The organism is Nostoc sp. DedQUE05, assembly GCF_034530955.1.
Lineage (GTDB): Bacteria > Cyanobacteriota > Cyanobacteriia > Cyanobacteriales > Nostocaceae > Nostoc.
Genome location: NZ_JAVRCB010000012.1, coordinates 1 through 57,671, shown reverse-complemented (window position 1 = coordinate 57,671; position 57,671 = coordinate 1). Strand labels below are relative to the sequence as shown.

51 protein-coding genes and 1 riboswitch are annotated in these 57,671 nt (G+C 42.3%); of the genes, 18 read left to right on the top strand and 33 right to left on the bottom strand.

Features of this window, described 5'->3' with window-relative positions; genetic code table 11:
* Position 1: 1 nt before the first annotated feature.
* From cobG to RMZ42_RS10940, 5 genes are all read right to left on the bottom strand, one after another.
* Positions 2-1,738, bottom strand: a complete 1,737-nt coding sequence (gene cobG, locus RMZ42_RS10960; RefSeq protein ID WP_322671556.1) for a precorrin-3B synthase — start codon at positions 1,736-1,738, stop codon at positions 2-4.
* Positions 1,712-1,843, bottom strand: a riboswitch (cobalamin riboswitch). It overlaps the preceding gene by 27 nt.
* A 177-nt stretch (positions 1,844-2,020) precedes the next feature.
* A complete protein-coding gene (locus RMZ42_RS10955) occupies positions 2,021-3,388 on the bottom strand; it encodes an LLM class flavin-dependent oxidoreductase (protein ID WP_322671456.1) in 1,368 nt (455 codons plus the stop codon).
* 189 nt (positions 3,389-3,577) lie between these two features.
* Positions 3,578-4,714, bottom strand: coding sequence for an FMNH2-dependent alkanesulfonate monooxygenase (gene ssuD, locus RMZ42_RS10950; RefSeq protein WP_322671455.1), 1,137 nt, complete (start codon positions 4,712-4,714; stop codon positions 3,578-3,580).
* A gap of 17 nt (positions 4,715-4,731) precedes the next feature.
* The gene (locus RMZ42_RS10945; protein WP_322671454.1) at positions 4,732-5,778 is read right to left on the bottom strand and encodes a sulfonate ABC transporter substrate-binding protein; all 1,047 of its coding nucleotides are present in this window, start codon (positions 5,776-5,778) and stop codon (positions 4,732-4,734) included.
* Between the two features lie 110 nt (positions 5,779-5,888).
* The gene (locus tag RMZ42_RS10940) at positions 5,889-6,644 is read right to left on the bottom strand and encodes a dienelactone hydrolase family protein (RefSeq protein WP_322671453.1); all 756 of its coding nucleotides are present in this window, start codon (positions 6,642-6,644) and stop codon (positions 5,889-5,891) included.
* A 150-nt stretch (positions 6,645-6,794) separates the two neighbouring features.
* On the opposite strand from RMZ42_RS10940, the gene RMZ42_RS10935 reads away from it, so the two are divergent.
* Positions 6,795-7,208: a GNAT family acetyltransferase gene (locus tag RMZ42_RS10935; protein ID WP_322671452.1), complete on the top strand. Its 414-nt coding sequence runs from the start codon at positions 6,795-6,797 to the stop codon at positions 7,206-7,208.
* 103 nt (positions 7,209-7,311) lie between these two features.
* Positions 7,312-7,752, top strand: coding sequence for a VOC family protein (locus tag RMZ42_RS10930; RefSeq protein ID WP_322671451.1), 441 nt, complete (start codon positions 7,312-7,314; stop codon positions 7,750-7,752).
* A 241-nt stretch (positions 7,753-7,993) separates the two neighbouring features.
* On the opposite strand, the gene RMZ42_RS10925 is transcribed toward RMZ42_RS10930, so the two are convergent.
* Together RMZ42_RS10925 and RMZ42_RS10920 are read right to left on the bottom strand one after the other, a co-directional pair.
* Positions 7,994-8,479, bottom strand: a complete 486-nt coding sequence (locus tag RMZ42_RS10925) for a molybdenum cofactor biosynthesis protein MoaE (protein ID WP_322671450.1) — start codon at positions 8,477-8,479, stop codon at positions 7,994-7,996.
* Between the two features lie 430 nt (positions 8,480-8,909).
* Complete coding sequence (locus RMZ42_RS10920; RefSeq protein WP_322671449.1) at positions 8,910-9,326, bottom strand: KTSC domain-containing protein; 417 nt, start codon at positions 9,324-9,326, stop codon at positions 8,910-8,912.
* Positions 9,327-9,796: 470 nt separating this feature from the next.
* On the opposite strand from RMZ42_RS10920, the gene RMZ42_RS10915 reads away from it, so the two are divergent.
* Positions 9,797-10,189, top strand: a complete 393-nt coding sequence (locus RMZ42_RS10915) for a hypothetical protein (protein WP_322671448.1) — start codon at positions 9,797-9,799, stop codon at positions 10,187-10,189.
* A 241-nt stretch (positions 10,190-10,430) separates the two neighbouring features.
* Positions 10,431-11,375, top strand: coding sequence for a tetratricopeptide repeat protein (locus RMZ42_RS10910; RefSeq protein ID WP_322671447.1), 945 nt, complete (start codon positions 10,431-10,433; stop codon positions 11,373-11,375).
* A gap of 40 nt (positions 11,376-11,415) precedes the next feature.
* Here RMZ42_RS10910 and RMZ42_RS10905 read toward each other — a convergent pair whose 3' ends face one another.
* Positions 11,416-11,991: a DUF411 domain-containing protein gene (locus RMZ42_RS10905; protein ID WP_322671446.1), complete on the bottom strand. Its 576-nt coding sequence runs from the start codon at positions 11,989-11,991 to the stop codon at positions 11,416-11,418.
* 1,276 nt (positions 11,992-13,267) lie between these two features.
* On the opposite strand from RMZ42_RS10905, the gene RMZ42_RS10900 reads away from it, so the two are divergent.
* Positions 13,268-13,630, top strand: a complete 363-nt coding sequence (locus RMZ42_RS10900) for an HPP family protein (protein ID WP_292732982.1) — start codon at positions 13,268-13,270, stop codon at positions 13,628-13,630.
* A gap of 28 nt (positions 13,631-13,658) precedes the next feature.
* Here the strand turns inward: RMZ42_RS10900 and RMZ42_RS10895 are convergent, their stop codons facing one another.
* Positions 13,659-13,862: a ChaB family protein gene (locus RMZ42_RS10895; protein WP_322671445.1), complete on the bottom strand. Its 204-nt coding sequence runs from the start codon at positions 13,860-13,862 to the stop codon at positions 13,659-13,661.
* Positions 13,863-13,918: 56 nt separating this feature from the next.
* Here RMZ42_RS10895 and RMZ42_RS10890 point away from each other — a divergent pair, with 56 nt between their 5' ends.
* A complete protein-coding gene (locus tag RMZ42_RS10890) occupies positions 13,919-14,056 on the top strand; it encodes a hypothetical protein (protein ID WP_322671444.1) in 138 nt (45 codons plus the stop codon).
* 134 nt (positions 14,057-14,190) lie between these two features.
* On the opposite strand, the gene RMZ42_RS10885 is transcribed toward RMZ42_RS10890, so the two are convergent.
* Positions 14,191-14,652: a pyridoxamine 5'-phosphate oxidase family protein gene (locus RMZ42_RS10885; RefSeq protein ID WP_322671443.1), complete on the bottom strand. Its 462-nt coding sequence runs from the start codon at positions 14,650-14,652 to the stop codon at positions 14,191-14,193.
* Positions 14,653-15,167: 515 nt separating this feature from the next.
* Here RMZ42_RS10885 and RMZ42_RS10880 point away from each other — a divergent pair.
* Positions 15,168-15,476, top strand: a complete 309-nt coding sequence (locus tag RMZ42_RS10880) for a hypothetical protein (protein ID WP_322671442.1) — start codon at positions 15,168-15,170, stop codon at positions 15,474-15,476.
* Between the two features lie 72 nt (positions 15,477-15,548).
* Here RMZ42_RS10880 and RMZ42_RS10875 read toward each other — a convergent pair whose 3' ends face one another.
* Both RMZ42_RS10875 and RMZ42_RS10870 read right to left on the bottom strand, forming a co-directional pair.
* Positions 15,549-15,761: a type II toxin-antitoxin system PemK/MazF family toxin gene (locus RMZ42_RS10875; RefSeq protein ID WP_322671441.1), complete on the bottom strand. Its 213-nt coding sequence runs from the start codon at positions 15,759-15,761 to the stop codon at positions 15,549-15,551.
* Entirely contained in the window at positions 15,746-15,988 is a 243-nt protein-coding gene (locus RMZ42_RS10870; protein WP_322671440.1) for a DUF2281 domain-containing protein, read from the bottom strand. The genes RMZ42_RS10875 and RMZ42_RS10870 overlap by 16 nt, the downstream gene beginning before the upstream one ends.
* A gap of 362 nt (positions 15,989-16,350) precedes the next feature.
* Here RMZ42_RS10870 and RMZ42_RS10865 point away from each other — a divergent pair, with 362 nt between their 5' ends.
* The 6 genes from RMZ42_RS10865 (at position 16,351) to RMZ42_RS10840 (ending at position 21,344) form a co-directional block, all read left to right on the top strand.
* Positions 16,351-16,566: a bromodomain-containing protein gene (locus tag RMZ42_RS10865; protein ID WP_322662184.1), complete on the top strand. Its 216-nt coding sequence runs from the start codon at positions 16,351-16,353 to the stop codon at positions 16,564-16,566.
* Between the two features lie 60 nt (positions 16,567-16,626).
* Positions 16,627-17,178, top strand: coding sequence for an alpha/beta hydrolase (locus tag RMZ42_RS10860; protein WP_322671439.1), 552 nt, complete (start codon positions 16,627-16,629; stop codon positions 17,176-17,178).
* 289 nt (positions 17,179-17,467) lie between these two features.
* Positions 17,468-18,040 carry an HdeD family acid-resistance protein gene (locus tag RMZ42_RS10855; RefSeq protein WP_322671438.1) on the top strand — a complete coding sequence of 191 codons (573 nt, stop codon included), beginning with the start codon at positions 17,468-17,470 and terminating at the stop codon, positions 18,038-18,040.
* Positions 18,041-18,235: 195 nt separating this feature from the next.
* Positions 18,236-18,373, top strand: coding sequence for a hypothetical protein (locus tag RMZ42_RS10850; RefSeq protein ID WP_322671437.1), 138 nt, complete (start codon positions 18,236-18,238; stop codon positions 18,371-18,373).
* A gap of 12 nt (positions 18,374-18,385) precedes the next feature.
* A complete protein-coding gene (locus tag RMZ42_RS10845; RefSeq protein ID WP_322671436.1) occupies positions 18,386-20,524 on the top strand; it encodes a glycoside hydrolase family 10 protein in 2,139 nt (712 codons plus the stop codon).
* Positions 20,525-20,906: 382 nt separating this feature from the next.
* Positions 20,907-21,344, top strand: a complete 438-nt coding sequence (locus RMZ42_RS10840) for an NUDIX hydrolase (protein ID WP_322671435.1) — start codon at positions 20,907-20,909, stop codon at positions 21,342-21,344.
* Between the two features lie 98 nt (positions 21,345-21,442).
* Here the strand turns inward: RMZ42_RS10840 and RMZ42_RS10835 are convergent, their stop codons facing one another.
* The 3 genes from RMZ42_RS10835 to RMZ42_RS10825 form a co-directional block, all read right to left on the bottom strand.
* Complete coding sequence (locus RMZ42_RS10835; protein ID WP_322671434.1) at positions 21,443-22,234, bottom strand: GH25 family lysozyme; 792 nt, start codon at positions 22,232-22,234, stop codon at positions 21,443-21,445.
* 101 nt (positions 22,235-22,335) lie between these two features.
* Complete coding sequence (locus tag RMZ42_RS10830; RefSeq protein WP_322671433.1) at positions 22,336-22,977, bottom strand: DUF4232 domain-containing protein; 642 nt, start codon at positions 22,975-22,977, stop codon at positions 22,336-22,338.
* Between the two features lie 132 nt (positions 22,978-23,109).
* Positions 23,110-23,925 carry a class I SAM-dependent methyltransferase gene (locus RMZ42_RS10825; RefSeq protein ID WP_322671432.1) on the bottom strand — a complete coding sequence of 272 codons (816 nt, stop codon included), beginning with the start codon at positions 23,923-23,925 and terminating at the stop codon, positions 23,110-23,112.
* A 202-nt stretch (positions 23,926-24,127) separates the two neighbouring features.
* On the opposite strand from RMZ42_RS10825, the gene RMZ42_RS10820 reads away from it, so the two are divergent.
* A complete protein-coding gene (locus RMZ42_RS10820; RefSeq protein WP_322671555.1) occupies positions 24,128-24,685 on the top strand; it encodes an SMP-30/gluconolactonase/LRE family protein in 558 nt (185 codons plus the stop codon).
* Positions 24,686-24,887: 202 nt separating this feature from the next.
* Here the strand turns inward: RMZ42_RS10820 and pip are convergent, their stop codons facing one another.
* The 3 genes from pip to RMZ42_RS10805 form a co-directional block, all read right to left on the bottom strand.
* The gene (gene pip, locus RMZ42_RS10815) at positions 24,888-25,826 is read right to left on the bottom strand and encodes a prolyl aminopeptidase (RefSeq protein ID WP_322671431.1); all 939 of its coding nucleotides are present in this window, start codon (positions 25,824-25,826) and stop codon (positions 24,888-24,890) included.
* Between the two features lie 111 nt (positions 25,827-25,937).
* A complete protein-coding gene (locus RMZ42_RS10810) occupies positions 25,938-26,888 on the bottom strand; it encodes a MoxR family ATPase (protein WP_322671430.1) in 951 nt (316 codons plus the stop codon).
* A gap of 63 nt (positions 26,889-26,951) precedes the next feature.
* A complete protein-coding gene (locus tag RMZ42_RS10805) occupies positions 26,952-28,046 on the bottom strand; it encodes a DUF4350 domain-containing protein (RefSeq protein ID WP_322671429.1) in 1,095 nt (364 codons plus the stop codon).
* Positions 28,047-28,484: 438 nt separating this feature from the next.
* Here RMZ42_RS10805 and RMZ42_RS10800 point away from each other — a divergent pair, with 438 nt between their 5' ends.
* Both RMZ42_RS10800 and RMZ42_RS10795 read left to right on the top strand, forming a co-directional pair.
* Positions 28,485-33,785 carry an ELWxxDGT repeat protein gene (locus RMZ42_RS10800; RefSeq protein ID WP_322671428.1) on the top strand — a complete coding sequence of 1,767 codons (5,301 nt, stop codon included), beginning with the start codon at positions 28,485-28,487 and terminating at the stop codon, positions 33,783-33,785.
* Positions 33,786-34,628: 843 nt separating this feature from the next.
* A complete protein-coding gene (locus RMZ42_RS10795) occupies positions 34,629-35,306 on the top strand; it encodes a class I SAM-dependent methyltransferase (RefSeq protein WP_322671427.1) in 678 nt (225 codons plus the stop codon).
* A 79-nt stretch (positions 35,307-35,385) separates the two neighbouring features.
* On the opposite strand, the gene RMZ42_RS10790 is transcribed toward RMZ42_RS10795, so the two are convergent.
* Together RMZ42_RS10790 and RMZ42_RS10785 are read right to left on the bottom strand one after the other, a co-directional pair.
* Positions 35,386-35,706 (bottom strand): hypothetical protein, encoded by a 321-nt coding sequence (locus tag RMZ42_RS10790; protein ID WP_322671426.1) that lies wholly within the window; start codon positions 35,704-35,706, stop codon positions 35,386-35,388.
* Positions 35,707-35,784: 78 nt separating this feature from the next.
* Entirely contained in the window at positions 35,785-38,661 is a 2,877-nt protein-coding gene (locus tag RMZ42_RS10785) for an NHLP bacteriocin export ABC transporter permease/ATPase subunit (protein ID WP_322671425.1), read from the bottom strand.
* Between the two features lie 347 nt (positions 38,662-39,008).
* Here RMZ42_RS10785 and RMZ42_RS10780 point away from each other — a divergent pair, with 347 nt between their 5' ends.
* A complete protein-coding gene (locus RMZ42_RS10780) occupies positions 39,009-39,203 on the top strand; it encodes a hypothetical protein (protein ID WP_322671424.1) in 195 nt (64 codons plus the stop codon).
* A gap of 238 nt (positions 39,204-39,441) precedes the next feature.
* On the opposite strand, the gene RMZ42_RS10775 is transcribed toward RMZ42_RS10780, so the two are convergent.
* From RMZ42_RS10775 to RMZ42_RS10735, 9 genes are all read right to left on the bottom strand, one after another.
* Complete coding sequence (locus RMZ42_RS10775) at positions 39,442-41,718, bottom strand: NHLP family bacteriocin export ABC transporter peptidase/permease/ATPase subunit (protein WP_322671423.1); 2,277 nt, start codon at positions 41,716-41,718, stop codon at positions 39,442-39,444.
* Positions 41,684-41,989: a hypothetical protein gene (locus RMZ42_RS10770; RefSeq protein WP_322671422.1), complete on the bottom strand. Its 306-nt coding sequence runs from the start codon at positions 41,987-41,989 to the stop codon at positions 41,684-41,686. Before RMZ42_RS10770 ends, RMZ42_RS10775 begins: the two co-directional genes overlap by 35 nt.
* 156 nt (positions 41,990-42,145) lie before the next feature.
* Complete coding sequence (locus RMZ42_RS10765) at positions 42,146-43,585, bottom strand: NHLP bacteriocin system secretion protein (RefSeq protein WP_322671421.1); 1,440 nt, start codon at positions 43,583-43,585, stop codon at positions 42,146-42,148.
* Positions 43,586-43,693: 108 nt separating this feature from the next.
* The gene (locus RMZ42_RS10760; protein ID WP_322671420.1) at positions 43,694-43,864 is read right to left on the bottom strand and encodes a hypothetical protein; all 171 of its coding nucleotides are present in this window, start codon (positions 43,862-43,864) and stop codon (positions 43,694-43,696) included.
* A gap of 78 nt (positions 43,865-43,942) precedes the next feature.
* Positions 43,943-44,365, bottom strand: coding sequence for a type II toxin-antitoxin system VapC family toxin (locus tag RMZ42_RS10755; protein WP_322671419.1), 423 nt, complete (start codon positions 44,363-44,365; stop codon positions 43,943-43,945).
* Positions 44,362-44,613: a hypothetical protein gene (locus RMZ42_RS10750; protein ID WP_322671418.1), complete on the bottom strand. Its 252-nt coding sequence runs from the start codon at positions 44,611-44,613 to the stop codon at positions 44,362-44,364. The genes RMZ42_RS10755 and RMZ42_RS10750 overlap by 4 nt, the downstream gene beginning before the upstream one ends.
* A gap of 202 nt (positions 44,614-44,815) precedes the next feature.
* On the bottom strand, positions 44,816-48,124 hold the full coding sequence (locus tag RMZ42_RS10745) for a type 2 lanthipeptide synthetase LanM family protein (protein WP_322671417.1): 3,309 nt from the start codon (positions 48,122-48,124) through the stop codon (positions 44,816-44,818).
* Positions 48,125-48,535: 411 nt separating this feature from the next.
* Positions 48,536-48,826: a Nif11-like leader peptide family RiPP precursor gene (locus RMZ42_RS10740; RefSeq protein ID WP_322671416.1), complete on the bottom strand. Its 291-nt coding sequence runs from the start codon at positions 48,824-48,826 to the stop codon at positions 48,536-48,538.
* Between the two features lie 687 nt (positions 48,827-49,513).
* Positions 49,514-50,131: a hypothetical protein gene (locus tag RMZ42_RS10735; RefSeq protein ID WP_322671415.1), complete on the bottom strand. Its 618-nt coding sequence runs from the start codon at positions 50,129-50,131 to the stop codon at positions 49,514-49,516.
* A gap of 156 nt (positions 50,132-50,287) precedes the next feature.
* Between RMZ42_RS10735 and RMZ42_RS10730 the strand changes: the two genes are divergently transcribed.
* Complete coding sequence (locus RMZ42_RS10730; protein WP_322671414.1) at positions 50,288-51,040, top strand: TspO/MBR family protein; 753 nt, start codon at positions 50,288-50,290, stop codon at positions 51,038-51,040.
* A 195-nt stretch (positions 51,041-51,235) separates the two neighbouring features.
* Here the strand turns inward: RMZ42_RS10730 and RMZ42_RS10725 are convergent, their stop codons facing one another.
* The 4 genes from RMZ42_RS10725 to RMZ42_RS10710 form a co-directional block, all read right to left on the bottom strand.
* On the bottom strand, positions 51,236-52,213 hold the full coding sequence (locus RMZ42_RS10725) for an aromatic ring-hydroxylating dioxygenase subunit alpha (RefSeq protein WP_322671413.1): 978 nt from the start codon (positions 52,211-52,213) through the stop codon (positions 51,236-51,238).
* Between the two features lie 249 nt (positions 52,214-52,462).
* The gene (gene rppB, locus RMZ42_RS10720; RefSeq protein WP_322671412.1) at positions 52,463-53,818 is read right to left on the bottom strand and encodes a two-component system sensor histidine kinase RppB; all 1,356 of its coding nucleotides are present in this window, start codon (positions 53,816-53,818) and stop codon (positions 52,463-52,465) included.
* A gap of 113 nt (positions 53,819-53,931) precedes the next feature.
* On the bottom strand, positions 53,932-54,744 hold the full coding sequence (gene rppA, locus RMZ42_RS10715; protein ID WP_322671411.1) for a two-component system response regulator RppA: 813 nt from the start codon (positions 54,742-54,744) through the stop codon (positions 53,932-53,934).
* Between the two features lie 429 nt (positions 54,745-55,173).
* Positions 55,174-57,671 (bottom strand): COR domain-containing protein (locus RMZ42_RS10710; RefSeq protein WP_322671410.1); only part of this gene is annotated, 2,498 nt, incomplete at its 5' end.

The window sequence follows — 57,671 nt, the reverse complement described above, 5'->3', positions numbered from 1 at the left end:
ATCATCTGTATTTATCTGTGGTTCCATTTTCTAAGTGTTTATTAAATAACTGCTGTAATTGTGCTATTGGATATCGATTAGCAAATTCTCCAAAGGACTCATTAGAATTTAAGCGTTGAATTTTATATACATATAGCATCCGCTCTATTAATGCAGGTAGTTCGGCAAAAGTTACATATTGATATAGTTCGCGTCCGAATTTCTGATTGCTGTCACCAACATAAACGTGATAGCCTTCCACAGTTCTATTTTCAGCTTCAATGCTGACACCGAGGAGAGTGATATCACTTTTGCTGTGCTGGGCACAAGATTTTTCGCAGCCAGTGAAGTGGATATTAACTGGGTAATCGAGAGTAACGCGAGTTTTAAGATACTCTGCCAATGCCAACGCATGACTTTTAGTGTCAGTGGCAGAAGCGGCGCAACCTTTTTTTCCTGAACAGGCAACTAATCCGCCCTTGATATTGGTTGCAGAGCAATCTAATCCTAATAAAGCAATTTCACTTTGGACATCAGCAACCCATCGTTGAGGAATATCTGTCAGGAGCAAATTTTGCCAAGGGGTTAGCCTGAGAGTTCCACTACCGTATTTTGCTGCTAAATCTGCTAAACCGCGTATCTGTCTACTTTCCAATCGGCCAAGGGGCAAGACAACACCAATGTAAAATAAGCCTTGCTGACGTTGGGGATGGATGCCAATATGCTGATATTTTTCCCCTTTGCCTTCCTCTACAGTGTACACACACATCGAATTACCCCCCTTAATCCCCCCTTGGAAAGGGGGGAAACTAGAAATACAGTTCCCTCCCCTTTCCAAGGGGAGGGTTAGGGAGGGGTAAAACTTACGCTTAAACTCTGATGAGTGAACTGTTTCAGACTTGTGTGTACACCGTAGCTTGCCTTGCTCGGAGAGTAGGTCTTTTCTTATTTCACTGTACAAAAAAGAAAAAGGTAAACGCTGCTCAACTTCTTGGAGATAATTTTCACAACCCAAAGTATTCAATAACTCTCTCAAACGTAGCCGCCGCTTACTCGTAGGATGACTATAAGCTAGATAGACATCCGCTAAAGCTGCTAAGACGGGCAAACAGTCTTCTGGTGATAACAAAATTCCCGTATCGCTGGGGGGTTGACCGTTCTCGCCAACACTGAGATAGAGACGAAAATAAACCTGATCGTTAAGTAAGACAGCTGCAAAGGCGATATCATTCAAGCGATCGCACACTTGAATTATCCCACCACCATCAAAGCAAACGCTAAATTTGGCCGACAGTCCCGAAAGCGCCGGATGTGCAGCAATATAATCATCCCAACCTTGGACAAAAGGGCGAGTGTCGATTAATTCTTGGGGATCGATACCAGCAGTTGGACTGGTCATAATATTGCGGATTTGGTCTACAACAGTATTGTCAGAACCCAATCCCATATTTTGTAGATATTTCAGAACCTCAGCATTTATCCCGGTGCGGATTTCACGAACTTGTAGGTTAGCTCGATTAGTCACATCTAGATAGCCGCCACCGTGCTGTTCTGCTATATCTGCGATCGCACGGCACTGCTGACTACTAATAATTCCACCTGGTATTCTAACGCGAGATAATATACCATCTGCGGCAGGAGTAGCATAAAACAAGCCAGGACAAGTGGCAAATCTAGAAACCAAACTTAGAACTCCTTCCCCGTGCAACGCAGGGAGTAGACGGTGAGTGTGTCTTGAGGACATCCTGAGAGTTGGCATTCTGACTTGGGTCATCCCATCACAGCTGCGGCACAGTCCCGGAATTTCACCGGAGTTTCCCAACTCTCAGCTTTAGTAATTTAGACTTTGTTGAGGTTATAGATATCAACCAGACATCATCCAGATAATTATCTTACATTACTATGGTGATAAATTTTAACTGAGCTGATCCACTACCGATCGAAAGATATAGTTCTTGAAGCTAATCTATAAATTGAATTTAGTTATGGCTCAGGCAGGAATGCTTGAGCCTTTTTGCTGCAAAACTTGCTTTAGAAAAAGTTAGGCGATCGCCGCTTCACGAGTAGCAACTTTGCTAAACTGATTTACCGGACGAGGTAAACCAAGATTTTCGCGCAGGGTTCCTGCTTCATACTCTGTACGGAACAGACCGCGACGTTGCAATTCAGGAATTACCAAGTCTACAAACTCATCCAATCCTCCCGGCAACCAGGGCGGCATAATATTAAAGCCATCTGCCCCACCATTGACAAACCAATCTTCTAGCTGATCGGCAATTTGTTCTGGTGTGCCTAAAATCTGACGATGCCCACGCGCTCCAGCTATCGACAAATACAGCTGTCGAATCGTTAAATTCTCTCTGTTAGCTAGGTCAATCAGAAGTTGCTGACGGCTTTTACCCCCGTTAGTCTCTGGTAGCTCCGGCAACGGCCCGTCCAATGGATAGCCGGATAGGTCAAATCCACCGATCATTGAGCCAAGCAAATTTAAGCCGACTACCGGATCAATCAACTCCTGAATCTGATCGAATCTGTCTTTAGCTTCTTGCTCGGTTTTGCCGATAACTGGGAATACACCTGGCATAATCTTAAGATGGTCAGGTGAGCGCCCGTATTGAGCCAGTCTCCCTTTCACATCTGTATAGAATGCCTGAGCTTCTGCCAAGGTCTGCTGGGCAGTAAAAATTACCTCCGCCGTTTGTGCAGCCAGATCCTTACCATCCTCGGAAGACCCAGCTTGAATGATCACCGGATAACCTTGGATGGGACGCGCCACATTCAGCGGGCCGCGTACTGAAAAATGCTCGCCTTTGTGGTTGGGAACGTGCAGTTTATTTGGATCGAAGTAAATACCCGATTCCTTATCATGTAAGAAGGCGTCGTCCTCCCAACTATCCCAGAGTTTCGTGACTACATCCACAAACTCTTTGGCACGTTGATAACGTAGGGTATGCTCCATGTGCTTTTCCCGATTGAAATTCAACGCTTCAGCTTCGGTAGCAGAAGTTACGAGATTCCAACCGGCACGGCCACCGCTAAGATAATCTAATGATGCAAATTTGCGGGCGAGATGATAAGGCTCGTTGTAGGTGGTTGATACTGTGGCCGTCAAACCGATGTTTTCCGTGACCACAGACAAAGCCGACAACAGGGTAAGAGGTTCAAAGTGGACGAGTTTACCATTCCGGCTCAAAAGGTCGGCGCTTTGATTGCGGTCGCGCACAGCCACACCATCTGCAAAGAAGATCATGTCAAATTTGCCGCGTTCTGCCGTCTGTGCCAGCTTTTTATAATGCTGAAAGTTCAAACCAGCATTAGCTTGGGCTTCGGGGTGTCGCCATGACGCTACGTGATGACCAGTGCTGGGCAAGAATGCACCTAATCTAAGTTGAGGTTTTTTCGTACTCATGCTTTTTTTTGTAAAATCGTTGTGTTTTTAAATGCAGAGGCACGCAAAGTTAAGCCAGTGCGTTGCGCGGGTTCCCCGCGTTGTAGCAACTGGCGTAGCGCAGAGGAACGCAGAGTTTTGCCGAATTTATGCAATGTTGTACTAGGGTGTTATGAGTTAAATCACGTTAGTTTTTGGATTTTGAATTGCTTACACTGGCTGGGGTTTGAGTAAATCTGTTTTGGTAACAAATTCACTGAATGTACTTGCAACCTGCTGCGGTAATGCGATCGCTGGAGTTTGTAACGGCAACCTGGGAAATAATAATTCTGCAACTCGATAAGCTTCTTCGAGATGGGGATACCCTGAGAAAACAAAGGTATCAATTCCTAAATCGGCATATTCTAGCATTCGCGCTGCAACTGTGTCTGGATCTCCTACCAAGGCAGTCCCAGCACCTCCACGCACTAAGCCAACACCTGCCCATAAGTTGGGGCTAATTTCTAGGTTTTGGCGATTACCTTTATGCAGTTGAGCCATGCGGCGTTGTCCTTCTGATTCAGACTGAGCAAACCGCTGATGTGCAGTTGCTATGGTTTCATCATCGACATACTGAATCAGTTCATTAGCTGCATCCCAAGCTTTTTGCGTAGTTTCACGCACTATAACGTGCATCCGAATCCCAAAGCGGACTGTTCTACCTTGTTCTGCTGCTAATCGGCGTACTTTTGCAATCTTTTCGGCAACTCGATCTGGTGGTTCACCCCAAGTTAAATACACATCAATGTGTTTGGCAGCAACTTGGAGCGCCGCATCTGAAGAACCGCCAAAATATAAGGTGGGATAAGGCTTTTGTACGGGAGGAAATTGGAGTTTTGCGCCTTGAACTTGCAAATGGCGACCACTATAGGTTAGTTCTTCACCTTGCATGAGCGATCGCCAAATTGTCAAAAACTCATCTGTAAGTTCATAACGCTGATCGTGATCTAAGAAAATCCCATCTTTTGCAAGTTCTTTTGTGTCGCCGCCAGTGACAACATTCAGAATAATTCGACCATTAGAAATCTGGTCAAAAGTCGCAGCCATTCTAACTGCTAAAGAAGGCGACATAATTGCCGGACGAAATGCTACAAGAAACCGCAAGCGTTCCGTAACTGAAATTAATGAAGTAGCGACAATCCAAGTATCTTGTTTTTGTCCGGTACCAATCAACATCCCGCCATAGCCCAATTTATCAACAGCTTGGGCGATTTGCTGCATATAGGGATAAGTGGCTGGTCGCCTGCCGATTGTAGTACCTAAATAACGCTCGTCTCCCTGGGTCGGCAAATACCAAAAAACTTCCATTTTCTTATCTCCTGGCGCTATTTCTGACTAATGGTTTCCGGTGTGATGGCTGCATATTGTTCGCTAGTCAGCATCGCTTCTTTAATATTAATTGGCTTAGGTATCACTTTTTCTTTGGCAAACAAATCTGCAATCTTCTGTTGTTTGTCCATAATTTCAGGCGTAATTGGTCTTATACCGTAAGTTCGCCTTCCAACCATTGTTGTTAAAATATCTTCATCAATTTTGAGGTGAGGAATAGTCAGTTTTACAACTTCTGCTCGGTTTTTTTCAGCCCATTGACCTGTGTTATCTATCTCCTCAAGAACTAATCGCACTAATTTCGGGTTTTCTGTGGCAAATTTTCGCGCTGCCATGTAATATCCGCCCTGAGTAGAAATGCCACTAGCATCTCTCAAAACACGAGCATTGGCCTTTTTTTGGGCCACGGCTAAATAAGGGTCCCAAGTTACCCAGGCATCAATTTTTCCTTGAATAAAAGCATCACGGGCTTCTGAAGGAGGGAGGCTAAGAGCTTGAATATCACTATATTTTAAACCAGCCTCTTCCAAAGCTTTTATTAATAAGTAATGGGAAGCAGAACCCTTTTGAAAAACTACTTTTTTCCCTTTGAGATCGGCTAAAGTCCGAATCGGTGAATTCTTTTGAACGATAATTCCGCTTCCTTTCCCGGTACTGGGTTTATTACTAGCAATATAAACTAAAGATGTGCCAGCCGCTTGGGCAAATATCGGGGGAGTCTCGCCTACAGAGCCAATATCAACCCTGCCCACATTCATCGCTTCCATCAGTTGTGGGCCGGCGGCAAATTGCGCCCATTCCACGGAAATACCTAAAGGCTTGAGACGTTTTTCGATCAATCCTTTAAGTCTGAAAATATCCCCAGAACTTTGATACCCCATTCGGACAACTTTGGTTTTCAAGCCAATGGTTTGATTTGCTGAATTTGGGGTTTGGACTGAGCAACTGATTAAGGTTGTTGAGATTGCTAATAATCCAGGTAAAAGGAATAGTGAAAAACCTTGGAAAATCTTAACTTGTGGTTGTTTGAAGGCGGAAATCATGGACGTGATACTTTGTTTTTTAATTTGCTTTTGACTTATTTTGCCTATGTTCAGTTGTAGAGGCACACAGATGTGCGCCTCTAGTGTTGTATTGCTCCTAACCTAAAAATTTAGACTTTTTGAAGCTGAAGGTTCTTTTGGAATAGTTCTTGAACATTTTTCCAAGCATCAGCAGCAGCTTCGGCATTGTAGCTGGCCCGATGATTGCAAAAGAAGCCATGCCCTGCACCGGGATAACGGAAGATAGCATGAGTAATCTGATTTTTCTTCAATTCAGCCTCAATCTGTTCTGTATGTTCTAAGGGAATTCCCTGATCGTCAAGACCAAAGAAGGCGTAAATGGGGCCTTTAATCTCTGGAGTGCGGGTGATGGTTGGTTCTCCACCGCCGGGAGTTGAGTTGGGAATACCGCCACCATAGAAGGAAGCTGTAACTTTAATATCTGGTAAGGTGGCAGCTAGATAAACGACGTGACCACCAAAACAGAAACCAATAGAGCCGATCGCATCTCCTTGTACATTTGGTAGAGTTCTTAAGTAAGCGATCGCAGCTTTAATATCACTCAATATTTCCTCTGCTGTTGTCTGCTCCTTATAACCCCTCCCTTGCTGGACATCTTCAGGAGTATATCCACCCTCAAAACCGGGAGCGGTGCGTTGAAATAAAGTCGGTGCGATCGCCACATACCCCTCTTTGGCAAATTTCTCAGCAACTTCCCGAATGTGAATATTAACCCCAAAAATTTCCTGAATCACAATAACGGCTGGGAAGGTTCCCTTTTGTGCTGGTTCAGCTAAGTAAGCATCAATTTGCAAATCTCCGTTAGGGACTTTAACTTGAGCAGTGCGAATTTCTGTGTTTGTCATCTTAGGGATTAGCCTGTAATTGCTTTCAGGACGCGATGTTTTATGGTAATTTTTGTATAATACTACTTAAAATATATCGATTTATCGTAGTTTAAGAGTAGTATTTCACAAAGAATGTGCAAAGGCAAGTGCTTTGATTTAGAGATGTAGATGAATATAAGACCATACCAAGAATCTGATGCTGAATTAGTCAGTGCTTTGTGGCATGAGGTGTTTCCTAATAATCCGTCGCACAGCAGCCCAAAATTGGTAATCAGTCAGAAGCTTGCTGTACAACCTGAGTTGTTTTTCGTTACTGAGATTAACTCTGTGATTGTAGGGACTATCATGGCAGGATATGACGGGCATCGCGGTTGGCTATACACAGTTGCGGTCAGTCCTCAGTATCAACGACAGGGTATTGGTAGCAAGCTAGTGCAGCACGCAGAGAGAGTATTGATAGCGATGGGATGCCTCAAAATCAATCTCCAAGTTCGTGTCTCCAACGCAGAAGTAGTTGAGTTTTATAGAAAACTTGGCTATCTCATTGAAGAACGCATCAGTATGGGAAAGCTTGTTATATAGATGTTTGGTGAGTTTGAACAAAAAAACTTTAAAAATACGCCAGTATTACAGCAAAAGGTGATTGTAGCGCTACCAACTTTAACCCAAATTAGGAGAAAAATTTATGAAGCTTAATGCAGTTCATCATATTCAAGTAACCTATCCTCTTGAAGTGGAGGAAGCAATGCTATCTTTCTACAGCAAAGTTTTGGGACTGACTGAAATTGTCAGACCTGATGTCATGAAAAATGATTCAGGAGCGTGGTACAAGTTGGGAGACATTGAACTGCACGTAAGTAGTGAGAAAAACGCCAATAACCAAGCATCTAGACGGCATTTTTGTTTCCAAGTCGATAACTTGAACGCCTTTGAAGAACACCTAAAAGAGCATGGAATAGAAATTATTCCCGATCAACGACCACTTCCAGGATGCGTGCGGTTTTTTCTCCGAGATCCCGGTGGGAATCGTATAGAGATTGCAGAGTTTGTTAAGAGTACTTTTGCACAGCAACAAAATCGACACCACTTTTCAAATTTTCAACAACCAGTAAGTAATTCTCAATAAGCAATCGATTTTCTAGCTAGAAACCCTTACTGTGAAAACAATCGACACCATTCAACGTTCGCGCAGCGTCTCGTAGAGAAGTTATGACGCTTTTCAAGTTTCTGGCGAGTGGTGTCGATGAGTTCAATACATTTGGAAAAAGAGGATAGCATTTTACCTATGCTTGTCAAGATTTTGTCAATCTGACTCCTGTTAGCGCAGCGGGGCGTAGCCCATTCTGATTTCTGAATCAGGAGTCAAATCAACAATTTTCTCCTGATGTTTCACACGCACCAATACTTACCCAGGTGCTAGAACCATCTTGCCAATGTTCTTTCTTCCATATAGGGGCATTGTGTTTGAGCGTATCAATAGCATATTGGCAAGCTTCAAACGCCTCACTCCGATGAGGAGAACCCACAGCTACTAAAACGCTGATTTCCCCAACTTGCAAACGTCCAACACGATGATAAATCGCGACTCGATTCACATCAGACATAGATAAGCGAATATCAGTAGCAATTTGATAAAATATCCGCAACGCCATCGGTTCATAAGCTTGATACTCTAGAGCAATCACAGGTTTACCATCGGTTTGATTGCGAACCATACCACTCATCACAACCACAGCACCATTGGCTGGATCGTCGGATTTGGCATAGATTTCTTCCAGAGATAATGGTGCAAAGGTAATGGCAAAACTATCTTCGGCTCTTGGTTTAACAGCAGAGGTAAGTGTAGTTGTCATAACTGCGTTGATATTATATGGGTTTTTTCTATTGTCTCTGAAGAAAGCATTACTAGTGGTCTGCCAACCCAAAATTGTTAGGTGGAGATTGGGTAAAGGTTAAAGGGACTCATGGTAAGGGATAAAAAACATCAGTCCCTTTCCCCCGCCCCTTATCCCCAGAGGGCAAGGTGGTTTCATACGAAAAAAGAAAAATACATAAGTCTTGATTTCTCGTTTTGTGTCCAGGCTTTTTCCCTCACTTCCATTCCTCTCCCCCCGTGGGGGAGAGGCTTTGAAACCCAGTTTTAGTTTTTCTCTGTTTGTATGAAACCACCCTACGCCCCTTATCCCCAGAGGGAACCCCACCTTCCCCTTTTCCCGACTTATGCCAAGAAGTTTCTTATACAACGCAAGAATTATTAAAAACCCTACATGCAGTTATTAATCATTAATCTGCACAATCTAGACGATCGCAATCATATCTACCTTTAATCTCTTGATTGAAAAAGCTGCCAATTGAGTCCGAGGAATGTAAATCTTCCCAAGTATCCTCATCTACGCCTAAGTACTGATAAACCGCTCCACTTTGAAACTCAACTTGCAAAATCTGTTCGTCAGGATCGTAGCCTACAGCCGCCGCCATTGATGAGCTAACTGGTAACATAGCAATTGGTTCTTCTTCAAAGGGTAGTGCAGTAGTTTCAGCTATAACCTCATTGAGTTCTTGCAATCCTTCGTAAGCTTGTATCGGTGCCGGAATTTCCAAAAACTCTAGTTCGTTGCCTCGGTCGAGCAACAACTGCAAATATCCATCAGAATGAGCGATCGCTACTAAACTGCTCAAGTCTACCTTAGATAGCTTCATTTATTTTCTACTCTCCTATTGGCGTAGTCGGGAGTGGTAAAGTTTTATGCAATATCAAGCGCTTTTATAGTACATTTATACTAAAAAATTATTTAAGTGTCAAGTTTTTCCTTCTAGGAGAGAATTTTAGGTATGTAGAGACGCTTTAACAAAGCAGCACACAGTGTTTTTCTCTGACATTTGAGGAAATACTTGTGATTAGGCTTAGGTGAATGAGCGTATTTGAGTCACCTAAAAAATTGCATAAATGTTCAACTCGCCTCAGTTAAGTACTTGAAAATTTCAACCATCCTTGTTGTGTCTAGACTCAGTTGAGTCTCTATTGCTGTTTGTATCACCCAATTAGCTCACCCTTTTGGGTGAGTCATATATCAACCGATCAGATGACCTGACTGAAGGAAGTTGAGATTAATAATAAAGAGGACTCTATTACTAAGAAACACCGATCGCATTTTACCTAAATATAACTTATGAAACTTGCTACCTTAATAAATTCTGCACTGATTTTTGCTTCTCTTACTCTTGTACCTGGAATTGCTGGCGCTCAAACAGCTACTACTAACAACAGTGAAACAATAGCTGTTAACTCTAATAATTTATCCACGAACTCGACTTCTGCTAATTACCTCCAGCCTTTGAATCTAGTTAATTTTGCTTATCAAGGAGGTCTGCAACAACACGGGATTCCTAGCGGAGAAGCGCTAGTACTTAAAACTTTGAATAGAAATATTCTTGCGAAAGATTTGGTTAAAGCTGCTGTGAATGCAAATAAATTACCATCACAAGTTTTAAACGATCAAAATTATTTAAGTGCTGTTAATTTAGAACTCAACGTATTGCCAGATTATGCTGCTGCTGATTAATTTGGTTTTTATTATATCTTTTGAGAAAGCTAAGTTTTTCAGTATGGTATATTTGTATGCTTGTTACTAAGGATAAATAAAAGCCTTTTATACATAGCGATCGCTGTGTATGAAAAGTATATAAGAAAGCTTGATATTGAAAAATAATTTCTCAATTTTGACATAAGTTGCACTTATCCTGTGCTAAAGCCACAGAAAATTGTATAATCGACAGCTTATCGATCAAAAATTTCTATAGAGAATGACAGAAGTAATAAGATCCGGGGGACTAAATAATATTGAGTCCATTGAGTATGAAGAGCGGTGCTTAGAAAAAGCCAGACAAACAGGCGATCGCAATCGGGAAGTCATTTCTTTGGCAAGTTTGGGCAATGCTTACCAGTCGCTAGGCGAGTACCACCTAGCAATTGAGTTTTATCAACAGTGGTTAGATATAGCTAAAGAAATAGGCGATCGCTTAGAAGAAGCCAAATCTTTATCTGGGTTGGGTAACGCTTACCAATCACTGGGCAAATATCAGCGAGCGATTGAATTTTATCACCAGTGGTTGAGTATTACCAGGAAAATAGGCGATCGCACTGGGGAAGGCATTTGCTTGGGAAGCTTGGGTAATACTTATGAATACCTGGGTAAGTACGAGCAAGCGATAGATTTTTACCAACAATGGTTGAGTATAACCAAGAAAATAGGCGATTGGACTGGGGAATGTATTTGCCTGGGAAGTTTGGGCAACATTTATGAATCGTTGGGATCTTACCAACTAGCAATTGAATTTTACCAACAATGGTTAGGGCTGGCGAAATTCATCAGCGATCGCAATGCTGAAGGCATGGCTTTGAGTGGATTGGGCAGTGCTTATAAGGCTTTAGGAAAGTACCAAAGGGCGTTGGAGTTTTATCAGCATTCATTAAAGATCGGAAGCGATCTTAATGACCCAAATGAAGAAGCAAATGCCTGGTTTAATTTGGGTTTGGTGTTAGAAAAAATCAATCGAGAATCAGAAGCGATGGATGCCTTTTGTAATGCTCGTGAAATTTATCGCGCAATGGGACTTGATGCCAGCCTGCAAGATTGTAACCATGCCATTGAGTTTCTTTCTCAAAATGTTGCAAGCGCACCATCTACTTTCTGGTTGAGGAGATGGTTAAATCATTTGTCGCAGTCGATCAAAACTGGTTCTAAATAAAGAGTGCTGAGTTCCGAGTTAAAAGACCCTTTTTATTCACTCAGGACTCACCAGGATACTTATTGAATACTGCAACTGAGTTATTGCGATCGAAAGAAAGCACAGAAAACGGGTCTTTTCGATTCCCCATTTCCATCCCAGGAGTGCCTACAGGCATTTGCGGAACAGATAAACCAATAACATTTGGCTTTTCTTGAAGCAGACGTTTGATGTCGTCTGCTGGGACGTGTCCTTCAATAACATATCCATTAACAATTGCCGTGTGGCAAGATGACAAGTTATCCGGCACGTTGTACTTTTGTTTGACTGTTTCGATGTCAGGCGTAGAAAAATCTGTGATTTTAAAACCCTGTGTCTTTAAGTGTTCAATCCACCCGCCACAACAGTTACAATCGGGACTGCGATATACAGTAGCATTTAGCACCGTTGATTTTGATGGTGTCTGTTGCTCCTGGATGTGACTACTGCTAAAAACAGCTTGAGCATAACTCATCGGAGCAGTGCTTCCCAAAATGCTCAACACCCCTAATGTTAGAACCACTATTTGCACAATGGCAGGCATCAAGATGGGAAGTAACCATTTTTGCCAGCAATAAATCAATTGTTTGTGTGACATCTGATACTTCCTAAATACAACATTGCTTCCAAAACACTCTGCGTTTAAACGGTTTTTTATTCCCCTTTCCCCTTTACCCTTTCCCCTTTAACCGAACCGTATTGCATCTAACGTCAGGCGAGTTGTTATTACATCTGAGGGACTGGTTTGAGCAAAGACTGCAATCAACCTTTTAAATAAACGTGAGTTCGATGAATCTCTCCCGGACAACCTCCCTCTCCCACAGGGCTACGATGTATACACAAGTCTCAAGTAGTTGATAAATCTCGGTTTTACCCCACCCTAACCCTCCCCGTATGTATTGGGGAGGGAACAAAATTTCCGGTTTCCCCCCTTTAGAAGGGGGGATTAAGGGGGGTAATTTGAGTTGTGTGTACACCGTAGGGGTTGGGGGAGAGGTCAAAAAAGGGCTTGTCGAACTCACGTTAAATAATTAGCTCTAAAACTATTATTAGCAAATCTGCTAGCACCTTGAAGTTAGTAACAATATCTTCTTTAATGTGACAACTCTCACCGCTAATTGCAAGCACTCTTAGCGGGATCTGCCAATCGGGGGCATTGAACCTCACGATTGGCAGCCCTCCTATCCCCTATCACCGCCAATTGGAGTACCTTGGAGGTTTAGATGGAACAAATTCAGGCAAATCATAAGTAATTATTATAGGTGGAATAGTTTTTTTTCTACGTAATATACGCTTTATTAAAAAATTTCCAAGATCCTTTAATGGTAGAATGTTATAAAATCATGACATTAAGCAATATTCTATTGGACTTGTTAATTTAGCGTTAATAGGTCTATGTAAATGTTGCTCTTAATGTCTTGAATAAATAATCTAGTCGATGCCTTATTTACAATCTGGAAAGTACTACTGTGTGTATTGTTATCTTTAATGTATAAACCGATTTAAGATACTATTTTTGCTAACAAACTTGAGATAGATGTGTTTGTTTATTTCGGTATTGATAACTAGCTACAGTATAATTTCACCACTGATATTTTCTAAGTTGATGCTTATTTATTATTGTGGAGTTTATGAAAGGAAATTTCCCAAAAAAGCGAACTAATTCTGCTTATTTAAGATTATTTAATTACAAAAATCTTCACTTGAAATTGAATAATTACTGGTTTAAGATAAGTAGAACCTGGCGGTCATGTCCTCTAACCTGTCCTATAGATAAACCTCATCACAAACATATTTTTTGGAGTTGGCTTGGTAGTTTCTTAGCAATCGCAGCAACGGCTTACCTGTCTGCAAAAACACATTCTCCTCTGCTTATGGCTCCGTTTGGTGCTACCAGTGTATTGATATTTGGCGTACCAGACAGTCCTTTGGCTCAACCCCGTAATGTGATTGGTGGTAATCTCGTAGCTGCCTTAGTCAGCCTAATTATTTTACATCTTTTCGGTTCATCACCTTGGACAATGGGAATGGCAGTAGCAACAGCCATTGGGATGATGCAGCTGACTGGAACTCTACACCCACCTTCAGGAGCAGTTGCCTTAGTTGTGATGATGACAAAAGCTCCTTGGCAATTTCTATTAACACCTGCTTTACAAGGTTCTATTATTTTGGTGCTTTGTGCTGTGGTTTTTAATAATCTGGCACAAGAGAGGACTTATCCCAAGCATTGGCTGTAAGAAAACCTTAATCGAACCGTATTGAATTCTATTCTGGTTTTTTGTGCCAATGCCCATCATCGCCTTTTTCGTAATCGCGTTTTACCGCACTCCAAGCGACTCGAAAGGCACGTTCTTCTCCACCATATTGTTCTTGAGCGCTGTTAAATGCAGCCCGGAAAATTTCTTGGGCGTGTTTGGGTAAGTTTTCTTTGACTGCATCTGGTAAGTCTGTAATTTGTTTGTAAGGCATAAATTTTATTTCCCCAGTCTCATAGTTGTCCTTTGCTTTAGGGTGGAAAACCATGTTTGCTTCTGCCTTCATCAGTATCAAACTTTAGAAGTTTTGAAGAGTTTAAAACCTTCATCAGCAGCATATTGGTGACAGCGATCGCACGCACACCGCTTGCATTATTTAAAAGCCAGCCGCAGGCAGGCGATCGCTGAATTTTTAGGCAGTGCTTTCAGTCACTCAATACCCCAAACAATTGCCACAATTTCGTCCAATAATTACAAGTCTTAAATAATTCGTCATTGAATTCTTAACTACGAATTACGAATTACGAATTACGAATTATTAATTAAAGACGTGATGTTGTCAAAAAACTAATTGTTTGGGGCTTGAAACTCGATACACTATCCCAATAATTAACCTGGTTAATATTTACCTTCAGCAAAGCAATACCAGGTTCGTCTAGTCCTTTAGGAAACCAGGTTTGAAGTTCCGGCTTCCATAGCTCTCGCATTTTGTTGCGCTCTTTTACAAGTTGTGCTGTACCTGAGATAGAAACGTATCGCTGTTGTTCGGGTGAAGAGAAACTAATATTTACCTGTTCGTGGTGTTCAATTTCAGTCACCTTATGGGAATCAGAATAAGTAAAGAACCAGAGTATGCTATCAGAGTTAATCTCACCACTCTTTGACATGGGGTAACTATGCAAGCTGCCATCATCATCGACTGTAGTAAACATACCATAATCAATATCTTTGATGAGTTCACGCAGTTTTTGAATCTGTTGCTCGCGGTCAGTAGAAGTTGCCATTGTTTGTACTTTTTTCTCTCTTTTTTCTCTATTTATCTATTTGTTGTCTAGGCTGCAATTTTTGATTACAACCAGATTTAATTTTGATAATGTTATTTTTTAGTATTAACCTTTTTAGTTTAAATTGCGTGAGCCTAAAGATGTAATTATAATAAAATTAGCTTTTTTAGTTATATCTATAGAGATATTTTTTGAGAGTGACTATTCTGTGCATAAACCATTTTTAGATATAGTCAGGTTAATTATGTGCTTATTTATTTAGACATAAATTTGATAAATTTTGTACTAAATTCAAAGTGCCTCTGTAACTTTAGCCGATAAAGCCATAATTTAGCAGACATATAAGAATCCGGTTTGATTCGGAGAATTTACTTGCGTGGGTAGGGAACAGGAAAGAAGGCATAGATCCGTTTGAAAAAGTCAAATGCCATTTGGCTTGTAGAAAACACTGAAATGAGTAACTAAACTGGTGTTTGAGAAAGCATTTAAGCCTTTTGCTTGCGGAAAACACCAAAATGAGAAAGCATTTAAGCTTTTTGCTTGCGGAAAACACCAAAATGAGAAAGCATTTAAGCCTTTTGAGAAAGCATTTAAGCCTTTTGCTTGCTGAAAACACCAAAATGAGAAAGCATTTAAGCCTTTTGAGAAAGCATTTAAGCCTTTTGCTTGCTGAAAACACCGAAATGAGAAAGCATTCGAGTATTTTGAGAAAGCATTTAAGCCTTTTGAGAAAGCATTTCAGTATTTTGAGAAAGTATTTTAGTATTTTGATAAAGCAATTAGGCTTTTTGATAAAGCAACCAGTAAATATACCTGAAGATTAAAAATCACGGCTGTACATAGCTTGCTTCCCGTTCGCCCTTAGCGTTCTGTAGACAAGGGTACAAAGCCGACGCTTAGATATGCTGATTTAATCGACCGTAACTAAAATCACTATTATCTAGTTGAATCGCATAAATATCGCCAACAGCTTGGCTAGTAATTTGGCAAAGAATCAGATCATCTCCCTGAAGAGTAGCAATAACTAAAGCAGGTCTGCGTTTTGTATCAGTTAAATTTGAAAATGGAAATGGAACAATAACAACATCACCTTTTACAAATCCTGCCATGCTGAATCTTCCTCTGGTCTTAACCAATCTTTTTGCAATGATGATTTACTCATAATGGTAATTTCTAAGGTTTTTTCTTTTTGGTACTTGGCTTGTAAGAACTGAACAAAATATAAAATTTCCTGTAACAGAGGTTCAGGTAATTTTTCTAGCTCTTGTGTAATCTGTTCTTTAAGCATAATTATTTTATTTTGTGCTTTGGCAATATCTAAAATAATATTTATCATATCTGTTTTTGAATAAAAATATAAAATCAAATAAATTCTACTTTCTAAAGCTTAAAGCTAATATACTCATCCTGCACAAGGCAGAAGCAGCAAAGCTTTAATAGTGAAAGTTTATTAAGATATTGGAGATGCGATCGCATCTCGTGACAATCGTTATTATTACATTTGCGATCGCTACTGATAACTTGTTATTTACTTATTAAAGTATTAAAATTTACGCAGACAAGTATTCTTACTCTAGTAAGTTAAATTTATACCTTCTGAATGAGCCTCTTCAACCCATAGTAGGAGTATCACTTTCTATTGAGCGTCTACTATAAACAACTAGGAAATAAAATTGCAGTATATTTGCCTTTTAAATTATGGACTGGAAGTACAGGTGGAAAAATGGTTATCGGCCAAGCCGAGACGAAGCAGCAAAAAATCCTCATTTGTTAGATGAGAGCCAGTTCGAGAACGAACAAGACCGAAAGCTTGCTGAAGAAACTACAAGGAAGCATTTGGGCGTACCTGCACCAACTTTAGACGAAGACCAATCAATACTACCTCATGCAGCTTCGCCTAATAACAAAGTTTAACCCTAAGACATAGGCATTTTGTGCTTATGTCTGCTCCATACCATTATCAAGTTTAAAAAAATGCAGATTTCGCAACTTCTCAATCAATTAAATAATAAGAAATTTACTAAGTTACTCACACAGACAGTAGCTTTAGGTGTAGGTGCTATTGTTCTATTCTCAACTACTAATGCTAATGCTGCCGAGCAAGTTGTTTTAAAGTATGGTACTTTTCAGGGGCAAGTATCTGTTGAAGAATTAAGTCAGTTTACAGAAACTGGCAAGACTACCCCAACATTAAGAGCTTATTTAGAAGCAGCGCAACAAGACCCCGCAGTAGCTCGTAAGGCATTGAAAGCCCCAATAAAAGCTGATGCTGCTTTTTTAAATAGCTTACTAGCTAGTTGGGCAGGGCCAATTTTAGTTAACCAAATTGGTGAGGTAGTTCATCCTCCCGCAGGACAATTAGACCAGCAAGCATTGCGAAGCGCTTTAAGTACATCTATTCAACAAAATGGTGAAGTGACATTACTTGGAGCCATTCAGAATTATCCAAATACTTCTGTTGAACTTGAAGGAGATCGTCTTATTTCTGTTTATGAACGCCTTAGCAGTCTTGCAGAACTCTTATAGGGTAACTTAGAGACAATGCAGTTGCGATCTAATAATTAGACCTCTTGGCATTTGTACCTTTTGTACTCTTGTGGGGAAAGGGGGAAAGGTTAAAGGGGAATGTTAATTCTATCCCTTTCCCCAACTTCTGCAAGAAGTCGATTGATTTAGTATCTCAATAGTCGTAAATTTTCGTCACGATCGCAATGAAGTTAATACTGATGAGTCTGTCTTAGGGTTCATACTGTGTTAATTAAAAATTCCCTAACCTAAATGTAGAGTTTAGTCTAAAAATAGGAAAGGGATTTTTATGACAACCGATGTTTCTAAAAATACTAACAAAAATCTGAATGGGTCACTGATAACAGGTGTTCTGTTGAGTATTTTAGGGGTTATTGCGATCGCAGCACCTAATTTCACCACCTTATTCGCCGAAACTTGGATTGCAGCGATTTTGATTTTTGCCGGATTTACAAAACTAGTTTATGCCACTCAAACCCGCCACCAAGGAGGTTTTATTTGGAAACTTCTATTGAGCGGGCTTTATATTGCAACAGGCATTATGCTGTTTGTTTATCCTTTTACAGGTGTACTCACACTAACTCTGTTGCTTGGTAGCTTTTTACTGGCTGAAGGTACATTCGAGTTAATTTTGGCATTCCGGTTACGTCCGCAAGAAAACTGGACGTGGGTACTCGGTGATGGGATTATTACGCTGGTTTTAGGCGCAATGATTTGGTTCCAGTGGCCCTTCAACGCACCTTGGCTTCTGGGTACACTAGTTGGTGTCAGCATTATTTTCACTGGTATTTCACGCGTGATGCTGGCGTTGAATGCGCGTTCTACCTCGAATCCTACTAATGAAGCTGCAAATCCTACTTAGTAGATAGGAGTGGGAGTGGGGAGTGGGGGAGCAGAGGAGCAGAGGAGACAAGGGGACAAGGGGACAAGGAGACAAGGGGACAAGGACAAGGAGACAAGGAGACAAGGAGACAAGGGGACAACCCGGAATTATTGAACAAGTCTCTCCCTTATCTACCCCCTCTTCCTTGTCTACCTTGTCTCTTCTCCATACCCAATGCCCAATGCCCCATTCCCAAACTTAAGTAGTCAAAGTTTACAAGACGACATTGCAGCAGCGATGCCTACGGCTGGCTATGCCTACGCCAACAAAATTGCTAAATTAACAAAGGAAATCAAAATCAAGGCCAGCTAGCTGCAATTAACAATGGTATCTATTGCTACTCCATTCTCGGATATTCAAAACCATTGGGCACGCTCATTTATTACAGCCTTAGCCCAACGCGGTATTGTCAGTGGGTTGCCTAATGGCACTTATCGCCCCGATAATTCACTTACCCGTGCTGAATTTGCCGCTATTATCGCTAACGCATTTGGGACAGTTTCCAAGAAGCGGCAGTATGTTTCCTTTGTTGATGTACCCACGAATTATTGGGCAGCAGCAGCCATCAAAACAGCTTACGAAAAAGCATTTATTAGCGGATTCCCTGATAAAACTTTCCGTTCTGCTAACCGAATTACTAGGGTAGAAGTCTTAGTTTCCTTGGTAGCAGGCTTAGAAATTGCTACCAAGGTTAAACCTGACCTGCTCTCAAAACTCTCACAGATTTATCAGGATTCTGTACAAATTCCTGAATATGGTAGAAATCATGTAGCTATTGCCACCAGCGCTGGATTGGTGGTTAGTTTCCCAAATATTAAATTACTCAATCCTAATCTCGCTGCTACTCGTGCAGATGTGGCAGTGATTATTTATCAAGCCTTAGTGTATTTAGGTCAGGCAGAAAAAATTGCTTCTAGTTACTTAGTACAGCCGCCAATATTAACGCCAACACCAACACCAACACCAACTCCAACTCCAACGCCAATTCCAACTCCAACTCCAACTCCAACTCCAACTCCAATTCCAACTCCAATTCCAACTCCAACACCAACTCCAACGCCCACACCTATCGGCAGCGTTAGGGTAAATCATAGCCGGGAATTCCGGGGAGCATGGGTAGTATCTGTGTGGAATGGTGATTGGCCTTCCAAACCGGGACTTACTGTTGCTCAACAAAAAGCAGAACTTACCGAGATTATTACTAAATTACAAGCGCTAAACTTCAATGCTCTGATTTTCCAGGTGCGACCGGAGGGAGACGCTTTGTATGAATCTCGATTAGAGCCTTGGAGTGCTTGGATTACAGGAACTCAGGGGAAAGCACCAGAACCATTTTACGATCCTTTAGCCTTTGCGATCGCAGAATGTCACAAGCACAATATTGAACTCCATGCTTGGTTTAACCCCTACCGTGCTAGCACTTCCACCGACCCAGCTAAAACAGTCCGTCCCCACATCGCAGCTACTAATCCAGAAAGCGTTTATTTGTGGAAAACACAACGCTGGATGGACCCAGGACTAAAAATAGTTCAGGATAGAGCGTATAACGTAATTCTCGATGTAGTCAAGCGCTACGATGTTGATGGCATTCACTTAGATGATTATTTCTATCCATATCCCATTGAGGGACAGTCTTTCCCCGATGATAAAACCTACGCTGCATATAAAGCAGCTGGTGGCACACTCAGCCTTAACGATTGGCGACGAGACAATGTTAACAAAATGGTACAGCGCCTCTGGCAGGGAATTAAAACAGCCAAACCCGACGTAAAATTTGGTATTAGTCCTTTTGGGATTTATCGCCCCGGCCAACCTGCTGGTATTACCGGATTGGATGCTTACAACGTGCTGTATGCTGACTCCAAAAAATGGTTAGAAGAAGGCTGGATTGATTATATCGCTCCTCAACTTTACTGGCGCACAGACCAACCACAACAAAGTTATCCAGCGTTGCTACAGTGGTGGACACAGGTAAACACAAAGCAAAGACACGTTTATGCTGGTAACAATTTGACAGAACCAAGCAACAAGAGTCGCGAGAGTGATGAGATTGAAAAGCAGGTAAAAATTAGTCGTAGCCAAGCTGGACGATTGTCACTGGGGAATATCTTCTTTAATCTCAGTGTTTTGACAGAAAATAGTCAGGGCATTGCTGATAAATTTCAAAGTCTGCTGTATAACAAACCTGCCTTACCACCGACTTTGCCTTGGCAGGATACAACACCACCATCTCCACCCATTGGACTACAAGTCAATAACCGCAAACTGAGTTGGCAGCCTGGAGATAATCAGCCAGTTCGTTCCTGGACACTTTATCGGCTGAGTGGCGATACTTGGACAATTCAACGAATTTTATCTGCTGGTACAACATTCGCTACCGTCCAACAAGCCGGAACTTATGCCGTGTGTGCAGTAGATAGATTAGCTAACGAGAGTTTGGGAACAGTTATTACAGTTAGTTGAACAAAAGTGCTGCCAGATTCGCGATAACTTTATATATATGGATACAACTGACGAATAAAAGTCAGACTCCTCAAGATAAAACTAGTCTAATAATAGTGTAACTGCGGCATTAAAACCATCATCACCCGCTCAAACACTGATGCTAGAAATTTTTTGAATAAATAGCTTGCTACCCTTACGCTATCCGTTAGTTGCACAAAATTCATTCTGAATATTGGCTCCTGACTCCTAAATTCCATTTCGATAATTAACTCTTATAAGTAAAAATCTGTTTTTAACCTTTTCATAACTTAAGATTAACCAAAATTTATCCGGTATCAGCTCTAGAATTTCTGAAGTAAACATTGTACAAAAAAGCTAGGACGTACAGGATGGAAATTACATGAGTCGAAAAGCCAGTAAAGTGTTTATACAGTCTGGGGTAATTCCTTACAGAGTGAACAATGGTAAAGTTGAAATCTTGCTAATTACAACTCGTGACTTTCAACACTGGGTGATTCCCAAAGGAGATATTCCTAATGGTATGAGTCCACCTGATTCCGCAGCCAAAGAGGCGTGGGAAGAAGCAGGGATAATTGGGCAAATAGATGCAAATGAACTGGGAACTTACAAGTACCGCAAACAAGGCAAAATTTATTGCGTCAAGATGTATTTATTATCAGTTGATATGCTGAGTGAAGATTATCCAGAAGCAAGTAAAAGAAAACGACAGTGGGTAGAAGTGAATAAAGCTATCAGGCGGGTTAAGTTTAATTCACTCAAACGAATCCTTAAAGGTTTTTTCCAGGTCGAATCTCAATTTTGTTCATTACGATGTTAAATAACAACCACAATAAATCAAACTATCTTATACAATATAAAATTAATTAAAGGTTTGAGCCGTTGACCACAAACCTTTGTTTATTCACACTTACTTACTTAAATCCATAGCAAAGCTATCCAAGTTTTTATACCGACAATTCCATCAGCTTGCAATTTTTTAGATGTTTGAAAACTAACAATTGCATTCTTAACTGACTCAGAAAAACGCCCATCGATGGCATCAGTATATAATCCAATATCTTTTAATTGCTGTTGTAATTGTTTTACTCTTAGCCCAGAATCTCCTAGCTGCAATCCATTAAATCTATTCAAATCGGCTCGACCACTAACACCAGTTACACCAGATATATCACCTTCATATTGATGGATTAAGTATTGTCCTTGCCAAGCACCAGGAATAGTTGGGTTCCTAGTTCCATAGTGGGCAATCCATAACGGATAACTAGCAAAATCAGATGGATTCCCAAGTTGTTCCCAAAAACTGGGGAAGGTATAAATAATTGGTTTGATTGGTTTTTTTGTTTGTTGCAAAAGGGCTTTTTCCACCTCTGCTAACCATAACTTCGCTCCATTAATTACAGCTTGGCTACTTCCTTTGTCAGTTACTTCTACATCCAGAACTGGTGGTAAGTCTCCTGGTTCTAATTTGCCGAGCGTTTTTAAGAATTCTTTTGCTTGCTGAACCGGGTCAGATGTATGAGGGTGAAAAAAATGATAAGCACCGCGAATCAGACCAACAGCTTTCATGGTTTGCCAGTGATGAGCAAAAGCAGAATCTTTGATGCTTACTCCTTCTGTGGCTTTGGCAAATGCAAAAGTTTTACCAGAGTTTTTTACTGCCGTCCAATCTACTCTGCCATCTTGATCGGCAACATCAATTCCTTCCATAAAATTTTTTAACCTTTTTGATGAGTACAATCCTGAACTTATCAGAGGCTTTGATTAAATTTATGCTTTTTCTGGGTATTTGAGTAAATTACAGAAATTTACTAGGGTTGAGTGTTAACGGCTCGTACTGGAGTCACTCTAACTTTACCTGTACAAGGCTTGATTTGTTCTGTAAGGGTAAAGTGCTCGTAAGCATTTGGAGGTGTGATTTGAATTTTACTAGACATTGGGCAATTTTGATCTGGGGAACTAATGTGGTTGTAAGCTATTTGAAATGAGGCTTGTTTTCCAGGAGCCAGAGTTACTTGTTGTCGAGGTTGCTTACTCGAAAAGTAAGTATCCTTGGAGCGAATAACTTTAATCCCCTGTAAAGGTTGATCTTTTGCATCCAGTAGTCCCAATCCCGGATAACCGTAGAGGGTGCAAGGAGATGAGCCGTTATTGGTGAAGGCGTAAGTAAGTGCAACATTCCCAACGCCAGCATCTTCGGAAATTCGGCGCACTGATAATTGGCTAGTTTCACAGCGCGTCGGATTTGTGGCAGTAGTGGCTTCAGGGGTAGAATGCTCTATAGGTTTTGCAATCGGTGCAGGTGTTGAACTCAACACAGCTTCTTTCGTCGGCTGTTCAGTGCTTGCTGGCAAAGCTTGCGGTTGTTTTGTAACAGAGGAAGAACCGACACAGCCAGTTGTCATTGCAGTTAGGAGCAACAACATACTGCTTTCCACAATTAGAATTCGCATATCTTCTTTTTTTGTAGTGAACTACTTACACTGATGCTTCATATACAGTATAAGTTTCCAAATTTACAAGGGTTATGCACGTCCGCTCCAATGACTTGTTCTGCTGCATCATTACATAACGAATTCAACAGCTTATCCATCTTTTTGGGCAACATGAACAGCAGAAAGAAATGAGAGGTTTACACTATCTCCAAAGTTCCTCAGCTTTTCCCGCAATTGTACAAATAGCAACTCCTTCGCCTTTGGCTCCAGTCTGCTCATGGTACTTAATAGCTTAAAGAAGTCATCGATGCTGTACGTCACCTCACACGCGATTTGCTCAGTCACTAATTTCTTAAAATAACCAGAGTCTAGAATGTCTTGTTCAAACCCTCTCAAAATTTCCGCTTGAATTTCTGCACCTTCATAGCGGACAAGTGAGGGAGCATAAACTTGATACACTTGCTCGATCGCTTGGTAAACTTCATATTTCAGTTCAGGTCTGAGATTCCATAGTAGGATGAGAAAGCCGTTGTCGCGTAATGCCGTTGCTGCCTTGGCATAGCGAATTTCTGACGGTATCCAGTGAAAGGCATTAGCAGATAGAACGGCATTGAACTGTTTTGCTTTTAGTTCCCACTCCTCAAATGAGGTGTTGTGGATTGCAACGTTTGGATAGGTTGCACAGTTGCGTTGTGCCAAACGACAAAAATCTTGGTTTGGCTCAATACACGTCATTGAAAAACCAAATTGAGCAAAAGCTACTGTCGCATTTCCTGGACCACAACCGACTTCAAGAATCGATGCATCTGAGTCAAGTTGGGCTAAAACGACAGACCGCTCAATCAGTTGCTTTGGATATTGTGGTCTGGCGTTGTAATAAATATCAGCTACGGGAGAATACCAATTCCTTCGCTGTTCTAAATCTATAGAAGCTCTGGCATTTATTTCTTGTTTAGAGTCTTGCATAAGCTAGTTTTATCAGCTTTTGAGTCGAACTTTATTTTATTTAGTTTCCTGGAGCAAAGACCAATTTAATATCGATTGTCGCGATACTGTTTGCAAGATTACCATCAAACAAAGTAGGTACTGCAAAATACCTTCGCATCCTGCTAAAGATTGCCTTGTCGTGAGTTTGATTTTACATCCCCGTCCCCGAAGCTAAGTATTCATTCAAATCGCCCATTTACATAACGGTTTGAGCTTTGGTTCAGACGGGAACCTTTACGTCAGTAGTAGTCTGACTGATAGTGTTTTAAGGTACAACGGGCAAACAGGAGCTTTTATCGATACTTTTGCTACAGAGGAAAAAGGGTCGGAACCTGATGGCTTGAGCTTTGGGCCAGACGGCAATCTCTACATCGCTAATTTTCGGACTAATAATATCTTGCGCTATAACGGTAAGACAGGAGCTTTTATCGACACTTTTGTCCCATCTGGCAGTGGCGGACTTAACGGCCCTGTAAAGCCAATCTTTGGTACCGACGGTAACCTCTACGTTAGTGGTTTAAATAGTAACAATATATTGCGTTACGACGGTAAGACAGGAGCTTTTATTGACACCTTTATCCCTGCCGGTCGGGGTGGGTTAAATGGGGCTGGCTTTTTGGCTTTCACTGAAGACAGCACTGTTATTCCTGAATCTAGAATGGGGCTAGCTGTGTTGGCACTTGGTACTGTGCTAGGAACAAGCAAGGTACTTAGCCGTAAGCAGAAAGCCAGATCATAAAAATCCAGCAATTACTAAAGCTTGAGTAGAAACCCCAGGCGATTTGAGCATTTTGATTCCAAATACCCAAAAATTTAAATATAAATTGAATCTACTACAATTTGGAGAGGAAGTAGCAGTTAATGGCTGTACTTCCCCTCCAAATAATAATTATTTTTACTATTTTTTGGTAATTTCATTTTTTTGAATTCTCTGATACAAATTAAATATTATCTGTTGCTTCAATCAAAGCACTAACAATTCCTGGTTCACTCATCGAATGTCCGGCATCAGGAACCACTATAAATTCGGCTTCCGGCCAAGCGCGATGTAATTCCCAAGCTGATATCATTGGGCAGACTACATCATAGCGTCCCTGAACAATTACAGCCGGAATATGGCGGATGCGGTCTACATTTAAGAGTAATTGATCTTCTGTTTCCAAAAATCCCTTATTCATAAAGTAATGGCATTCAATCCGAGCAAAAGCTGAAGCAAATTCACTCTCACCAAACTTTTGCATCAGTTCTGGATCGAAGAAAAGTCTACTAGTACTAGCTTCCCAAATTGACCAAGCACGCGCTGCTGTTAATTGAATTTCTAAATCTGGATTGGTCAAGCGTTTGTAATATGCTGCGATTAAATCGTCACGTTCATCTATGGGAATTGGTTTGAGATATTCTTCCCAAGCATCAGGAAAAATATAACTAGCACCCTCTTGATAAAACCAGCGCAACTCTTTTTGTCTCAGCATGAAGATGCCACGCAGAATTAATCCTGTGCATCGAGAGGGATGGGTTTGACTGTAAGCTAGTGATAAAGTGCTACCCCAACTACCACCGAAAACCGCCCACTTATCTATACCTAAATGTTGGCGCAGTTTTTCGATATCACTAACTAAATCCCAAGTGGTGTTTTCTCGTAATTCGGCATGGGGCGTACTTTGACCACAACCGCGCTGATCAAACATCACTAACCGCCATTTTTCTGGGTGGAAATATTGCCGATAAAAAGCTGGACATCCGCCACCAGGGCCCCCATGCAGCAAAACGATGGGTTGACCTTGGGGGTTTCCTGACTCTTCAAAATGGATAGTATGAAGGTCGGAAACTTGTAAACTACCTTCTAAGTAAGGCTCGATCGCTGGGTAAAGTTCTCGCATCTTGGATATTTTATCAGTAATGTTGTGATGGCGATCGCTATGTCTTGGTGAAACAACTTCGCTTCTCCCAATTTTGGGAGAAGGGGGATTTACGTCAGAGGTTTAATTTTTTTACCTTGGAACTGGTACTTGATTAATTACCGACGCAATTACCGCATCCATTTGTAAACCATCCAGCATCGCTTCTGGTTTCAATATGAGACGATGACGTAGCAACGGTGATGCAACTGCTTTTACATGATCTGGCGTTACAAAATCCCTTCCCGCTAACCACGCTAAAGCTTGAGATGTCTGCAACCAAGCACCGGTAGCGCGGGGTGATGCACCCAAAGTTAAATCGGGATATTGACGCGATGTTCTCACCAACGCCAACAAATAATCAACGATCGCTTCTGATACTTTAACTTCTTTGACTGCTTGTCGTGCTTCTAAAATATCGGCTACTGTTGCGATTGGTTTCAAACGGCTAATATCTAAACGTCGTGCTGCAAAACCCGCCTGACGATTGAGTAACATTTGCTTTTCAGCAGCTTGATCGGGGTAATCTACCATCAGCTTAAATAAAAATCTGTCTAACTGGGCCTCTGGTAAAGGATAAGTACCCTCAAATTCTAGGGGATTTTGGGTTGCAATTACCCAAAATAAATCTGGTAAAGGCAAACTTTCACCATCTAGTGTTACCTGCATCTCTTCCATTGCTTCTAGCAGCGCCGCTTGTGTCTTGGGCGGAGTCCGGTTGATTTCGTCTGCTAGTAATACTTCAGTAAATATTGGCCCTTTTTTCAATGTGAAATTGCGGCTATTCAAGTCAAAAATATTAGTACCAGTAATATCTGAAGGTAAAACATCTGGTGTTAATTGAATCCGGCGAAATTCCCCTTGAATTAACTGCGCCAACACTTTTACTAGTAGAGTTTTCCCAGTTCCCGGTACTCCTTCTAAAATTACGTGCCCACCCGCTAGCAGCGCTACTAAGAGTTGCTGTATTAAGCTAGATTGTCCGACAATTACTTGATTAAGACCTTGACCAAGACGAATTAAAATAGGATGTGTTTCACTCATATTTTTTATTGATAAATAACCAACGCAGAGTACAATTCCAAAAAAATAATTACGAATTACGAATTACGAATTACGAATTAGTCTAATGCTTCGCCATTTTCCCAACCAGCTTAACAGGTCTCGTTCGCTGATGGGTTGTTTGCGAGATTGTAGCTTTAAAACTGCATCTAGTTCGGCTGCACTTGCACCTGTTTTTTCTATCCAGAAATCGATCAAGGCTTGACGTTCTAAAAGTACTTGCCCTAATCCCAAGACTTTTTGGAGTTCTAGTTGTTCTTGTTTACCCACCATCTCAACAACAAAGTCGGTGGTATCAGCTTTCTGCAACACTCCGGCTAAAGCTTGGATGTATGCTTCGCTATTATCTACAACTGGTGTATCTAAAGCTACTGGCTTGCCAAAGCGGCGATTCTGCGCCCAAACTAGCACTAATAGCAGGATACCTACTTGTATCAAGATTGGAAGTAAAGGAGTTTTGGCAAAAAAGCTAGATAAATCTCCTTCGCTTTCTTTCTTCCTGATATCGGCATCTTTATAGCCGTGGATGTATTCATCGACAAAGACTGTGTTACTTTTTTCAGTAACCAAACTAGCTAAATACTTGAAATTACTTAAATAATCTTGATAGGCGTTGGCAGCTAAATAAGGAGTGGTAGAAAAAATCACCTTTCCTTTTTTGTAATTTTCTTTCCAGACAACAGCACCAAAGCGATCGCCTAAATTAACTTGCTTAGAGTTAGCTTTTTTATATCGTCTACGTGTATCAATTTTAATATCACCTTCAGGAGATTTTTGCATAGTGCTAAACTCCGCTTCTGTAACCCGCGCCTTTGCACCCAAAATTACCAAAGTATTCCCTTTTTCTACCCATTCCCGCTCTTGACTATCTAGTGTGGTTTCTCTGGGATAGCCGCCTACTTGTAGCAGAGTAACTGGGTTGTTCTCTGGCTGAATATCACTAAAAGGCTTTTGCCAACGCTTGATAGAAATTCCCTGTTGTTGCATAAAAGCGTACCAAGCACCATAGCCATCAGAGTTACGGTTATAGGTAGAGCCAGCGTTAATTTTAGTATTATTGGGAGCCGCGAACAAACTAAGTAAAACGATCGCACTGGCTGCGATCGCTCCCATCCAAGCAAGGCGATTTGGACGTTTCATTTTCGACTTTCATAGTCTTTAAATATCACTGTTAATACTTACTTATTTTTCAGGCAAAGTCAAAAATATAATTAACTTTATCAATACCTTGTCCTTTAGGACACGCTACGCGAACACCAATTTACGCGGATCGGCTAAGTTGAATCGAGACAATCACCAAGATTTCTGTTTCATTCCTTCCAACGGGTTATGTTCATATCCGTGTCGATATTGGTTGATGTGGAGTGCTTATATTAACTAAACCAAATGAGCTTTATCTAAATCAAGTATAAAATTAGACATATTTGCCGAGGCTGTTTAATTTAAAAAAAAGCGAAGCTTGGGAGTTAAGCGATCGCATATTTACATAGCAAGAAAAATAGCGATCGTCCTTGGGGCGTCTACCAACGCCTGATTTCCCTTGTGATTCTGAATCTAGAAGTTTAAGGAAAAACGGTTATGCCAGCAGAAGAACCATCGATTATCCTCATCAAAGATATCAATACCAATAGAGCTTCCTCAATTCCCCAAAATCTGACGAATGTCAACGGTACGCTGTACTTCAGTGCCACTAACAGCAGTGGGGGCACTGAACTGTGGAAGAGTGATGGTACTGAGGCTGGTACAGTCCGTGTCAAAGATATTTATACTGGTACGGCTAGCTCTTACCCAGAATATCTGACAAATGTCAATGGGACGCTGTACTTCAGTGCCACTGACAGCAGTGGAGGCACTGAACTGTGGAAGAGTGATGGTACTGAGGCTGGTACTGTCCGTGTTAAGGATATCGTCTCTGGTACGCAGACCTCTAAGCCGCAAAATCTGATGAATGTCAACGGCACACTGTACTTCAAAGCTTCTGACAACACTGGTGGCTTTGAACTGTGGAAGAGTGATGGCACTGAGGCTGGTACTGTCCGCGTCAAGGATATTGTCTCTGGTATCAGTGGCTCTGACCCGCAAAATCTGACGAATGTCAACGGCACATTGTACTTCAGTGCTACTGACAGCAGTGGGGGCACTGAACTGTGGAAGAGTGATGGCACCGAGGCTGGTACTGTCCGCGTCAAGGATATTGTCTCTGGTACGGGTAGCTCTAGCCCAGCATCTCTGACGAATGTCAACGGCACGCTGTATTTTGTTGCCTCCGACAGCAGTGGGGACAATGAACTGTGGAAAAGTGATGGCACTCAGGCTGGTACTGTCCGCGTTAAGGATATTAATACTGGTGCGGGTGGCTCTAACCCAGCATATCTGACGAATATCAACGGTACACTTTACTTCAGAGCTTATGACGGTGCTGGCTTTGAACTGTGGAAGAGTGATGGTACTGAGGCTGGTACAGTCCGTGTCAACGATATTTTCTCTGGCATGGGTAGCTCTTACCCAGAATATCTGACGAATGTCAACGGCACGCTGTACTTTGTTGCCTCCGACAGCAATGGCGATCGCGAACTGTGGAAGAGTGATGGTACTGAGGCTGGTACAGTCCGTGTCAAGGATGTTTATACTGGCATCGTTAGCTCGAACCTGGCATATCTGACCAATGTTAACGGCACGCTGTACTTCAGAGCCTATGACAGCAGTGGAGGGGTTGAACTGTGGAAAAGTGATGGTACTGAGGCTGGTACAGTTCGTGTCAAGGATATTAATACTGGCACCGGTACTTCCGATCCGCAAAATCTGACAGATGTCAACGGTACGCTGTACTTAAATGCCACCGACAGCAGTGGAGGGGTTGAACTGTGGAAGAGTGATGGTACTGAGGCTGGTACCGTCCGCGTCAAAGATATTTTTTCTGGTACGACTGATTCTTACCCCAAAAATCTGACGAATGTCAACGGCACGCTGTACTTTGTTGCCACCGACACTAGTGGGGGGACTGAACTGTGGAAGACTGATGGCACTGAGGCTGGTACCGTCCGCGTCAAGGATATCTTCTCTGGGATGAGTGGCTCTTACCCAGCAAATCTAACGAATATCAACGGCACGCTGTACTTCAATGCCACTGATAACACTGGGGATCGAGAACTGTGGAAGAGTGATGGCACTCAGGCTGGTACTGTCCGCGTCAAGAATATTAATAGTACGGGTAGCTCTAACCTGGCATATCTGACGAATGTCAACGGTACACTGTACTTTGTTGCCACCGACACTAGTGGGAGGACTGAACTGTGGAAGAGTGATGGTACCGATGCTGGTACTGTCCGCATCAAGGATATTAATGTCACAGCTAGCTCTAACCTGGCAAATTTGACGAATGTTAACGGTACCCTGTATTTCACTGCTACCGACAGCAGTGGCGATCGCGAACTGTGGAAGAGTGATGGCACCGAGGCTGGTACTGTCCGCGTCAAGGATATTTATACTGGCACGAGTCACTCTAAGCCCCAAAATCTAACGAATGTTAACGGCATCCTGTATTTTAATGCCACCGAAAGTACTGGGGGGACTGAACTGTGGAAAAGTGATGGCACCGAAGCTGGTACTGTCCGCGTTAAGGATATCATCTCTGGCGTCGTTGGCTCTGACCCGCAAAATCTGATGAATGTCAACGGTACGCTGTACTTCAGTGCCTTTGACAGCAGTGGGGGTCGGGAATTGTGGAAGAGTGATGGCACCGAAGCTGGTACTGTCCGCGTCAAGGATATTGTCTCTGGTACAGGTAGCTCTCACCCACAAAATCTGACGAATGTCAACGGTATGCTGTATTTTGTTGCCACTGATAGCACTGGAGGTTATGAACTGTGGAAGAGTGATGGTACTCAGGCTGGTACCGTCCGCGTTAAGGATATTTATACTGGCACGGGTAGCTCTAACCCAACATATCTAACGAATGTCAACGGCACGTTGTACTTTGTTGCCACCGACAGCAGTGGCGATCGCGAACTGTGGAAGAGTGATGGCACTGAGGCTGGTACTGTCCGCGTTAACGATATCTACCCTGGCTTACCTGGCTCTAATCCCACCAACCTAACTTACGTTAATGGCAAACTCTACTTTGTTGCTGACAATGGTAACACTGGGCTGGAACTTTTTAAGCTTGACCTCAACAGTACGCCCACTGACATGAGTCTAAGTGCCAGTAGTGTTAACGAGAATGTTCCTGGCAACACAGTAATTGGCAACTTTAGTACCGTTGATGCCGATGGAGACAACACCCACAGCTACACCCTAGTTTCGGGTACAGACAACAACGATAACAGCGCCTTCACGATTGTCGGTAACCAGTTACGTATCAACGCTTCACCCGACTACGAAACCAAGAATAGCTACAACATCCGTGTACGTACCACAGATGAGGGTGGTTTATTCTACGAAAAAGCGATCGCGATCGGAGTCAACAATATTAACGATGCCCCAAAAGCATTAAGTACTATTGCTGACCAAACAGCAACAGAAGACGCCATCTTCAACTTTACCGTACCAACAACCACCTTCAGCGATGTCGATGCAGGCGACACCCTGACCTATACTGCTAGCCTCAGTAACGGCAATCCATTGCCGGCTTGGTTAAGCTTTAATCCAACCACGCGCACTTTTAGCGGCACGCCATTAAATCAAAATGTGGGCAGCCTCAGCCTCAAAGTTACCGCAACTGATAAGGATGGAGCTAGCGCCAGTAGTGTATTTGGTCTAGCGATCGCCAATACAAATGATGCTCCAGTTGTGAGTAATGCGATCGCAGACCAAACAGCTACAGAAGACATTGCCTTTAGCTTTGTGGTGCCAGCAAATACCTTCAGTGATGTGGATGCGGGAGATAATCTCGTTTACACCGCAACTTTGGAAAATGGTAATCCACTTCCTGTTTGGTTAACTTTCAACGGCACTACCTTTAGTGGTACTCCCACAAATAACAACGTTGGTAGCCTCAACATCAAAGTTATAGCCAATGATGGAACGGCAACTATCAGCGATGTTTTTGCATTAACAGTGGCTAATACCATTAGTCAATTTCCGAATGAAATTACTGGTACTTCAGTTGCAGACAACCTGACTGGTACGGCGAACAAGGATATTATCTCAGGATTGCTGGGCAATGACACGCTCAACGGGCTAGGTGATAACGACACCCTCGATGGCGGCGATGGAAATGATTTCTTAGATGGTGGTACAGGAGATGACAGTCTCATTGGTGGTAAAGGCAATGACACTTATACTGTGGACAGCATCGGCGACACTATTATTGAATCTGCCAGTGCAGGCACAGATTTAGTCAAGTCTTCTGTGAGTTGGGTGTTGGGAGCTAATCTGGAAAACTTAACCCTAACTGGAAGCACAGCAATCAATGGTACTGGTAACAGCCTTAATAACATCTTAATTGGAAATACTGCCGCTAACACTTTGAATGGAGTTGATGGCAATGATAGCCTGATTGGTGATGACGGCAATGATACCTTGTTGGGTGGTGCAGGCAATGACACCTTAGATGGAGGTTTGGGAGCAGATAGTCTCAATGGTGGAATCGGCAATGAAACTTACATCGTAGACAACCTCAACGATGCGATTACTGAAGCTTTAAATGCAGGCACAGATTTAGTTAAGTCTTCGGTGAGTTGGGTGTTGGTAGATAACCTGGAAAATTTGACCCTAACTGGAAACTTGGCAATCAATGGTACTGGTAACAGCCTTAATAACATCTTAATTGGGAATACTGCCGCTAACACTTTGAATGGAATTGATGGCAATGATAGCCTGATTGGTAGTGACGGCAATGATACCTTGTTGGGTGGTGCAGGCAATGACACCTTGGATGGTGGAGTTGGCAATGACAGCTTAGATGGTGGAGTCGGCGATGATATTTACATCATAGACAGCCTCAGCGATTCTGTTACTGAAGGCCTAGATGCAGGCACAGATTTAGTTAAGTCTTCGGTGAGTTGGGTGTTGGGAAATAACCTAGAGAACTTGATTCTGAGTGGAACTTCAGCAATCAATGGTACTGGTAACAACCTTAATAACATTCTCACAGGAAATAGTGCCGCTAATATCTTGAATGGAGTTGATGGCAACGATAGCCTAATTGGTGGTTCTGGCAATGACACCTTGTTGGGTGGTGCGGGTGACGATAGCTTAGACGGAGGTGCGGGAATTGATAGTCTCGACGGTGGAGTTGGCAATGACATTTATACTGTAGACAACCTTAGCGATACTGTTACTGAAGGTTTAAATGCAGGCACAGATTTAGTTAAGTCTTCGGTGAGTTGGGTGTTGGGAAATAACCTAGAAAACTTGACCCTGAGTGGAACTTCAGCAATCAATGGTACTGGTAACAACCTTAATAACATCCTGACGGGAAATACTGGCGCTAACATCTTGAATGGAGTTGATGGCAACGATCGCCTTTTTGGTAACTCAGGCAATGACACCTTGCTTGGTGGTGCAGGTGACGATGTACTCGCTGGTGGAGTTGGTCGAGATATATTGACTGGTGGAATTGGTCGAGATAGCTTCAACCTGGCTGATACTCGCACTGGAGGCTATGACACTATTACTGATTTTACTGTTGGAGATGATACTATCTTCGTTTCTAAGACAGAATTTGGACTGAGCCAATCTCAGGATACGGTACTGGATTCGAGCTTATTCCGACTTGGGACTAGTGCGACAATTGCAGGCGATCGCTTTATCTACGATCGAACTACGGGGAACCTATTCTTTGATAAAGATGGGGTTGGTAGTGCTGCACAAGTTCAGATAGCCCAGTTCTCGAATCAGGTAGCGCTTACTAGTGCAGATATTACTGTCATTGCCTAATGAAAGCGAACTAAGTAAAATCCTCGCGATCGCTGACACATTGCTAAGGGCAGAGGAAATTATCATTCTCGGTAATACAAAAGGTTAAACTCGTTGTAGTTCTCATGCTGAACATGGCAACTACAACGATAATAAAAAGCTACCTAAACCTTCTTTGCACGCGGGTTGAACGGGGATATTATGGCTATTTAAGCACACATAACATCACTCAAATTGCACAAGCGATCGCTCCTATCCAAGCAAGGCGATTTAAACGTTTCATTTTTGATCGCTTTGTTTCAGGATTATAAGTGTTAATACTTACTTATTTTTCAGGGAAAGTCAAAAATATAATCAAGTGGCTTCATTTTCTCAGAGCGCTCGCCTGTTTAATAGACCTGCCTTGAAAATAGAGGCTGAAACAACGCAAAATCGTTCCAAGATCATTTTCATTGTTCCTTGTGAGCGCAGCTCATGGAGTCTCTTGCAAAAATATATTTTTGCACTCTTAGGGAAAAGGGAAAAGGTTAAAGGGAAAGGATTTTGAGTTTTTTTACCCTTTTCCCCCGCCCCTTATCCCCAGAGGGGGCCCCACCTTCCCCTTTACCCCGACTTTTGCAATAAGTCTAATGAATGCTTCTAAATTTTGGGTAGCAGTGGCATTGTCAAACAGAACCTTGCTTGAGAGTTTTAGGGCTTCACGAACTGAGTATCGCTAATCGATAGAACCTAAAGAATTGCTGTACTCCGGTGTATATATGAGTTAAAATTGCGATTCTCGGAAATAGTGGAAATCCTGCATCTGGCTGCATTATCGCTTATGTTTTAAAGGAGAAGATTGTTCGTGCTATTTGAGCGGTGTTTATGGACGAGAATGAAAAACGAATCCTTGACTCATGGCAAATGAATGCTAAATTATGGACACAAGCAATTCGTAATAAACAAATTGAAAGCCGTGCGATCGCCACAGATGCCGCTATAGTTAAAGCGATAACCCAACTTAATCCAAGAACATTCTTAGATATTGGATGCGGTGAGGGATGGTTATCTCGACAGCTTTTTTCTTTAGGAATTGATGGCTGGGGTGTTGATTTTTGCGCTGATCTCATTGAGACAGCAAAGGATAGTGGTGATTCTCGCTTTGTTGTCTGTTCGTACTCGGATCTTGCATCACAAAGATTTAGCACCATTAACTCTTTCTCTTGCTTGATCTGCAACTTTTCAATTCTAGGCGAATGCGCTCTTGATGAGATCGCTAAGGCAGGTCATAGCCTGTTAGAGGACAAAGGCAAAATAATCATTCAAACACTTCATCCGATAATTGCTTGCGGTGACTCTCCATACTCTAATGGGTGGCGCGAAACTTCATGGCAACCAAATGCAGATCGACCATTCTACCCTACTCCTTGGTATTTCCGAACCCTGGAATCATGGATTAACGAATTCCATGCTTTGAATTACCGATTGCTAAATTTATATGAGCCATCCGATCCCAAAACAAATAAACCGATTTCCATTATTTTTGTCTTTGAACGGGAGTAAAGTATTAATTAACCGGACTTGATATTAGAGGATGTTTGAAAATTAGTATGCTGTGATTTTAATCACATTATTACCCTCCTTAATCCTCCCTTATAAAGGCTACGATGTACACACAAGTCTGAAGTTGTTCAATAATCTGGGTTTTACCCCACCCTAACCACTGCTTGAATTCAAGAAACGCTCGCCCGAATTCAATCAACGACCGCCCGAATTCAATCAACGACCGCCCGAATTCAACAAACGATCGCCCGAATTCAACAAACGATCGCCCGAATTCAATCAACGATCGCCCGAATTCAACAAACGCTCGCCCGAATTCAATCAACGATCGCCCGAATTCAATCAACGATCGCCCGAATTCAATATATTTATTGCATAAATTCTCAAAACCTCCCCCCAAACCTGATTTACTAAGGTTTTAGCTTTAGTTTTACCCCACCCTAACCATCACAGTTACTAATTTCATGCTAAAGCAAAACTAAAGCTCCCCTTCTAACTGTTGGGCTACCAGTTTGGCAAATAACCCTGTTTGGGCGATCAATTCCGAAAAATTACCTACCTGCACGACATGACCAGCGTCGATAACATAGATGCGATCGGCATTACGAATTGTGCTGAGGCGATGGGCAATTACCACTCTGGTAGCATTTAACTTAGCTAAACTTTCAGTTACAATTGCCTGGGTGCGGTTGTCTAGGGCGCTGGTCGCCTCATCCATTAAGATAATTTTAGGCTTGGAAACAAGCGATCGCGCAATCAATAATCTTTGCCGTTGTCCACCAGAAAGATTACTACCACCCTCAGCGACGATCGTATGCATCCCCATTGGCATTTGCTTGATATCATTAGCAAAGCCTGCCATTTGTGCCGCTGACCAAGCTTCTTCTAGAGAAACTAAAGCACCGCCGGTGATGCTATCAAAAATCGATCCTGTGCCGATTTTACCATTTTGTAGTACCACTCCTAACTGTCTTCGCACAGCCTGGAGTTCCATCTCTGCTAAGTCTTTGCCATCATAATAGATGCTACCTGTCAATGGAGTTTCAAATCCCAATAACAACCGCAATATCGTTGATTTTCCACTTCCAGAAGACCCAACGATCGCAACAAATTCTCCTGGTTCGGCATGGAGGCTGACATCATTGAGAATTAAGCTGCCATTCTCCGAGTAACGAAAGCTGACACGATTTAGGGCAATGCGACCGCTTAATTGACCAGGATTAACCTTGGTTGAGTCATATTCAGGCTGCGATCGCCAAATCGGTTTTGCTCGTTCCCAAATTGGTACAATACTCCAAATTTCCGATACAGTATTGCTCAGGTCAATTACTCCTTTGATAAAAATCGTCAAAGCATAGTTAAAAGCAACGAATGTACCCAGTGTTAGGCGTGTCTGCATTAACAGCATGGCAAACCCAAACAGCAGTATAGAACTTACCAAAGGGAGTGCTTCGTTAAATATAGAAATACCATCTTTAATCTCTTGCCAACTCGCCTTCAGTCGGATCTGCTGGCTGTACTTTTTTGCCCAAGCGGCAAATGCACGTTCTTCTGCCATTGTCACTCGCAGCTTGGCAACACCGTTGATTAGTTGGACGGTGAGTCCCTGAATTGCGCCATTGAGTTCTTGCTCTTTTTGCGATTTCTTCACCAAGAGGAAACTTGCAACAGTCGTAACCACAGTGGCAAATATTGCTAAACCCACGCCCACAAGTGCTAGTTGCCAACTGTAAATGAACATCAGCACCAAGTTGAATAAAGCAAAAACTCCACTCAACAACGTTCTTTGGGTAGCACCGCTAAGTTTTTGATGAATTTCTCTCACCGCCATAACGCGATTGACCAAATCTCCAGAAGTATACTGGCGAAAAAAGCTAGGACTTAATCTCAGCAGGCGATCCCAAATGGCTGGCTGTAATATGCTATCAGTGGCGCTTTCCACTCGTAGGGTAATAATGCTTTGGGCAATTTGAAAAGCTAACTGTCCAAAGGCGACTGCAAACATGACCAATCCGATCTGCCAAAGCATTGCGCGATCGCTATCTGGAATGGCATGATTGATTAAAATTGCTGTTGCTTGCGGTGCAACCATGCCCAATATTGTGCCTAGTAGCCCTACCACTAAAATACTGGCGATGTCTTTTTCATAACCCTTAACCCCAAACCGCAGTAAATCAATGGCTTTGAGCGCAACTTGGGGTAACGGTCGATACAGAACGTAGGTTAATGGTGACAGTGTTTTTGCTATTGATTCATTTACAGGTGTGCGAGTTCGCGCTACGGGGTCAAAGATGACATAATCCCGATTATCTGTAGGTAACAACGCCACTGGGCGTTCCAACTGAGTATAAGCTAACATTGCTCCTTGGTCTTGACGCCACCAGCCATCTGCTAAAGTTATCCGGCGGATACGAATTTGTGATGCTTGTGCGATCGCGGCTACAGGGTCTTTAATAGAATTCAAATCCTCTACTGGTGGACGAATCTCTATTCCCAGCGATCGCCCAACTGCCCCAAATGCTACCAATAAGGGCGGCCCTTCCTGAGAAAAAACCGCCTCCTGCTGTGGCTGCAATACTGTTGCTAAATCAGAGAGTGCCCCCTCTATTACTTGCTGATTAAATTGTTCGCGTTCCTGAAACTGCCGAAATTCTGCTTCTGTTTCTTTGTTTGCCAGCAAACTGAAGTAGTGAAAGAAATAAGTATGCAAACTGGCTAAACCTGCCAGAAGTTCCTCAGAATTTTCTACATCTGCCGTTGGCAACATCTGCCCAATAACCGCATCTTCTGCCTCCAGCCACATACCATTGGTGAGTGGAAACGCTGGTGAGGTAGAATTCAACGTTAATTCCTCAACTCCCATCCAGTGAGTATTGCCTTGCTGCAACTTCACCCATAAAAGTGTTTGTTGTCTTCCCTGTAGCGTTTCACCAGGCGATAATGAAAAATCCTGCCCTAATGTCTGCACAAGGTTTAATGGCGTAGTTAAAACTGTCTGCTGGGCGCTAAGAGATTGTCCTAAATGATTTACCCAACCTTCTAAAAATTCTATGGATTGAGAGTCAGCCGCCGCGATTTCCTTAACCAAATCAACCATTGACATCTGGCATAATTGGGTGGATTCAATTGCGATCGCTACAAAATTCCATTGGCTTTGTGCGATTACTTCCGGTAACAAGACTTCACCAGCGTTGACATGAAACAGATAGCGGCGATGCTCCTTTGGTAAACTGTTTTTAACTCTAGTTGCAAACACTGCTAATGTTCCAGACTGCAATATCCAGAATGTTTCTGGATCGTTCAACAGTAATGGTTCGTTTGCCTGAAAGGAGTATGGTTTGGAAAGAGGATTCACTTAAGGTAAATCGATGTGAGTTCAACGATTGGAAAAAGATATAAGAAAAACTATTGTATCCCGGCTGAATGTAACACAGATTTTTTGTGATGATGATATTACTTTAGAGAACATCAGCCTCAGGGACTTCCAAATAAAAAATAATTAATTGCTCAATCAGCAGGGAAAGCAGGGCAAGAAAAATCTGATAATCGTCTTGGATGGAAAAATTGAGTAATTTAACGTGTGCCTCCGTGAGAGACTCACGTAAATTTATAATTGCTGAAGAAGATTTGCCTTTGATGTCGCTTGAATAAGGAAAATGATAGAGTTAAAGGCGATCGCATAGCGAAAAATGTAAATAAGATATGGCTGACCAAAAAGATAAAGCTCAAGAAAAAAACCGCCTTGAACAGCTTCAAGAAGAACAAGGCAACACCGATGCTAAACACTCAGGCGGTGCTGGCGCTTCTGGTGGCAACTCAGGTGCAGGTAAATCTGGCACATCAAAAATTTCTGCCACTGGTACACCTGATGATATCGAAAAAATTGATCGAGAGTAAAGCTGATTTTGACGATGAGTCAAGGTTTAACTGCCTCGGCAATCATTAGCAACTCAACAATGGTGGATTGAATACCTGATTATTAGACATCTTGCAAAAGTAACTTTTGCCTTGATGTTGGGCAAAGGTTAAAGGTTAAAGGGTAAGAGAAAATTCCATACCTTTACCCTTTACCCCCGCCCCTTATCCCCAGAGGGGGCCCCACCTTCCCCTTTTCCCTACAATGCCAAGAAGTCCATTATGCTTCTGCTGCGTGAAGTAGGCGAACATAAGTTCCGCCTTGCTGCCATAATTCCTCATGAGTGCCACGCTGGACGATTTTACCTTGCTCTAGCACAATAATTTCATGGCAATCGCGAATTGTGCTGAGGCGGTGGGCTACTACAATACACGAACAACCACGCTGTTGCAAGTTACGGTTAATAATCAACTCGGTTTCTGCATCTAAGGCGCTGGTTGCTTCATCCAGTACTAAGATTGTGGGATTTCTCACCAAAGCACGGGCAATTTCTAAACGCTGGCGTTGTCCACCACTAATATTCATACCGCCTTCAATCAACTCAAAGTCATATTTTCCAGGCATAGATGCGATCGCATCATGAATCGCTGCATCTTGGCAAGCCTGCACCAAATCGGCTTCTGGTATAGTTGAATCCCAAAGAGTGATATTTTCTCGCACAGTCCCCGCAAATAAAAAGATATCCTGTTCAACCATTGCCAACCAGTTAGCAAGGACAGAGCGTTTAATTTGCGATCGCTCTACACCATCAAAGCAGATTTCCCCATCCCAAGGTTGATAAAGCCCGCAAATTAATTTAGCAACTGTCGATTTACCAGAACCACTCCCCCCCACAAGCGCTATTCTTTGCCCTGGCTTGACAATCAAGCTCAAATTCTCAATCAACGGAGATTCCACACGACTGTACCCAAAAGTGACATTCCGTAACTCAACATTACCCTGTAATTGCCACATTGGGCATGGGGCATTGGGCATTGGGCATTGGGCATGGGGAAGACTTGCAATAAGTTCCCCTCTGCTCCTTTGCTCCTCGGTCACTGAGCGTAGCCGAAGTGCTGCTCCCTTGCCTGACTCGACTTCCAAATCAACGGGGTTTTGCAATACATCATCAAGGCGGTTTAAATCAGCTTCTAAAGTTTGGAGTGTACTGCCGAAGTTAACGAGGCTATTGACTGGCTCTAAGAAACTCAGTGTTAAACTTTGGTAGGCAACCAGCATCCCAATACTGAGATTGCCATTCATTACTTGTAAACCACCAACCAGCAAAATAGAAGCTGTAGTTAGGGCAGTCAAAATTGTGGGTAATGTGGTGAGAATTTGAGTTTGTAAGCCTAATTGTTGTTGAGCGTTGAGTGCTTTAGCGTAATAACCCGCAAACCGAGCAAATAAATCTGACTCCAGCCCCGAAGCTTTGATGGTTTCTATGGTTTGGATGCCGCTAATCGTTACTCCGCCCACTTTGCCATATTCCTGAGCTAGGCGCATATTTGTATCTACACGAGTTTGCGATAAAAATAAGAGGGCGAGAATGTTGATTAAAGCAAAACCAACTGCGATCGCACTCAGCAATTGGTCATACTGAATCATAATCAGCAAGTAAAATACCATCATCACCGCATCAATTACTGTAGTTGCCAAAGACCCTGAAAGTACTTCTGCCACCCGGTCATTCAGTTGCACCCGGCTACTAATTTCCCCAGCAAACCGTTGGTCATAAAACCCAATGGGCAATCGCAGGATATGCCAGAGAAAGTGTCCTGATGTGCTGACTGATAACTTAACCATCAATCTTCGCAGGTAGGTAAGCCGCAGTCTAGCAAGGAATGCCCGTAATAAAGTAGTTAAGAGCATTCCTAACAGCAAAGGTCGTAACCAATCTTGCCGATCTTGGATTAAAATTTCATCGATAAATACCTGAGAAAAGGCTGGCACAGCTAACCGAGGCAGTGTTAGCAATAACCCAGCTAGCAAGCAAAATAAGATAGTAACTCGTGAGTTTTGTAAGCGGCTACTTAAGGCTGAGAGAATGTGATTTTTTTTGCCTCCCTTCTGAAAATCCGCTCCTGGTTCCATTGTCAGCACAACACCCGTGTATGCGCGATCGAACTCTTCCCAACTTACTGTTCTGCGACCATTGGCAGGATCGTTGAGGTAGACGCGTTTTTTGCTATATCCTTCTACTACGAGAAAATGGTTAAAATTCCAAAAGGCAATGTAGGGAAGACGGGTAGTTTTTACGTTTTCCAGAGACAGTTTTAAACCTTTAGCATTGAGTCCATAGTTTTTAGCAGCTTTGATGATATTAAAAGCTTTACTCCCATCCCGCGAAACACCGCATTCTTCACGCAGTTTAGCCAGTGGCACAATCCGCCCGTAATAGCTCAGAATTATTCCCAAAGCAGCCGCACCACATTCGACCGCTTCCATTTGCAAAAGTGTAGAAGTGCGGACACGATTTGGTTTAAATTTTGGAATTGGGGATTGGGCATTGGGCATTGGTATTAGAACTTGAAAGTTGAGCTTCTGAGGGTGGAAGTTGAGCTTCTGAAGGTGGAAGTTGAGCTTCTGAGGGTGGAAGTTGAGCCTCTGAGGGTGGAAGTTGAGCCTCTGAGGGTGGAAGTTGAGCTTCTGAAGGTGGAAGTTGAGCTTCTGAAGGTGGAAGTTGAGCTTCTGAGGGTGGAAGTTGAGCTTCTGAGGGTGGAAGTTGAGCCTCTGAGGGTGAACCTTCAAGTTTTAACTCCTTATGTCCAATGTACCCAATGCCCAATGCCCCATGCCCAAATTAATGTGATGTGCAACTTATCCTTAGAACCCCTCTCCAAACCTCTCCCCCACAGGGAGAGAGGCTTTGACTCTTGCTCCCCTTCCCTTGTAGGGAAGGGGTTGGGGGTTAGGTCTGAAAGAAAGTTGCACACGGCGTAAATTAATAAATCCCAGTCCAAGAGCGCAGCATAGGAATAATATAAGAAATCGGTGCTTTTTCTCCAACTTTTACTTGAACTGATGTAGTTGTGCCAGAAGATATTTTTAAGGCTGGGCCATCAGAAGATGACCATTTGTAGCCACTTACTGATGTAGGGTTTTCTTGAAGTTGGACAAAAGCTTGCACCTTGCCTTCACCTTTACCTGCAAGACTGGCGGCAATTTCTTTGTTACCAACGATCGCTGTAATATCTTGTGTAGTTACCGGAAATGAAGAAATATCTGCAACGGTTCCGACAATGCCACCGTCGCGCTCGCGTTTGGCAAAGCTGGGAGTCACTTGTACAGGCATCCCAGGCTTGATTTGCTTACCATCTTTATTCGCAAAGTAAACAAGACTCATAAGTTTTGAATTTGGCTGTTCAGCCTCTATTGACCCCAAGCGACTACCCAGATTTATCATTTGTCCGGGGACAGCACTCAGTTCGAGAATGTGACCATTATATTTGCTAATAATTCTACTTTCTTGAGATAATTGCAGTTCTAATTGGGCAATTTGCTGCTTTACTTCCCGAATTTTATTGCTTTTATCAATTGATTGCTTTAAATCTTGTTCGCGTAGTTTAGTATTTTGAGTATTAATATCTTTAATTTTGGTTTTAATTTCGTCAATTTTATTAAGATTTTCCAGATATTCTCGTTGCGTAGTAGTTTCTTGGATTTCCAGATCCTTGAGTTGCACGTCAATATCTGACAATTCGCTTTGAGTGTTAAAATATTCCTGTTCAGCTTGCACCAACATATCTTGGCTGATGACATGCTGCTCAAAAAGCTGACGACGGTTATCAACGCGTCCTTTGAGAGTTTTGAGTAAGTAATTAATTTGTTGTTTGCGGGAATTAATGCTTTGACGTTTTTGAGCGATCGCTCTTTGAGTTTGATCGCGTAACTTGGGTGCATCTTGCTCTCGGCGCAGATTATTTTCTAAATCCAGTTTTTGCTGCCCAAGGGTGATAATTTGTTGTTCAATCAGCAGCTTTTGTAGCCTGTCAGTTTCTTGATTCTGGGTTTGCAGTTGTTGCAACTTTACTTGTTCTTGCTGTAGTTGCTGCTTTAGCGCCGATTGGTCGATAATACCCAGCACATCACCTTGTCTAATAATATCTCCCGCCTTTACCTTCAGAGTTAGTAACGGGCCAGAACTGGGCGCTTGAAATTCCACAACATGGTGCGGTTTAATCAAGATACCTTGACCTGTGACAGTCAGGGGAATTCTGCCGAACACACTCCAAACGCCAGCTACAGCAACCACAAAACTCAAAGTAGATAAAGTCAACCAAGCTTGAGGTTTGACAACTTGTATTGCTCGATCCAGTTGTTCTGGTGAAGATAAACGCTCTAAGGCTTCTTGGCGATATATGTGGCTGTGTTTTAGTTGCATTATTCTCCTCGTTTCTGAGAGCGCCCAGAGCTTCAAGTCTTCTAGACTTTTAAGATTAAAGTGCGATCGGGGAGAACTAGGGGAGAAATAGGGGAGGCGATCTTCTAATTATTTACCACAGACTTTCCAAATTAGTTGATCGTAGACATTCCCCTGAGTAAATGTCATTTCCTGATTTGGATATTGGGTAACTACATCAATACCTACATTTCCATAGAAACTTACTAATTTCCCTGTTAAATTCTCACAGCTAAGGTTTTGTATATCATATTGCAACATATTTGAAGACGCTCCTTCTAAGCAACACTCTAAAAGTTGAAGTTGTAAAAGTCCATCGAATTTTCTATGAAGACCAAACTATTGTTCTTTTGGCATAATCACAGAAATTAATTGATTACGATTTTTTCGATAAATCCTAAAATCACTATCAAATGTGAGCAATTCGTTTTCAGTTGCCAGTTCTGCCATCCTCACCAAACAGGCATCCGCTAACGACATTGGAACTGACTGATAACGTTGCATCAACTCGTCAACAGCAGCAGCTTCTTTAGAGAGCCGAAACGGAAGATGGATGATACCCTTTTGTACAAAATAAATTACTGCTGCTTCTCCTCCGTAAACATTCTGTAAGAGAAAACAAGCCTCCGTAACTACTGCTTCACAAGTTAACAAAGGTGGTTCAATCTGTCCGAACTGATTTGTCACCCATTTATGAAACTGCTCTCTCCGATTGACTAAAGCTACTAATGGGCCTGTATCTAGCAGTACCGCTTGCTTCATTCTGCTAATGGTCTTTTAAGGTACTCCTTGTTTGTCGAGAGATCCCCAGGGCCAGAATCCACGCAGCCAACTAAGTCTCCTGCTGCTTCTAAAGCAGACATTGGCGTGCCATCATGGTGCTTAAACTCCACTGTTGGTGATTTCAATTGCAGAAATTCTACAAAGTCAAGTACTTGCTGCTGTTGTTCCTTTGATAAGGTAAGAACCTTTTGGGCAATAATTTGCTCTAGACCAATTGCTCTCGTCACTAGTTTTTCCTCCAGTCCCATCACTTCAAGTCTAAATCTAACTGCCTTAGTCACACAGAAACCAGCAGAACGTTAAAATTTTGAGATGACTAGCTTTTGGGCTTTTATCACTAGCCAACAGCTTGAGAGGGCTAGTTCTGACCCTATTAGCGTAAACTAATAGGGTGTGGTCAAAAGCTGTTTTTGGGTATGAGCAACAAGCTCAATCCCATAACAATATTGAAGGCAAGTCATTGTTAGCCAAACGCAGCAATTGATAACCAATTCCAGATATACCAGGTAAAAAGCCAGGATTAAATACAGAATTGGGTAAGTTGGGGAACAGTTGATAAGCTCCAGTTCGCTTGGCTCTAGCCACAACATTTGTTGCATTCTGGTGAGCAATTTGATGCCAATCAGGACGGGAACAGATTTTTGCACCGACTAACAGCACTTCCGCGCGACCGAAATTGCCACAGCACAAGTGATCGATCGCTTGTAAGCCAAAATTCTGAGTAGTTTGGAGAGCAATTTCAATTTCTTGTTGAATTTCCGACGTTTCCACGATTCTCAAACTGCCTAAGCGTCCCAAACCAATCCCGGCTGCACCATGACACCACTTATTTGCAAAGTCAGGTTGTCCCGGTTGTCCCATTCTGCGGAAGTCGGGCCAGTTGGCGGTGGACTGGCAAAAGACGCTACGCTCATACTCGATTCCTGCTAAACCTGCTTCTAAGTACTTGCCCTCTGAGGTGGCGGCATAAAGTCTGAGCAAGGCGTAGGAGATGCCTGCGGCTCCATGAGAGAAGCCAGTTAAGGGCTTGTCCCAATAAGTATGCCAAGCTTTGGGCGAACCATTGTGGCTAACTTGATGCTTGAGTAAATGTTGTCCACAGGCGATCGCTTTTTCTAAAACGGTTGCTTCTCCTGTGGCTTGATGCAGCGACAATAAACCTAAAATTGCCCCAGCTGCTCCGCTCATAATATCCAAGTGTTCGTCAGCAGCAATTAGTTCTGGTGTCATCAAATCGGCTAATACTTGAGCGTCTTGCAACAGCGTTGCATCGTTGAGGAATTGACTAATTTTCACCAGGCTATAGATCATCGATCCTAAACCTGTTGCACCCCCAACGCCCATGAAACGAGCCATGCGTTCCCAAGTTTCGGGATCGATGGTGTGGATTTGGCGACGCAGAGATTGCACTGTTCTAAATGCTAGATCGCGGTAACGAGAATCACCAGTTACTTGACTCAGTGCAGCTAAAAACAAAGCAACTCCAGAGCGTCCGTCACAAAGAGAATTGTTTAATACTTGCAGTTGATATCGTTCGGCGCGAGGCACAAAGTCTAAGCCAATCCAGTTAACGCTGCCATCAGGGTCAGAAATGGCTCTAGTTTCCAGTTGAGTGGCGGTTTCTTTGGCTTCGGCAATCAATTGTTCTGAATTCAGCAACGGTAACGATTCGCCTTGCCATTGCCCACCTTGGCGGCTGAAGGTGGTTGCAATCTTGGCATCGAAGGAGCCTTGAATAATCGCTACTTGTCGAGCTAAGTCGGTTTCATCTAGAGATTGTAACTGGTTGAGCAGGTCTTGATAACTGGATTGCTTGAAGTAGTTGGGAATGGAAGAAGAACCGTTTAAACTCAGTTCATCAACCACGGCGCTAGCCGTGAAGAAGGGAATATCCAATTGTTCCATCGCTCGAAGTTCTGCGCTCAAAACAGGGAAGGCGTTCGGTCTATTTTGAGCAACTAGAAAAGCACGACTGAGAACATCGAGTTGAATGCTGTAATCTACACCGTGTTTGAGGTAATCGGGTGCTAAAGCTTTTTGGAGGATGATGCCGTAGATGCGGGTGTTGCGGAAAATGAAGCGCACCTGCTGATTTTGCATAGCAGATAGCAAACTTTGGCGTGAAAGTAAGAAATCTTTGTGCGCCATTAAAAAGCGATACATCTGCTCAAACCCAGTGGTGATTTGCTGCTGATAATCGTTTGGAGATAGAACAACTTCACCCAAGAACGGCACATTTTTCCCCATCGGCAAGGTTACAGACTCAGAGGACAGATGCATATTATCTGTATTAATGTTCTGCCAACGCGGCACTTTCCGGCGAGATAGTCGGGGATCTGTGCTGCCTAGCCCGCTAATATCATAAGCGACACTGCGATCGCCACTAAAGTCCCAACGCGGTAAAAGTCCGGTGCGGAGTACGGAATCCCAAAATTGTTGTGTGGCGGTTGTTTCTAAATCTTGGGTAAGGGGTGAGTCTTCAATGAGATTCGGTTCGTGGTGCAGCAGCGTTTCCATGTCAATCAGCACCAGATGTTCGCCACTGGCAATTAAGTTTTCGTAATGGCAATCTGTGGCTCTGAGGGCGTAAAGCACACACAACAACATCCCAGAACGCTGATAAAATCGTTTCGCAGCTGCTTCATCCACACAAGGCAACTGTTCAACATGTTTTACCCAACCGTAACCATTGCGCTCAAGTACTTGAATTATTTTAAAATCTAAAAGATTGCTGTGTTGATTGCACCAATCCAAAAATTGATTAAAGACAACCTCTAGTCCTAAATCTTTGGGTTTATAAACAAGTTTAAGTCCAGACTCAAAGGTGAGCAAAATCACTGTTCGTCCGCGTTTGTGTGGATCGGAAATGGATGTTTGAATTTCGGTAACTTTGTTTTGAGAAAATGGGGCAATTCTTTCATCAAAAGTTCGTTGAATATCTGTCCTATCTGCAACTAAACGTTCGAGAAATTCAGCAGTGAACTCAACCCAAAAATTGACTGCTGTTGCCACTAACCGACCGAGAACTGGATACTTCTGGAAGAACGTCAACAATCCATCTTCTAGGAGTTGATTAACGAACTTGGTGTAGTGAGTGTTATTGCTTTCTGTCTCCAACCCCAGCAAACCGAGCAAACTTTGACCAAAGGGACGCACCTGAGAAAATTCAAAATCTAATGTCTTAGTGCAAAGTCCTGCTAATCGTAGCAGTAGACCACGTTCTAAAGAACTGTAAGCATCGTGGGAAAGAATCGATAAGGGAAGACAATCTTGGATGAATTGACTGCCGCAGCGAGTTAGTAATTGCTGTCTGGCTACCAAAATAGCAGGCAAAAGGATATCTTCAAAGGCGATCGGATTTTGTGAATCGATTGGTAGAAATACTTCGGTTGCAGAATTGAATCCTGTTGCGGTTTGGATGATTTGCTGCAAGGTTTCTGCCCACTCAGGCAAAGGTCGATCGCCAAGCAACTCGATAGTTCCCAATCTGGAACTAACAGTATCGAGGTTTAGCCCTTCCCACTGTAAGCGTTTGTGTAACGTATCCAATTTACCTTCTGCTGCAACTTCGCACCAGCGATCGCGCCGACGGTTAATTTCTTGTTCGTTGACTCGATCGCCATTAATTGCAAATCTGCTTTCATCAAGCCGTTCCCAGATAAAGCTAGCATTGGTTGCGATCGCCCTTAATTCGTCTGATGTTTTCTGTGGGGATAAGCAAACAACTTGTTGAACCATAGCTGGATTTCTCATAGTGGGAAGTATTAATCGTTAAAAAGACAAAAAATTAGTTTCAAATTTATTAATTAGAAATATGAAAACAATAGACCTCTTGCAAAAGTTTCCTAACACTCCACCCCCAGCCCCTCCTCGCACGCAAGCAGGGAAGACTTTGACGTAAGTTAAAGACGGGGTGGGGTTCTTTTTTTGATTTCTGCAAGAAATCTAATGAAATTCCCTCTTTCCCTTGATTAAAAAAGCAAAGAGGGAATCTGTTATGCAGCATCTCTTTCTGCGTTGAACCTCAGTATCAAGTATGGAAGTTATCCAAATTAAAATATTGGAGATGTTGGATCTAAAAAGCTCTTTTAGAAAAACAACCTGACCTGTGGTGGTTACAATGCCAAAGAGAAACAGAAGCTACCGTTTTTAGCAGCAGCCTGCGTGTCCGCCACCACAGCTAGCTGTATGACATAGCTTGGCTGCACTATCAGCCATCATTCCACCACTAACACTAAGTAATTCTTCTTCACTCAGTTCGTTGGAATCCACAAATGTTAGTTCTGCCAACATTTGAGAAATGGTTTCAACTGTGAAGTTATAACCTTTTTCTGCACTCGCGATCGCTATCACTTTGATAGCTTCTGCTTGGTTAGCTGCTGCTTTTACTTGCTGTTGTAATTGTACGTTTTGCAGCAATTCTTTAATTTGGTGTAGCATAGGTTTGTTCTCCATTTTTATTGACTTATTTATACGGCAGAGATTGCGCGCTTGTTTGGGGCGGTGTTCTCTGCTTTTCTGATTTGAATTTAGAAAGAAATAGGGGAGAACTAGGGGAAATAGTTACGATTGCAGAAAAATTTTTCAGCACAGATTAATTCGGGAATGACATCGATATCCATCGAAATGCGCGATGTATTTCTGCTTTACAATTGATTGTCTAGAGTTTTACTGTAGATCCTCCCGTTTGGAGTCAATGAATGCATCCCTTGCTCTAGTAGTCTGGCAACCCAAAAATGCGCTTGTGGAGGTTGGGTAAAGGGTAAAGGGACTCATGGTAAGGGGTAAAAAACATGAGTCCCTTTACCCCTGCCCCTTATCCCCAGAGCAAGGCTGATTCATTCCCCAAAGAGCTTTAAAAATAAGGGTTATAGCGATTAAAAATTAGTTATTTTGTTACTGGCGTACCAATGAAACCAACTATTTTACTGATATTTCAGTGCTTAAATGTTCATCTTTTCGTCACGCTTACTTACAATTTTCTTGCTAACCATCTTGACAAATCCTGTTTGAAATGGAATGAATCAGGCCTGCTTGCCCACTGGCTTGTGGACAGCAACATGGCAGAAACCGCCATTGACAAAAAGGGCGATCGCGAATTTAGTGCGAGTACTTATAAATAAGCTACTAACTACAATAAGCCAGACTGCTTAATCCAGGAGTATTCACTAAGTCAGTATTGACTATCCAACCATTACCAGATAATTCTCCAGGGAAACTTCTGGAAAGGTCGATTTCTACCCAAATATAATTTTCAGATTTGTATGACTTAACTATATTACCTGTAACCAAGTTTACATACACAACTGTATTTGGCGAAAGTGTTGTAATAAAAGGTTCTCTTGTACTTGGTTGGCGACGTATAGTTTCCTGTCGTACAATTTGCCGACATACACTGCCAATAGTAGGTTTACTCGATATATTTTGAGCGTTGTTATTCGGCTGACAAAATTTTAGTACAGCAGTTTGAATAAACCCTGAAGTCGGAGCTTTAATTCTGACAAATCTATCTCCACTAACTGGTATATATGCTAAAGTAATCTTTGTTTTTGCCGACAATATTCTGATAGCATGGGATGATGTTGAAGGTTCTTTGAAAACTGGAGTACTTACTTTAGTTGCACGACAACTTGACTGTGCAGAATTAAAGGGAGCCTGTGTGATTTGAGCAAATACAGGTACACTCAGAGCAAACGTAGCAATATTTACTAGAGTAAAAATATACAAGAACTTCTGAAATTCCACGCTTTTTCCTCAACACCACTTACGAAAAACTGTACATTGAATTCGGAACTTATAAACTCTGATATTAAAAGAGCCTAACCAAATTATTTTTAACTATTAGAATATCATATAATGACTGATTACTACTAATTACCAACTACGCGCCATTCCTTAATTATGAATAAATCCAAGAATAGTGGAATAGTTGAACAGTTTGTGAATACAGTAATGGGGGTAAAACCTGGGAATAAACCACAGTCTCTAAACACATCAATAGCTACTACACAAGAACTAGATATCAAGGCAGTTTTAGTTTATACACTAGGGACTATCCTACAAATATTAGTTATGATTCTCGTGTTGTTGGGAATGGAAAAAGTAGTAATGTTCATTGATAATTCTTCTTTTCCCAGTTGGGTTAGCACTTTATTGACTGGATTATTTTTTGCACTATTAAGTATCCGTTCTCGAATTTTTTCTCTTTTAGATAATACCCGTTCTCGTCAGACCTATGACCAGGTAATCAGACCAAGATGGTCGCCTCCACCTTTAGCATTTCCCATAGTTTGGATGATAATTGCTGTTTTGCGGGTAATTTCTTCTGTATTGATTTGGCAGCAAATGAATCACCAGTTTTTAGTATTGCCTTTAATTTTGTTTGTGGTACATCTGGCTTTAGGGGATACTTGGAATACGATTTTTACTGTCGAACGGAGATTAGGTGCTGCTGTACCTGTAGTTATTTTAGGCCCTTGGTTATCTGCGGTAGTGGTGACAGCAATTTATTGGCAAACTAATCCTATAGCAGGAATGACTTTATCATTTTCTTGTGTGTGGTTAACTGTAGCTGCTGTCTTGGTATTTAGAATTTGGCAATTAAATGGCTCTGAGCCATTGTATCCTTTAAAACTAACACTTGTGGATCGATAAATCTGCAAAATTAACCTTGGATGAAAGATAGCAAAAATATTACTTGACTTTTGATTACCGCATTCAACATACATAAAAAACGGTAGATTAATTAACAATCTCCCGTTTTTTAAACTCTTTTAGTAAGTTAGTTTATAAACAAATTTTATCTAAATATTTTTTCTTAATCATACAAATGACAAGCATCGCCAAGTTCTAAATAGTGCCGAAAGTAACACCCTGTTGTTTGAGCCACTTTCGGTATGCTATGGAATAGCGATCGCTCGATAAATGTACTTCTGCTTGCAAATCTAAAGGTAAGCGTCGGGGTTGCTGGGACTCGACAATGGCGATATCTTGACTAGCAACTTGATTTTGAATATCTAGATACACTTCCACTTTTAATTCGCGGACACTGTTTACCATTAACCAATATTGCGCCACGCATTCATCTTCATCAACTGGCGTAATTGTATAGAAGATATTTAAACGACGATCTCCAGGGCCAAGTTTAAAGTATGCCACTAGCGGACGGAAAATGCGGTAATCGTAAGTGTTAAAAATCAGTGGTGCTGACAGAGGATTACCGGAATTAAAATCTAGTTCCCACAAACCACATTTGAAACTAATCCCATCTGGAAGAGACTCTAATTCATAGTGCGTCAACTCAGGACGACTGGCGTGAGCAAATAATCCCGAATGCAAAATTGGGAAGTGTGCCGGATCGATGAAATTTTCCAGTACCCGCAAAGGGCTAGAGTGATAGTAATAAGGGCCACAGAAAATCTTCTGATAGACCGGATCGTACCACTCAGAAAACGGAGCTATATCTTGTTTTGGTGTCCCTAAACAAACCCAGAGCAGATCGTAACGCTCTTGAATTTGGTAAGTTTTAACACAAGCTTGAGCAGGGGGCGATTGTTCGGGATTAGCCGGAACTAGTACACATTTTCCCTCGCTATTAAAGGCTAAACCGTGGTAAGGACAAACAAGAGTCTCTTTGTTAACATATCCTAGAGAAAGACGAGCGCCACGATGAGGGCAAAGGTCTTGCCAAGCTAAAACTTTGTCACCATTATGCCAAAGCACTAGATTTTCGCCTAATAAGCGCTTGTGCAGAACTGTTCCAGGTTGGAGGTCTTGCGATCGCGCTATTACATGCCAATCATTCAGCAAAATCTGGTCTTGCACCATGAGTATCGACACCCGTCAGGTCAAATACCTATATCTTAATCATCCTGTGGAAAAACTATCAAAGCACTTTTAGGATTTGTTAACAGATAAAGGTGCGATCTCTATGTATGCAAAAACTCAAAGCGGCGGGAAATTAAAGTTAATGCGTAAGTCCTAAAAGATATGCCAACCAAGAATTAGCTCGGAAAAACTGAGGCGATCGCACCTTGCAATTGCAGATTTGCAAATAGCAACATTTCTTTCCAGAAATCACGGTGAAAGAGGAAGTCGAACGGTAAATGTACTACCTAGCCCAGGTTGACTTTGAACGTGAATATTACCTTTGTGTGCTTGGGCGATCGCGATCGCTATGGCTAATCCCAATCCCGAACCGCCAGAGGTGCGAGAGCGTAGGCGCAGCCCGCCGTAGGCATCGCGATCTACTCGGTAGAAGCGATCGAAAATTCGCTGTTGATGTTCTGGGGCAATACCAATTCCTGTATCTTGAACTTTAATTATGGCGTAAAGCTCGCTTTTTTCCCAAAAAACTGTGACTTTTCCACCGCTAGATGTCGCTTGAATTGCATTGACAATTAAGTTAGAAATTAAACGATAAAGCTGATCTTCATTTCCCATCACATACAATTTTTCTGAGACTTGCACCTGCTTAGAGAGATTGACCTGAGTCTCTACGGCCAAAAATGCTAATTCCTCAATTAAATCGCTAATGATATCATTCAAACAGCAAGGCTGATATTCTCCTGTTAGTTGTTTTTGATCTATCTTCGTTAATAACAGCAAATCTCCAACTAATTGTGATAAGCGCCGATTTTGGCGTTTGAGTACATCTAAAATTCCACCATTGCCTTTTGGTTCTTGCTGTAACTTGATAGCAGCTTCAATAGTAGAATACATTGCTGCTAAAGGTGTGCGAAACTCATGGGCAGCATCAGCAGTAAATTGTTGCATTTGTTGGTAAGAAAGATATACAGGTTGCATTGCCCTTCCTGCCAACCACCAACTAGACAAACCAACGAAAATCATGGAAATTGGCAATCCCAATACCAAAGTTAATCTTAAATAAGTAAGATGTTGGTCTAAATCAGTGATGCTACGCGCTACTTGTAGATAACCCGAAACCTGGTTTTGAGTATACAAAGGTAAAGTGATTTCGCGGTATCGAGTGCCAGAGTAATCTGTTAATATCTGCCAATTATGTAATGTTGAGGCAATCGGTAACTTGTCAAATTCCATACCTCCACTGGCAAAAAGTTTTCCTGAGCGATCCAATAAACGGATATAGTAATTAACTGGATTTGCTGCTTCTGCGATCGATTTTTTAATGGATGTTGTTTTAGGCAAACAATTAGTCTGAGCCACACATAATTCTAAAGAAAATTCTTTAGCAAGGCGTTGTAATTGTCCGGGTTGTTGCCAAGCCGGTTCAATACTTTTTTGGAGTGCGTTTGCGACTGATTGCAATCCCTGGTCTATGGTTTCATAGTAGGTATGGGCAACCACACTATAAACTCCCAAACTAGATAGTCCTAAAATACCGCCCATGACAAGGGTATACCAAGCCGCAAGCCGCAACCGAGTTTGATGGAAAATGGGATTGCGTTCCATATTTTTAAACCCTTGCTGAAAGTATTGCTGTCAAGTTAGCAAAAATCAGCAGCATGAATAGATCCCCCGATATATTGGCTACGGTGTACACACAAACCCTGGATTTACCCCCCTTAGTCCCCCCTTATAAAGGGGGGAAATAAGAAATCTTGCTCCCTCCCCTTTACAAGGGGAGGGTTGGGGTGGGGTGATTCAAAGATTTCTGCAAGAGGTTTAATATTTAGGCGATAGCCCACACCATAAATAGTTTCAATTAAAGATTCGCTGTCTTCTTCTCCTAATTTGCGTCTCAATAAGCGAATTTGTGCTGCTACGACATTGCTAACTGGTTCTGCACCAATTTCCCAAAGTTGATTGATAATTTGGTCGCGGCTGATAATTTGGTTAGGATGCCTGATGAAATATTCCAATAATTGAAATTCCTTGGTAGTTAGTGAAAACACTTGCTTTTCTCCGTGAACATACTCACGAATAACTTGATGAGTGCTGTAATTGAGCGTCAGACAACCTACTTGTAAGCGTCGGGGTTGGACTTGAGGTGTCAGCGTTGCTCCGACGTAAGAGGCTCGCCGTTGTAATGCTCGCAATCTTGCCAACAGTTCTGCCATATCAAACGGTTTAACTAAATAATCATCCGCACCGCTATCTAGACCAATAATTTTTTCTTCCATCCGGTCTTTAGCTGTTAGCATTAATATCGGTAGAGTTAATTGGCGATCGCGCAACCATTTACACAATTCTATCCCCGATACTCCAGGCAGCATCCAATCAAAAATCGCCAGGGTATACTCAGTCCAGCCAGTTTCTAGATATTGCCATGCCTGATTACCATCTAGAAACCAGTCAACTATATATGCCTCATGGCTCAGGACTTGTTTGATGGCTGCACCTAAATCTGCTTCATCCTCAACTAATATAAGCCGCATAGTCAACCCATTGCTAAGAGGTTGTTTGAAAAATAGTTGGCTGTAATTTTAATTACATTATTACCCCCCTTAATCCCCCCTTGTAAAGGGGGGAAACAAGAAAAATCTGGTTCCCGGTGTACACACAAGTCGGAAATAGTAGTCTGTATTGGCATAATTGACGAGTCCATTCTTTGTAGAGACGGCGATTTATCGCGTCTCTCTAACGTGTCAGTTTTTTAGACGCGATAAATCGCGTCTCTACATGAGAGGTTTCTGGCTTATCCCAAGCGTATTGGGATAAAACTGGTGACTTGTGTGTACACCGTAGCCCCTTTACAAGGGGAGGGTTAGGGTGGGGTAAAGGATGTACTTTATTTAAATGCAAAATGCTGTATGCCATCATTATTAATCTAGAATAGGTTGCATCGCCTCTGGAGTTAGAAAAGTCTATTTACCAGAGGGAAGCGGTAGTTCGATATTTAATTTGTTCCCTATTTCCATAACATTGTTTGTAAAATCTGTCATACTTGCGATCGCGCCAGCGACTAGAGTAGCAGCAGTTAGTAAAGCGACTAAACGCTTTTTGAGTTTGGGTACATTGCGTTCTTTTTCTGGCTTTTGAATTTCTGCTTCTACATCATCAATATCAATGATGATGTCGTCGCGGATATCTGCTGGGAATTGGGCGGCAGTTTGGCGCAGGTTGCCGATCAGTTGCAGAATTTCGCTGATGTTTGCGCCGCTTGTTTGGTTGAAGTTAGAGGCTTGCTGAGTGGCGTTGTCTTTAACTTGGTTGGCAAAGTTGGCGATGTTTGCGCCTTGAAGGTTGTTTGTGTTTTCTGTCATGGGTTTAAAATCTCCTTGGTGATTGCTATTGTAAATGTTGACAATTGGAGAGCGATCGCTTTCTGGATCGCCTTTTTGTATTTTCTGACGCGATTCTCGTGATTCATAGCCATCTAGTAGTTGACGGATATTGATGTTTATTTTGAGTTTACCGATTGGATATTCAAGAACACCCATTGATTCAAGTCCGAGGAGTTCTTGGTAGTCGAGAGGCGGGTGGTTGGGATGGTTGGGGACGGGAACCCATTCGGTGATTTCGAGATTGGGAAGACTTTTGTGGATTTTTTGGAAGACATCGCGGAGAATGCCAAGAAATAAGCGGCGTGTTTCTTTATGTCCGCTAATGGTGATGAAGATTTTTTTGTCTTCGGGATCGGCTTTGATCCGAGCAATGTTGTAGATTTCGTTGTTTTCTTGATATTGCAGCATTACACCACTGCGCCAATAGATTTGCTTATAGATTTTTTCGTGGGTGATGACCATGAAGCGGGAAATGATGCTTTCGGGGAGAACTTTGTAATGGTATTGAAATTCCAGGGTTTCGCCGTGGAGTTCTGTTTCGTCTGGTTGGTCTTTAGGCAAAAGTCCCGGAATCAGAAATTGTGGTGGCTGACATTCTAGTGCAAAGCAAAGCTCAAATTCCTTCATCAGCCCGATTAGATAGCCGTGACGCTTGGTGGGATATCGCTCTGGATTGAGGATGCAGGTGAGATCGGCGGGGGTGAAAATGCCTTTGGTTTTAGTTTTGAGGTTTTCATCGCTCAAGAGCGTGTAAATGCCTTCTGTCACCCAGTTGGGTTTGAGGACGTTGGTATCTTTGAGGATGGGATGATCGCGGAAGTTGAGAACTAAGCCGAGTCGATGCAGCAAGTCGATGAGTTGCTCTTGGTTTTGTTCTTCGGGAATCTCTTTTTGGTGGCAGATGCCGATGTAGCGGTTGTAGCTGATGAAGTCTTCAGTCATGGATTCGAGTTGTTGTTTAACCTCAAACCATGTCAGGGGTAAAAGGTCGTAGACTTCTTTGAGGTTGGCGATTTGCTGCAAAATTGCGGTGCGAAGTTCATCAATGCCGATATTGTCTTGGCAAGAGGTTTCGATAATCGCTTGGATGTTAGGATATTTTTCGCGTAATGCTTTGCGGTTGATGTCGAGGGGTTGTTCGTCTTTTTTGTTGCCAACGATAATCACGGGGGACTCTCCGCCGAAGCTTTCGATTAGTTTCAGCCAATATTCGATGCGGTTTTCTTCTTCGCTGGTGCGACAATTACAAACGAGGAGATAGAGGCTGCGCTTAGTCAGAAAAAACTGATGGGTGGCATGATAAATTTCCTGTCCGCCAAAGTCCCAAACATTGAGGCGGATGTCTTTGCTATTGACCTGCACGTTCCAAGTTTCTACATTGAGTCCGTCGGTTCGGGGTTGATTTTTATCATATTCATTGCGGATTAGTCGCTTAATGAGGGATGTTTTGCCAACACTGCCTTGTCCGATGAGTAAGAGTTTGGCTTCGTTGAGTGGACGCACTTCACCGCTACGGAGTAATCGCAAGTAATTGAAAATGTTTTTAATTGAATTAACACCATAATAAGATCCTAAAATCTCTGGTGAAATAGGAAGCGGATTTCTTCCTAAATCTAGTATTTCCAATTTCGACAAACTTTCGATCGCCTCTGGAATCTGGGTTATTTGGTTGGAATTGAGGATAAGCTGCGTCAGATTGGTTAAATTCGCGATCGCTTCTGGAATCTGGGTTATTTGGTTGTAACTGAGGTCAAGCTGCGTCAGATTGGTTAAATTCGCGATCGCTTCTGGAATCTGGGTTATTTGGTTGTAACTGAGGTCAAGCTGCGTCAGATTGGTTAATTTAGCGATCGCTTCTGGAATCTGGGTTATTTGGTTGGAATTGAGGATAAGCTCCCTCAGATTGGTTAATTTAGCGATCGCTTCTGGAATCTGGGTTATTTGGTTGGAACGGAGGTCAAGGTTTGTCAGATTGATTAAATTCGCGATCGCCTCTGGAATCTGGGTTATTTGGTTGCCATCAAGGTCAAGGTTTGTCAGATTGATTAAATTCGCGATCGCCTCTGGAATCTGGGTTA

Coding starts and splice junctions, on each gene's coding strand:
- cobG (WP_322671556.1), bottom strand. CDS start 1,738: ATGCCAACTCTCAGGATGTCCTCAAGACACACTCACCGTCTACTCCCT.
- RMZ42_RS10955 (WP_322671456.1), bottom strand. CDS start 3,388: ATGAGTACGAAAAAACCTCAACTTAGATTAGGTGCATTCTTGCCCAGC.
- ssuD (WP_322671455.1), bottom strand. CDS start 4,714: ATGGAAGTTTTTTGGTATTTGCCGACCCAGGGAGACGAGCGTTATTTA.
- RMZ42_RS10945 (WP_322671454.1), bottom strand. CDS start 5,778: ATGATTTCCGCCTTCAAACAACCACAAGTTAAGATTTTCCAAGGTTTT.
- RMZ42_RS10940 (WP_322671453.1), bottom strand. CDS start 6,644: ATGACAAACACAGAAATTCGCACTGCTCAAGTTAAAGTCCCTAACGGA.
- RMZ42_RS10935 (WP_322671452.1), top strand. CDS start 6,795: ATGAATATAAGACCATACCAAGAATCTGATGCTGAATTAGTCAGTGCT.
- RMZ42_RS10930 (WP_322671451.1), top strand. CDS start 7,312: ATGAAGCTTAATGCAGTTCATCATATTCAAGTAACCTATCCTCTTGAA.
- RMZ42_RS10925 (WP_322671450.1), bottom strand. CDS start 8,479: ATGACAACTACACTTACCTCTGCTGTTAAACCAAGAGCCGAAGATAGT.
- RMZ42_RS10920 (WP_322671449.1), bottom strand. CDS start 9,326: ATGAAGCTATCTAAGGTAGACTTGAGCAGTTTAGTAGCGATCGCTCAT.
- RMZ42_RS10915 (WP_322671448.1), top strand. CDS start 9,797: ATGAAACTTGCTACCTTAATAAATTCTGCACTGATTTTTGCTTCTCTT.
- RMZ42_RS10910 (WP_322671447.1), top strand. CDS start 10,431: ATGACAGAAGTAATAAGATCCGGGGGACTAAATAATATTGAGTCCATT.
- RMZ42_RS10905 (WP_322671446.1), bottom strand. CDS start 11,991: ATGTCACACAAACAATTGATTTATTGCTGGCAAAAATGGTTACTTCCC.
- RMZ42_RS10900 (WP_292732982.1), top strand. CDS start 13,268: ATGGCTCCGTTTGGTGCTACCAGTGTATTGATATTTGGCGTACCAGAC.
- RMZ42_RS10895 (WP_322671445.1), bottom strand. CDS start 13,862: ATGCCTTACAAACAAATTACAGACTTACCAGATGCAGTCAAAGAAAAC.
- RMZ42_RS10885 (WP_322671443.1), bottom strand. CDS start 14,652: ATGGCAACTTCTACTGACCGCGAGCAACAGATTCAAAAACTGCGTGAA.
- RMZ42_RS10880 (WP_322671442.1), top strand. CDS start 15,168: ATGAGAAAGCATTTAAGCTTTTTGCTTGCGGAAAACACCAAAATGAGA.
- RMZ42_RS10875 (WP_322671441.1), bottom strand. CDS start 15,761: ATGGCAGGATTTGTAAAAGGTGATGTTGTTATTGTTCCATTTCCATTT.
- RMZ42_RS10870 (WP_322671440.1), bottom strand. CDS start 15,988: ATGATAAATATTATTTTAGATATTGCCAAAGCACAAAATAAAATAATT.
- RMZ42_RS10865 (WP_322662184.1), top strand. CDS start 16,351: ATGGACTGGAAGTACAGGTGGAAAAATGGTTATCGGCCAAGCCGAGAC.
- RMZ42_RS10860 (WP_322671439.1), top strand. CDS start 16,627: ATGCAGATTTCGCAACTTCTCAATCAATTAAATAATAAGAAATTTACT.
- RMZ42_RS10855 (WP_322671438.1), top strand. CDS start 17,468: ATGACAACCGATGTTTCTAAAAATACTAACAAAAATCTGAATGGGTCA.
- RMZ42_RS10850 (WP_322671437.1), top strand. CDS start 18,236: ATGCCCAATGCCCCATTCCCAAACTTAAGTAGTCAAAGTTTACAAGAC.
- RMZ42_RS10845 (WP_322671436.1), top strand. CDS start 18,386: ATGGTATCTATTGCTACTCCATTCTCGGATATTCAAAACCATTGGGCA.
- RMZ42_RS10840 (WP_322671435.1), top strand. CDS start 20,907: ATGAGTCGAAAAGCCAGTAAAGTGTTTATACAGTCTGGGGTAATTCCT.
- RMZ42_RS10835 (WP_322671434.1), bottom strand. CDS start 22,234: ATGGAAGGAATTGATGTTGCCGATCAAGATGGCAGAGTAGATTGGACG.
- RMZ42_RS10830 (WP_322671433.1), bottom strand. CDS start 22,977: ATGCGAATTCTAATTGTGGAAAGCAGTATGTTGTTGCTCCTAACTGCA.
- RMZ42_RS10825 (WP_322671432.1), bottom strand. CDS start 23,925: ATGCAAGACTCTAAACAAGAAATAAATGCCAGAGCTTCTATAGATTTA.
- pip (WP_322671431.1), bottom strand. CDS start 25,826: ATGCGAGAACTTTACCCAGCGATCGAGCCTTACTTAGAAGGTAGTTTA.
- RMZ42_RS10810 (WP_322671430.1), bottom strand. CDS start 26,888: ATGAGTGAAACACATCCTATTTTAATTCGTCTTGGTCAAGGTCTTAAT.
- RMZ42_RS10805 (WP_322671429.1), bottom strand. CDS start 28,046: ATGAAACGTCCAAATCGCCTTGCTTGGATGGGAGCGATCGCAGCCAGT.
- RMZ42_RS10800 (WP_322671428.1), top strand. CDS start 28,485: ATGCCAGCAGAAGAACCATCGATTATCCTCATCAAAGATATCAATACC.
- RMZ42_RS10795 (WP_322671427.1), top strand. CDS start 34,629: ATGGACGAGAATGAAAAACGAATCCTTGACTCATGGCAAATGAATGCT.
- RMZ42_RS10780 (WP_322671424.1), top strand. CDS start 39,009: ATGGCTGACCAAAAAGATAAAGCTCAAGAAAAAAACCGCCTTGAACAG.
- RMZ42_RS10775 (WP_322671423.1), bottom strand. CDS start 41,718: ATGCCCAATGCCCAATCCCCAATTCCAAAATTTAAACCAAATCGTGTC.
- RMZ42_RS10765 (WP_322671421.1), bottom strand. CDS start 43,585: ATGCAACTAAAACACAGCCACATATATCGCCAAGAAGCCTTAGAGCGT.
- RMZ42_RS10760 (WP_322671420.1), bottom strand. CDS start 43,864: ATGTTGCAATATGATATACAAAACCTTAGCTGTGAGAATTTAACAGGG.
- RMZ42_RS10755 (WP_322671419.1), bottom strand. CDS start 44,365: ATGAAGCAAGCGGTACTGCTAGATACAGGCCCATTAGTAGCTTTAGTC.
- RMZ42_RS10745 (WP_322671417.1), bottom strand. CDS start 48,124: ATGGTTCAACAAGTTGTTTGCTTATCCCCACAGAAAACATCAGACGAA.
- RMZ42_RS10740 (WP_322671416.1), bottom strand. CDS start 48,826: ATGCTACACCAAATTAAAGAATTGCTGCAAAACGTACAATTACAACAG.
- RMZ42_RS10730 (WP_322671414.1), top strand. CDS start 50,288: ATGAATAAATCCAAGAATAGTGGAATAGTTGAACAGTTTGTGAATACA.
- RMZ42_RS10725 (WP_322671413.1), bottom strand. CDS start 52,213: ATGGTGCAAGACCAGATTTTGCTGAATGATTGGCATGTAATAGCGCGA.
- rppB (WP_322671412.1), bottom strand. CDS start 53,818: ATGGAACGCAATCCCATTTTCCATCAAACTCGGTTGCGGCTTGCGGCT.
- rppA (WP_322671411.1), bottom strand. CDS start 54,744: ATGCGGCTTATATTAGTTGAGGATGAAGCAGATTTAGGTGCAGCCATC.